A 56,192-nucleotide genomic window follows, 5' to 3' on the forward strand; every position below is an offset into this window, starting at 1 on the left:
ATTAGTCTTCACGTAGATGTTGCTGCCTCTTATTGTTGCAGCATTCAAATCGTTATTAAACTTAACAGTAAAATCATAGTGCGGATCAACATTTGTTTTTGTTTCTAACGGTTTATACTCTATCTCTTTTTCCACTGCCATCTCTGTTGCTTCACTTATATTCTCTGCTTCATCAGTGGCCGTTAGAACGATTTCTGTTCCCGCTGTCTGCTTTAGAATAGTCTCTCATAATAAAATAAAAAGCAATCCTTATTCTTTACCTACAATAATTAACTTCATATCCAGTGCATTTAATAATTTTACGATTGTTTTTAAAGTAGGATTTGTTTTCATTGATTCTATTCTTCCTATAGCAGATTGACTTAATCCTGTCATTTCCGCAAGATCTTCTTGAATAAGCCCTAGTTTCTTTCTTTCCTGGATTAGATTTTTAATAAATTCCTCTTCCTCGCGTGAAAAAATATGGCCTGTCTCTTCTTGATCAATATTTACTGATACTTGTTTTCCACCCTCACCTTTTATTTCCATTATTTTATTCTCTTTCTAGGCTTATTTCCAACCTTAATATAATAAGCACCATCGTCATCAAGTATTTTAAAAATCTTGATTCCGAACCACATTAAGGGCATCCAGATTTCTTTCATTGAATGTAGTGTCATAAAATACTCCCCTTATTAAATGAATTGTAGGGAAATCGTATTCGATAACTGGCTAGCTTAGTCTTCGTTAACATTAGCCACCTTATTTCCCAATGAATTTGCCTTTTTATATACCCCACTTCGTAAAATATATTATAGACCTTTTTGCCTATTTTTAAAACTATTATAATTAAATAATAATTATATTTTAGTTATAATAAGGGAGTTAAACAAAAAAGGCCTGACCAAGGGATTTTTTGTTATTGGTGAAGTTTTTTCTTTGCATACATATGGTCGTTCCTATTTATTAAAGTGATCCTCTAATAGCGATTTGTACCCTCTAGAAGCATTAATCCGTTTTCATCTATCTAACAACACTACCTTCCTTAATAAAATAGGCTAAACATGCTTCCTGAGGCTTCCTCGTCGTAGTGTATCCGTTTTATCATCTTCATCATAAAAATTAATCCACTTAAACGTCATCGATCAAAATATGTTTAATTAGTCCCGCCATGAAAGTTCACTATTATTTGAATTTGCTTCTCTATAGACTTCAACTATACCTGCTTTTGTATGCGTTTAAATGAATAGGAAATTGACAGCCTATTTAAGTTTCCCTCTTTATTCTTCCTTTGATTAATTCAGCAAAATAAAAACAGGAAGAGACATAATCCCTCCTTTTTTAAATATATAGGAATTAGAACTTGCTGATGAAAATATATGAATTTACATATCAATATGAGTGACAAGAATAAACACGAAGAAGTTATTTCGTGCTGATTCTTTATCAGTCACATCAAATACATGGGAATAAATTATTGTCGCTTGAATATCACGATGTCCTAGAATCTTCTGAAGCACTCTCATTGAGCCACCATTTTGAAAAAACATTTTGGATGCAGCATGGAGCATGGCGGAATAAATGAGATTTGCGGCGGGCGGAGCAAGGAGTTGGATTAAAAAAAGGCCAGCTCAGCATAAAAGCTGATCTGGCCTTTTGTCATAAAGTAAGCTGTGCTGCTATTTCGGCTGTTACGTATTTTGCACTTGTTTTGTTGTCCAAGATTCCACATTCCAAATGTCCGTCGCAATCTCCTGATAAAAATCCGGCTCATGGGAAATCAAGAGGATACTTCCTTTGTACTCTTTAAGCGCCCGCTTTAATTCATTTTTTGCATCAACATCCAAATGGTTGGTCGGTTCATCGAAAACGAGAACATTGCTTTCCCGGTTCATCAGTTTACAAAGCCGCACTTTTGCTTTTTCGCCGCCGCTCAGTACGGATATTTTACTTTCAATGTGTTTTCTCGTTAGTCCGCATCTTGCTAATGCCGCCCGAACTTCGCCTTGCGTTAAACTCGGAAATTCATTCAGCACTTCTTCAATGCACGTGTTTTGGTTTTCTTTTTTTACTTCTTGCTCAAAATAACCGATATACTGGTAATCTCCCCGCTCTACGCTTCCGGAAAGAGGAATGATTTCACCGAGTATGCTTTTTAACAAAGTGGTTTTTCCGATTCCGTTTGCTCCAACTAAAGCAATTTTTTGGCCGCGGTCCATCGAAAGATCAAGCGGCTTGGAAAGAGGATTATCGTAGCCGATCACTAACTTTTCCGCTTGGAAAATCAGCTTCCCAGATGTTCTTGCTTCTTTAAAACGGAAATCAGGCTTTGGCCGATCTCCTGCTACTTCAATAATATCCATTTTATCCAGCTTTTTTTGCCGGGACATCGCCAGACTGCTTGTTGAAGCACGTGCTTTGTTTCTCGCCACAAAATCTTTTAAATTGGCGATTTCCTGCTGCTGCTTTTTAGCGGCTGCTTCTACTTGCAGTTTTTTTGCTTCATATACTTTTAAAAAGTTATGGTAGTCTCCAACGTAGCGGGTTAATTCTTTGTTTTCCAAATGATAAATAATGTTTACAACGCTGTTTAAAAAAGGAATATCATGAGAGATCAGAAGAAACGCATTCTCATAGTTTAGCAAATAACGTTTTAACCATTCAATATGCACTTCATCCAAATAGTTGGTTGGCTCATCGAGGAGTAAAATATCCGGTTTTTCAAGAAGAAGCTTAGCAAGAAGAACTTTCGTCCGCTGTCCTCCGCTTAAATCATACACATCTTTTTCAAGCCCTATCCCATCTAAGCCGAGCCCTCTCGCTACTTCTTCCACTTTTGCATCAATCGTGTAAAAATCATTGGTTGTTAATGTATCTTGAAGCGTCCCGACTTCATCGAGCATTTTTTCCATTTTTTCCGGACTTACATCGGCCATTTGGCCGTAAATGGCATTAATGGCTGTTTCTATATCAAATAAGTATTGAAAAGCCGTTTTCAGCACATCACGAATCGTTTTTCCTTTTTCTAAAACGGAATGCTGGTCAAGATAACCGACCCGCTGATTTTTGGACCATTCTACTTTTCCATCATCCGGCTGAATTTGTCCGGTAATAATATTCATAAACGTCGATTTGCCTTCGCCATTAGCGCCGACTAATCCAATATGTTCTCCTTTTAACAAACGAAAAGATACGTTTTGAAAAATAATACGGTCACCAAAATCATGACTTAAATCTGTTACCGTTAGGATACTCAATTATTGTTTCCTCATTTCGCTTCAAAATTCCCATTAAATTTTGATTATATCACACTGGCCTGCTTTCAAACAAGAATCCGCATCCAAGAAATTGGATTGTCAACACTACTAATCTTAGTATGTTTTTTAAGAGACAGTTGCTTGTATTCAGTCGATTCTCTAATTAGAGAATCAACTTTAAAAAATCTTTCTTCAAATAAAGCCCCCGTTAGTTGAAGAAGAATTTTTTATTATCGTCTAAAATCAAATGTTTCGTTAGGTACACTTAATTCATGACCATTAATTAGAACCGTATTTTCATCAATCCATTTAATATTTGCTTTTTCTTCGTGATAGTTCCAATAAATATTCTTTGATTTTTTGTTCTCTTTGTTAAAATTTAGTTCTCCACGAACAGCATAATCTGTCGTTGCTCCTCCATTTGAAACATAAGCTTTTAGTGTATATGTTCCTTTTGGAGAACTTACTTCTGAAATTAATTCTCCTTTAGGCAAACGGTTCATATCAAAAAATGCCCAATAAACACCGTATCCTAATAATCCAATTATTAATAAAGGAATAATAACTCGTTTCTTTTTCAAACTTTCTCCTCCTAAAAGGTTGTATTTGAACTATCTTAACAGAAAGTAGTCTTTTAAGATTTAGGTAGAATGTGGACATCTTTATTGAACTAACCTGCCTGTTAGCTGAATAAGATTATTCCTCATATAACCAATCAAAATCATCGTGAAGAATATACTCTTGTTCCTCTAAAGATAAATAATAATTCGAACAAACAATATGTAATTCTTTATACTCAACCCCGTAATCAACGCCTAAGTATACATGCTCTAAAGATTTATTTTCCTTCGCTCCGGCAGGTATACTATCAATCATTTTTGAGCTGCCTAACACGGCTGAACGATAAAATTCACTCCATTCATCCCACTCAAAACTATATGGAATGTTTGCGCGGATAACATCTTCAAACTTCAAAGTCCCTTTCTTAACCCGATAGGTAAACCCGCCCTGCCTTTCTATGCGAGATATAGGCTTTAAAATTTGAAAAGAAATGCTTTTTTCACGGTGGCTAATAAGTACTTCTTCAATTACAGTATCGTATAATTCTAGGTCATCATTATCCTTATAATCTTCCATCAATTTCATCACCATTTTCGTGTTTTTTATTTCTAATTCAATATAGGAATTAATTATTCCTTTTTAACTAAACTGCTCCGTTAACTGAATAAGAAAAGGCTGCCCAAATGACAGCCACAGCCGAGATATTAAACAAAAGCCCCCGATAATTGAAGAATGAAATTAAAGCCTTTCCCAGATGATCTTTTCTCAAATTCAAATTTAGCTCTCTGTGCAACATTTAGACCCTTAGTAAGCCACGGAAACCCCTTGCAGCATAGTAAGATTCTGCTCCATTATGGTACATAAAGACAGTGTCGTAGCGGCGATCACAAAAGAGGGCCCCGCCAAGTTTTCTAATATTATCAGGTGTTTGCACCCAGCTCGACGTTTTCATATCAAAGTTTTCAAGTTTCTGCAGCTCCCGGTATTGTTCTTCCGTTAAAAGTTCAATGCCCATGGCAGCTGCCATATCAATAGCGCTATTTTCTGGTTTGTGTTTTTTTCTTGACTCCAGCGCTTCACGGTCGTAACAAACACTTCTGCGGCCTTTAGGACTTTCTGCTGAACAATCACAAAAAATGTATTCTCCCGTCTTCTTATCATCGCCAACAACATCCGGTTCACCGCCAGTTCCTTCCATTTCATTGAGCGACCACATTTTTTCAGTATCAGCTTCGAGCTTAGCCTGCACGTTAGCCCATTCAAGACCTTTATGGCGGTTCATGTTTTTCTCGAAACGGGCTTTCAAAGTTCTGATTAGTTCTTCACGTTGTTCCAGAGACAACTCCTTATCTCTCATATTAGTTTCCCCCTTACTGTTTTTACTCATAATGGTTTAAGGACTAAACTGCCCCGATAGTTGAATAGTCTCTTCCGTTTCAATTTCTATAGTCAAGTATATAATTCCTTTAAAAGAAATTTTAAGGGGGAGATGTATTTTGTTATTATCACAAGCATGGGAAACGTATGAATCGGATAAGCGAATAGAAGCATTCTCGCCACAAACATTAAAAGCATATCAACTTCAAGTTACCTTGCTTATTCGTCATTTGGGGGATATAGAAATCAATTCACTTACAACAGAAAATTTAAAAGAATATTTATCTGAATCTAGCAAAACATTAAAACTCTCATCATTGGCTCACCGTGTTCATTCAATAAAATCGCTTCTTCGCTGCTTATATGAGGAAGGACATATCAGTATAAACCATGCAGCTAAGATTAAAGAGCCAAAGGCTGGGAAACGAATTCCAAAGTCTTTAACAGAAAGGAAGATTGAACATCTTTGTGAAGTCTGTTATACATCTTTGGAAAAAAATCTATTTGAGTTTAGGTTTTCGACAGGTTGTAGGATTGGGGAAATAATAACGCTTGATAAAAATAACATAAATTGGTCTAATCATTCTGCCATAGTTAGGGGTAAAGGTGACAAGGAAAGAGAAGTTTATTTTAATATTCGATGCGATATTTGGCTTAAACGATATATAGAAAGTCGGCACGATATGATGAAGCGATCTTTGTAACAGAAAGGCATCCGCATCGAATGAGCAAAGCACAAATGAGAAATATCATTAAACGTATATCCAAACAAGCAGGTATTGATAAAGAAATCTATCCTCATCAACTGATACACAGCTATTATATGCTGAGTTAAGTGGTCAACTTAGGAAGGAATTTTATCAGAAGTATTTCTAAAATGAATAAGAGCAACGAGGTTCAAACAACCATCGTTGCTCCATTAAACTATTGCACCGTTTAGTTGAAAAAGGAAATCTATTTTTATTATTTTTCAAAATTCTTCGTTACAGTGACGGGTATGCTGGGGTTTCTGCAAAGCTGTCCCATTTTTGCGTGATGAAAGCATTACACCCAAAATAACAATGAATCCGCCGGCGATTTGGTACCATAATAAATCTTCTTCTGTAAAAACAATAGCAAAAAGCGTCGCAAATACCGGAAGCAAATTAATAAAGATGCCTGATTTTGCGGCTCCTATTTTAGCAACGCCTGTATTCCAGGAAATGAAGGCAACGATAGAAGCAAAGCAGCCTACATAACCCAAGATCAATAAGCTTTCCAGGTTAAAAGTGACCGCTGCGTCTGTCTGCATGATTTCGAGGAGACTTAATGGAAACAGGATGAGAATCCCAACAAATGATGTGACATAGAGTGTAGTGAAAGCCGGTAAAATCTTCGAGTACTTTTTTATGACAATTGAATAAATGCTCCAGCTTACGACAGCAACCAAAACAAACAAATCTCCCGGATTAAGCTTAAATGCCTGCAATGTTTCAAATGATCCTTTTGAAATAATAAAAATAATTCCTATTACTGATAATAATATACCTGTTGCCTGCAACACTGAAAGCCTTTCTTTTAGAATGAGAAATGAAAAGACGGCAATAAACAAAGGAATAGCCGAGTTCACAATCGATGCATTTATGGATGTTGTGAAGTGCAATGAAAAATAAATAATCGTGTTATATCCGGCAACTCCAGTTACACTTAATAGAAGGACGATCCATTTATGGCTCCACAAAACTTTGGAGTCTCTAAGCACCGGCCTTACCATAAAAGGAGTCAACAATAAAAAAGCAACCGACCATCTCAAAAGTGAAAAGGTAATAGGTGGAAAATATTCCGCCCCTAACCTTCCAATTACAAAATTCCCGCCCCAAATTACATTAGCTAGAACGAGCAGAAAATATGCAGTTCGATTTTTTTCTATGTGTTTCATCAAATGTACTCCTATCTATCGCCCCATTTTAGGGAGTAATACAATAACAAATTATGTGACAATCATTCTTTGTTCAACTATAGCACCCGTTCGTTGAAGAAGAAACCATTTCATAATTGAAGATTTTTGAAACTGTTTAAATGGAACGTTATCGTAAGTTTCCCTAACTCCGATGCTGGAGCGGCAGGCTGGAAGGCGGCTCTTCTAATAGCTTTCTTATATTCACATTAACATCAAATATTCCTTTTCTTTTGGTCATACAAAAAACCTCCTATAATCGTTTCGTGAGACAGTCCAATATACGGTGTAATTTCTTAGATGACCATTGGAATGACCGTTTCACTTAACGATATAGAGGTTGATGTAATGCGGGTTTATACCACTTTTCATTAGCGTCCCAGATAGGAATCGAACCTACGACCTACAGCTTAGGAGGCTGTTGCTCTATCCTGCTGAGCTACTGGGACATACAAAATAATATGAACTGCTCCAGTATATTTTTAAAAAGAAAACTTTTCAAGTAATCGGCATTAACTAACTTGTCCATTATGATCGAGACTGTGGAAATTCTGACCGACCTGATGAACTGCAGCAAAATGGTACTCTTTATATAATAGCTCTGTTAATTTCAATGTTGATTTTTTAAAAATACAATGAAAAGCCTTATATTGAAGGCTTTCCATCCCTTATTTCTTAAATATCGGTTACAATCTTTTGTATGAACACCATATCCTTTCAGAAACAATCAGATTACCTATTAACTAAACGTTTTTCCTTCTATACAAAGATTAATTGTTTCATATTTTGTCGTGTTCTCTCATAGAATATGTGATTTTTTTGTGATTATTGTGATCAAAAACCAGCTGTGATCTTTGGCGAGTTAACAGCTGGTTTTTTTGTGTCCCCTAAACCGGGGCTTTTTGTTATGCACTATACGATTTGATCTTAGAACTGTAACCATGTTCAACGCTGATAAGAGCCCTTGCTTCTTCTGAAGATTCAAACGAATTTAAAAGACATTGTATCTGCTAAATTTAATGATTGATTTATCGTAGTTTTACGAATCCAGGGACTTTTTGTTACCTTATTCGTAAAGGGGCTGATTTTATGTGGACGAAAAAAGAGAAGGTCGTTATGATGTGCCCATGTTGCCAGGAAGAAATTCAGGAGACTGATCACGTAGGTATTACTCAGATAAACAGCGTCGTACATCTTTACTGTGGAGCTTGGCCAAGCCCAGGTGAGAGGATTATGGATGAAGGTTCATACAAGAAAATGTTCAAGAAATATTTATAGCGACCCAGATTCAAGACCATGGAGTGTTCAATAAAAAGGTTACAGAGGTTTTAAAAGAGAAACTAATAAATGAGAAATAACCCCGGCATAACCGGGGCCTTGCTTTTTAACCCAAACTGCTGGTGATATATTTCTTGTATTCCTGAATAGCTATATGCCATGAATACGACAACGGCTTATGTAAGTCTCAACTTTATTAATAATGATAGATTCTTGACTGGGAATTAATTCTAATAACTCTCTGTTACCGATTTGCTTCGCAAATGCAGTTATTAATGAATAATACTTTTTGGTCTGGTAAATGAAGACTTCCATGCTAGAACCATATTCAAGAAATTTAAGTCTTTCATCAAAAGATTCTCTATCATACTGATTTCCCGATCCATCCCCATGGGCAACTGGATCCATTTTATGAAACTGAAGCACAATTACATTTAAACAGTCTTGCGCAGCCAATAACAGTTGATAATTCACCTTAGCTTCACCGGTTTCACCACCAGCAACCAATTCTTCAACATCATTATAAAAAGTTAGCATGTATCTCTCCTCCTTCATATGGATTTACCCTTGAAAGGTATATCATAATCAATTTTCCCTCCAGAAAAAGAATTCAACTAATATACAACGCAGCCAAAGACCTTTTTTGAAAATTTTTTAATTTATTCCTTTGCCCCTTGAATCAATCCGCGTTCAATGGCCACAAACAGTAATCCTGTTGCATCAGATTCAGTCAAGGTGCCCTCGTCCAGCTTTTTCACCCATGACGGATCGATGCCGTTTGGATCTTTCTCGACCAGGCGGTTTAATACAGTACGCGTTGAATTTTTAATGGCTGCGTTAGATGGTTGATACAATTTGATTTCCTCCTCTTGTTTTGGTTCTGCTGGCGCTGCAGCTGACGTACTTCCCGTATTGAATGTGATCCCGTAATGCTTGCACACTGTACGGGCTGTCACAAGGGCACAACGCTGGCGGTAACTGTCCGATTTAAGAAGGGCAAGGTCTTCTGCATTCGTCATAAATCCCCACTCAACCAATAAAAATGGCGCATCTGTTTCGCGGCACATGTGAAGATTCGTCCACGTCTTTGGCACAGATGGGAAAAGACCGGTTCCCCACACAGGAAGATCCGGAAACTCTTTTTTATACTCTGAAAGAAGTAATTCTGCCAGGGCTTTCCCTGTCTTGCTAGTATGCCAGTAAAAAATGCCGAACCCACGCCGGGATGGATCTGCATTTGCATTGGCATGATGAGAAATGCCAATAGCAGTTTTATCTTTATCGTACTGAGCATTATATTGACGAGTCCGCTCATTCAGAGAAACGTCTAATCCCCCGAAAGGCTGCGCTTCATACGTGGAAACTTTACCAGTCAGCAGCCGTTTTACTTCCTGGCCAACTGCTGCATTAAAAGTATGTTCCGGCAGTCCGGGCACTCCCTTGCTTGGTGGGTATGTGTTACGGCCATGTCCAACATCGTTTAGAAGTAATGTCATTACTCTTCACGCTCCTTTTCAATTTCCTTCGGTTCAATAACGGTTTTAGTTGTCACTTCCACAACCGGGCCGACTTTTGTTTCATTGTCTTCTTTCAACTGGGCAAATACGCTGCTGATCTGCTTTGGTACTTTTACACCAAGGTGGCCAAGATTTTCGATAAAGCTGATCCCTTCCATACCAATCAAAAACATAATCATCGTATTCCTCATAAATTGACCGCCTGTACCGGAAATCGTATCAAGCTGCACAGCGATGATCACGGCAAAAATCATAGCGGTTTTCTTCATAATTCCTTTAAAACCGACTGCTGAATTGAAGTTTTTCGTTTGGATGGCAACCATCCATCCAGTTGCATAGTCTGTCATCATGAAGATGCCTAAAGCCGTAATCAAGTGGTCGATCCCCCCAACTAAATAAGCGAGAGCTGATAAGCCCCCGCCAACGATTGTGTTATATAAAGTGTCTGTGTTATGCTGCATGCCGCACCTCTTTCTGATTTTAGATACTAAAAAGAGACTTGCGAATGCGAGGCCACTGAAAAAGTCCATTTAAAAACAAAAAGAAGAGAACGACCTACTACATATAGGTTGTTATCTTCTTTTATTATCTGTATATTGATGAAAATCTTTGATGATTTCAAAAAGCATTAGTTTTTCAGTGCCCTCGCGAACGCAAGCCTCTTTTTCTGCACATAATCTTTTAAAAATAAATGTTATACTGAATAAATCACCCTGACCTGAGATAATCACAAGTACTAATCAACCATTTGAATTTTAAAATACTTATTAATTTTTTTTAATTTCGCCACAAATTCCAAATGTCAGATATTCTTTATTTTCGCTAAAATCCCACTTCCAATATCTCGTTAAGAGACTAGACACTTCAATTTTGGTGACAATATCCTGTATGCCTATCAATGCCGCTTGATAGCCACTTGACGAAACTAAAGCTAATGCTTCCTTTAAACCTTTGTTGATTATAGGAATATATCCAGGTCGAATTGGTAAGGCATCAGACCATGAAATAAGAAATCCATTTTCACCACACATATCAAATAGTGAATCATTATAAGCAACTATTATTTTGTTCCTTAAAAAGATAATCCCATCAAGAATTTTATTGTACTCCTTCTTATCATATTTATTTTGATATTCAGAGAGTATGGTGAAGGCCCAATTATAAAAAAGTTGAGTGTAAATAGCAGAGGATGCAATAATATCAAAGTCTTTATTAAGATCGTTCAAGCTTCTTCTGGAGATTCTCTCTAAACTATTAGAAATTTCAATTAAATACTTTACAATTTTCTTTGCTTTCCCTTTTTTTTCAAGTAAAGATGCAAAATTGTTATAAAAATTAATTTCATTTAAACCTGTGACATCTAATTCAACAAGTTCTATTTTAATTCGGACACTTTCAGGAAGATCTTTAATACCATTTTTCATACTTTCTAAGTCAACATCAATTAAATATATCGAGTTAGCTTTGGATGATAGGTACTCAATATCCAGATCATCACAATTACCGGCTCCAAACACACCTATTTTATTAACATACTCTCTTTTTGAAAAAACTTCATCAAATAACCCTGTTACTTGCTCCCTGTGATCTTTCCATTTAGTTTTTCTTAAATCATCTCTTGATTGATTCATTATTTTTTGAAATCTTTGCAAATATACCTCTCCTTATAACTTAATTTTCCAATATAACACTACCAAAGTATTGATTAATTGTATATATATCTTTGTGAATTAAGAAATTCAATATTATTGTTTTGATTATTAATACTTGTCTGTATAATGCACCATCTTTCACACGCCTTTCAACTTTTTGTATTTAAAAGTGCCGCCCGGAGGCGACATGGTTTTTGTACATAAAAAATACACCTATCATTTGATGGTGTTATTACGCAGCTTCTTTTGCTTCAAGAAGGGAGACTAGCTCATTGTATTGTTCCTGTGTAATGCGGTTATTAAGCAGGAATACATCCAGCTTGATGGTCATTTCCTCTTTTGTACCGTACGTCCCGTTTTCGATTACCTTTTTGCAGTATGTGTATGTCATGTCTCTTCATCCCTTTCTTTTTATAATCCAAGTTCAATCGACGATAAACGAAAATCAAGGTCAATCATATACTGAGCTACCTCTGTATTCGAAGACATCAGTGATTCTATTTCCTGCGAAGGCACAGTAGTATATACAATATCTCTCTGCAATTCGGCATCAGAAAAAATAAGGAAATTGCCTTCTGAAATATTTCTCTCTTCTATTAATAGAAGATGACCATTTTGTGCCTTCACCTGTTCACGGTCGTTAATACTTTTATACTCGATGGTATATAACATGTAATCACTCCCTTTATATAACCACATTGGACACTAATGCGCCGCTTGCTGATATTCTAAAATTGTTACAGTGGCAATAACTACCGAATTCACTCCACATTCTAAGTTCTATGGATGAATTTGCTGGCACGTCAATATCCTCTGTGTATACAATTGCTGTTGTACTATTAGGTACTCGCAATGTCCCTTTAGCAACCCCATTTATGAATATCTGATGTTTGGCAGACGAGTCACCTCCCCAAGCACCAAATGAAACACGGTATATACCCGGCACGACAACATTAATCTGTTTTGCGATCGTTGGTGAAGTATTAGTACCACTCATGTTCTTTTGCTGGTCGTTGGCTTGAAGTACAACAGTACCGGGCTGTATTTTAAATAATGTTAATGTTCCATCTATACCAAAAATATTCTTTCCCGACAAGATATTGGCGGCGATTAAATCGGCATCTCCTGCTACAATACCAGACCCATTATGGAAACCTGCCGGTATAGCTTGATTGGCGGCACTTGGGGTAATATTAATGGCTCCCCTATTTGCCATTGTTCCAGATACCAATCCTGCATCTGTACCAATTGTCTTGCCCGATAATACATCAGCGGCTACTGCTGTTCCATACTCACCCCCTTCACCCTGTAATATAAAAGCCCCTGCACCAGCGTTTACTGCTGAATTATAACGAACAGTGTATATACCGTTAGCTTTTAAATTTGTAACGTCATTTCCATTTGCCTTTTTAATAGCTTTCGCACCTAACCCATTTACATTAAGCGTTGCTGCACCTGTCGAGTCGGCATTGACTGTGATTACAATACCCATTCTGTTTGTATAAGCAGTAGGCGCTGGATCAAGTGTTATGGCGTATTCATTGCCGGTATTGATTGTTGTAGCAGTGCCTGGATGCTTTACATAGTCGGCCAAATGTGTCGTAACTTCCTGGTCAAGATTATCAAGACTTTTCATCATTTTTCGCTTATCAATAAGCTGTGCTTGCTCGATGGCCGTGTTTCCTGCTGGTACATCAACGACACGCAGCAAGAAAGCTCCTGCCGGCAATACAGGCTCAACAGGAGAAGCAGCTGGTACACCTGCTGCATGCTGAATAGTTCCGGCTGCCGCAACAAAAACAATGTCTTTTCTAGGATTCGTGGCGTCTGCCGCTGATACAGTGATGGTTTTGACAGCGGTATAATCAAAACGTTTTCCGTCCGGCATGTAAATAACCCCCGGCTGAACATGAATGTTCATATCCGGTGTAACAGAAGCAAGCACATTTAAACCGGTTTGGACGCCGAATCCAATATTTTCAATTTGCCTTATTTCTTCCTCTGCTTTCAAGACCACTTTTTCATCTATTTTTTCCCAGTTGTCATTCACCATGGTTTTTAGATCAAACGTCTGGTTTCCATCTGCGACAGGATCTTTTTTCAACAGACCGAGCCGCGGTGTATTGCTTGTCAAATTCACGCACCTCCTGCGAATTTATTTAATGGTGTCGATTCAAGTTGGGCAATCGTCATCGCATTTACATCACGAATCAATAAATACCTGAATTGAAATTCTACAATCCGATGTCCGGGCAAAATTTTACGCAAAGCTATTTTCATATCTTCCAAGTTTTCAGGTACACCAAATACATCATTGAAGGTAATAAGAAACTTGGATTGTCCTTGAATCGGCTGAACCTGCACCGATCCATGTTGAAAGGATTCAGCAACACTTTTGATGAGCTTTGCGCTTAATGTGCCAGACCCTCTTTTTCTTGCTTTCAGCATGCTTCTCCTGTGGTCAAGCGGCTTGGATAGATCCACTGGAATACTAAGCTCATTTTCCATAACAGAAAGCCCCCATGTGGCTGTATCGATAAAGGTATTGTCAAGCACATTTTCAATGGCAAGATCCAATCGGTCCCATATCTTGCCTTCCACACGGCAGGCTTCTTGGAAATCCGGTGAATCCCGATAAACTTTCGGCAGATGATTAAGCATATTTTCTTGACTAGACAACGAAATCCACCGTCCCAACAATCGGCGCTTCGACTTCTTGAAGGATTAGATTATCTTCCAGCCCATTGATCATCAAGCCGGCATAATCCACTACGCCGTTTATATTGAGCAGTAAAGCACCGAGCTGTCTCAATCGGATAATCGGCTCAACGCCTTCACGGAACGTCAGAGTTTTCATGTACTCTTTCAAGGATGCGGCAAAAGTTTCCTTCACCGTTTCCAATGTCGTTGCCGTAGTCAATACAAGTGTGGACGTTACATTTATACTGATCGAAGTTGCGCTTTCCACGGTGACGAATGAACTAGCCGGCGCTTGCCCTTCACCCATGCCTGCTACTGGATCTATATACTGTTGCGCCTGCTGAACCAACACGGCAGAAGGTGGCTGATAGTCTTCATCGACAATCACGACTTTCACCGTATCCGCTCCGTTCCAGTTTGCAAATACTTTGACAGCTCCAACGCCGCTGACTTCTAAAGCCCATTGACGATAATGAGCATTGTTTCCACTGGCAGCCGGATCGGTAATTCGTTCCTCATACCGTAATTTCAAGGCGTCTGGATCTTCTTCATCCTGACCCAAAACAAGCACTTCGCCCAAAACGGCTGTCTGCAAGCCATCAATCGTTTCAAGTGGCAAAAGGACAGTTCCGGCCGGTAATGTATTGCCGATCACTCCGGCGGTTTCACATTCCAATAAAACCGGATCGGATTGAATCACGGTAAAATATAATTCTTCTGCAGAAAAGCGGCTGTCTATCGGCGGCGGTACATTGAAGGTACCGGATCGCACGGCAGGCGTTGCCGATTCTGCTACTATATCCATTTCAGCTGTTTTCATTTTCAAATAATCGCCTTCACTTGTGGCCACAAAGACCAGTTCAAGCACCCGATCCAATGAGCGGTACGCATTGGCAGCCATTGCCGCTGTTTTTGCATAAGACGCATATAAGGGGGATGTTTCGCTTATATCAAATTCATCCCCTGTATCGTTAAGCATTTCTTCAAGCAAGGCTTCATACGTATATTGTTCAAACATTATGCTGATAGCACCTCCTCAAAGCCCAGTTCGCCTGCGGCTGTGTCTACAATAAACGACACATGAAAGGCATCTTCCATGTGCCGGATCTCGAAACTGTGTACCCGATTGATCCGTTCATCATAAATAATGGCTTCTGTCACAAGGCGTTCAATCTCCATCATTTTATATTCCGGTGTGGTGTCCGGATCCGAAAGCATTTCGCCTAATTCATTGCCGGTATCGGCTGAATAAATGGAATGGGCATAACGGGGGATCCGAAGGGCCATCATGACGAATTGACGGACCGCTTCAAGCCCCGAAATTAATTCTGATGTAAGCCGCCCCGTTTCAAAGTTGAATCGGTATGTTTTTTGCTCCAGTAAAATTCTTTCCAATGATAATTCTTCGTTCGCATCGATTTCTTCAATAATGACTTCCGGTGTCAATGCCACTTAAACCCCTCCTATTCCCATTGATTGACACGATCCAAGATAAAATATTTTGTTGAGTCCAATCCTTGTACGGCTGCAACCATGAGCTCATCGCCTGCCTGCAATTCGTTATTGAAGGTAATGGTACTGGCTGCCCCATTGATTAAGACTTGTTTGGTGTGTTTGGAAAGCGTTTCTGGAATGATAAAGTTTTCAGCAGGGTAAATCTGTCTGTCATCGTTCATCAAGCGGATCTTCAAATTCGGCGCCGGTGATTCCACATCGGCAGGGATCAGCCGTACAGGCCTGTTTGCTTCTCCGTTTTCCTGCGCCGCCAATAAAATTTTATGAAGCATGTTCAAACCTCCTTACAGCACTCTCCGGATGTGGGCGAAATGCTTGCCCCAGTATGAGCTTGTCGCTTTTGTGTAGCCGTGCTCCTTGCAGCCACTACCTCCAAGGCTGATACAGTAGCCGGTTCGTGTGACAATGCCAACATGACTGATGGCATCCGGTCCTCTTTCTGGAATGGTGCCTTTGAAAAAGACCAAATCGCCTGCCTGTGCATCGGCTGTCGCCACCTTGCGCCCTTTTTTCACTTGAACAGCAGTTGTCCTGCCGATGCTTACACTGGACTTGCCATAAACAAACTGCGTAAAAGCGGAACAGTCACCTTTTCCTCCTGGGATATTATTCACGCCATATCCATACGTCAAATCACCGATATAGGATTTCGCTGTTTTTACGACTTCTGCTGCTTTTCCGGTTGCGGCTGCCTCTCCCGAAGAAGATCCTGTCCCCGTGGAAGTAGCTGCTGTTGGCTCTTCTACCTCTGGATATTCATTTTTCAGCACCAATTTCAGGCTCATTGTGTGCTTGTTTCCGGAAAACGTGTGCGTGTCGGTATCCACAAAATACGGGCCATTCACATTAATGTCAGGGATTCTGACCCGAATGCCCACATTGCTTGTGACGGTTTCGATTCCGATGCATTCTACATCAAGAGTTTTCTTGACGCCTTTCTTTTCTGCCAGCACCTTTTTTGCCCGTGCCGTCAGCTGTGCTTTATTCAGGTTTTCAGTGACTTTTTCATAATATTGCAAGGTCCCGTATCGTGTTTTTCCGGCGCTGTCCACCACTGTTACTGTGACAGGCTTTGCCCCTTCACCCGATACCATTTTTACTTTTGTCGCTGTTTCCTGAATGGATGTGATGTAGTTGAAATCCGTCATGTTATTGCCTAATTCCAGCACCCACTGAAGATCATCCGTCTTTATTTCACTTAAATACATCTTTCCCTGTCGAGAATAGACCCCGTATCGCTTTTTCGTGGCTTTATGGGTTTGTACCATTCCCCGAAGCAAAATGTCATACAGGGCTGTTTCTGTGTCCACAAGAAGCGTTTTGATTTTATGAGCTGTGTTAGGGAAAGGGACATGCGGAATCCCGAAATCTTTACAGATCCTTGTGGCGACTTGATCCAAGCGCTTGCCGGCAAAAGATGCTCCATACACTTCTTTATTCAGCAGCAGGTACTGAAGCAAATCAAAGGCTGTAATGGTCATTAGGCCGCTTTTGTTCTGCCCTCTATCCATGACAATGCCCCGAAACAATTCAGCACCCCGCCATTTGAATAAAACGGTATCGCCTTCCGTGACTTGCGGTGGATCATGATAGCCGGACTTGTCCTTAAAAATCGTAGCTTCAATTTTTCTGGCAGCCTGGAACCGCTGGCCGCTCCATGTGATGGTTTGTGCAGGAATCTCCAACATGTAGCCTGATTTCATCAAAAATAATTCCATCATGGGATTGTCAGCACCTGGCCAGGATAGATCCATTTGCCTGGCTGCCGAATGTTCCGCTTATCGCGTTTGATGAGCATATCTTTGTTGGCATTCCAGATTTTTTTCCACTGTAAGCTGTCCTTGTAGATGTCTTTAGCAATGTTCCACAGTTCATCACCTTTTTTGACTTTGTACGTTTTCGGCTTTGTGGCTGCCTTTGGATCGGGCCGGTTCGAACTTGTCGTTGTTGGCTTTGCCGGTTTCTTTGTATCAATCTTTTTGTTTTTCACAAAAATATACGTATGCAGCGTGAGCGAATAATTCAGATCACCGATTGCGCCGCCGACTTCATCATGAGGAAACTCCTCAATGGACACAGGGGAATTAATATTCGTGCCTGTCACAATAAAGCGGCACGGAAGCCCGCTGTCCCGCCATCGTTCAATGATAGCGATATATTCCCGCGGCTTTAACACCTGTGAAGTTGGCATTTCAACCAAAGGCGTCGTGTAATGACGCGGAAAAAAAGACGAAAACGAAAACGTCTTCGCCCCTGTTTTCTGCAAAACGGTCGCTTCACCCAGATTAGGCAGATAAATTTTTTCATTATTGCTGGGACTGCTGAAATCAATAGATGAAGGCAGGATAGGCAGGCGTATTTTTTCTTTGCCCTGTGACAACCAAAACTGATAAATGCTTTTTTTAGCCATCTACCGCCAAACCTCCCATCGCATTGTATTCTTCTTCGATTTTCTTTTCCACGGCTTTAACGGCAATCACGCCGACTTTTTCTGCATCCATATCGTTGTGATAATGGCTTTCGCCCATGATCTGCACAATGACATCCCGTACACTGCTTTTGACAGCTTGGACGCTTCTGCTCATGGCAGATTGTACGTTGTTCACTTGTTCAGTCGGCAATATTACTGGAGCACTTGCGGCTGCTACCGGTGCCGACGAAACGCCCAAAGCGCTTTGTGCATAGTCAAGCAAGCCCAGGGCACGGCTTCGGTGTTGTTCGAGAGGGATAATAACCTCTTTCTTGTTGCCTTCCCCTACACGGGCAATGTGATCATGTGTGATAACACCGCCTCTTTCATAAGGCTTGTATCCGCCGCCATTCATCATGCTCTTAATACCTGGATGATTCATCACACCGCCATACCGTGAATCCATGTAACGAATGGCTGCTAAAGCTGAATGAAGCGGATTGGTCCGATCATTGAAGCCACCGACTTTATGAGCATTAAAGGTTGAGCCGATAATCTGGAACAATCCGACTGACGGATCGCCCCTTTGTGCGTTAATGTCCCAGTCATTTATCGCATTAGGGTTGAAACCGGACTCTTTCTGCGCAATGGTCATCAAAGGATTGAGTAAGCTCATCGGCTTTCCGAGCATCGCCAACGCCTGCATGATCGCTTGTGACGCCATACCTGCCCCGCCGCCGCCGAAATTGCCACTAAATGCTGTCATCAATTCATCAGCCTTACTTTTCGCAATGTTTGATACATCCACGCCGCTGAATCCTTTAACTACACCCATCGCGGACCAGTAACCGTTCTCTATCATTCTCTTTGCCGGCGATGCAATGCCTAGCTCTTGCCGGAATGCGGTATCAACTCTGTTTGCCAGATCTTTCGCCGCTTCTGTGACACTGCTTCCTTGGCTGTTCATTCCGGTGACGAAATAGCCAATCATGCCAGAACCCCAATCATAAGCTTTCGGAACGAATGCTCTTGTCGGTGTTTCTACATGGTTTCTCAGCCAAATACTCATGCCGACCGGAATCGCCTTGATGCCTTCTTTAAAGTTGTACACAAGAGCAGATCCATATGGCCGTGATCCGGCTGCCGCTGAATTGAGTGGCTGATAAATTTCACTGCTGATCCAAGCTGTCATTTTCAGCGGCGATGTATTCAAACCGCTCATAAAGCCGTAAGCGAAGGCATAGCCATAATGGTTCGCACTTGTGGCTGCATTGCCCAGTGGCGCATACACTTTTTCCAGAAGCCAATTCGTCACCGTCACTGGTGCGGTATTCAGCCCCTGTGCAAATCCATAAGCAAAGGCATAGCCAAAGTGATTTGCGCTTATCGAAGCGTTGCCCGTTGGCGCATACACCTTTTCAGTAAGCCATCCCGTCACATTGATTGGAGAAGTATTCATGCCTTGTACAAAACTGTATGAAAAGGCGTAACCAAAATGATTTGCGCTTGTCGCTGCATTTCCCATCGGTGCATAGACTTTTGATGACAGCCATGTGACGACTGAAACTGTTGCCCCATTCAATCCATTAGAAAAATTCGTGGCAAAGGCTTTTCCATATGTGCTTCCTTTTTCAGACAAGGCTTTTAACTCTTTTTCCACACCTGCAGTTACAGAGCCAGACGTTCCCGTGGCTGCTTCTTTCTTTTCACCACCGCCGAACATGCCGCCTATCCAGCTGCCGATCTTATCTCCGCCAAAATAGCCGAGTGCACCGCCTGCCAATGTGCCAAGCGGTCCGAGAAGTGAACCAGCTGCCGCTCCTGCCGCTGCTCCACCAAATCCTCCGACAGCTCCTCCGATGGCTTGGTTTCGTTCCTGTCCCGCCTGTGAAGTGAAGATATCGTATGCAGCTATGCTGAGTCCCACTGGAAGAACAGCTTTACCGAGTGTGCCGAGCATTTTGCCGCCCTTTCCGCCTTTGGTGGTTTTTCCTCCGCCAGTGCCGAAAATAGGGTTGTCCTTTGGCGCTTTAATTTTGAAGAGATCCTTCAATTTAGTGGACAAAGTACCGGTTGATTTTGCTCCATCCTTTGCCTTTCGATCCATCCTGCTCATGCTGTCCGTGACATCATCAAGCCCTTTTGTGCCGCCTTTCCCACCTTTTCCGCCTTTCAGACCTTTTACAAAGTCTAAAGCATCCCCCAATTTTTTAAGAGTAGGGATAACAACTAAAGCGCCCAAACCCAAAGCACCAATTGCTACTGTTCCAATACCAATGGCCGGACCAAGTATGTTAAAGTGATCGACACCGAATTGAATAGCTGGCACTAATTTGTCACTGAAAAAACCAGCAAAGTCGGAAATGGATGTGGTCATATCTTCAATCGCGGCTTTTCCTTCTGAAGATGAAAGCCATGTGTTCAGTTTCTCAGCAGCAGGAACCATACTGGTCAAGATCCCTACGCCCACATCGCTAATAGTTGACTTCAATTCCCGTCCGGCATCATTGATCGGTGTCATCGGATTGTTCTTCCGCATCGTATCAAACTGTTTGTTCAGTTCTCCTGTTGCTTTTGCCGGTTCGTTAACAGCTCCCGCCATATCCAGGATTGGCTGTTTAAGATCCTCGTATTTTGTCCCGATTAGCGTGGTTGCAATCGCTACTCTGTCCTGTTCATTCGTAATTTCAGATAATCCTTTAGCCATCCGGAACATGGCTTCCTGCCCTGTATACGAGCCATCTTCAAAGCCTTTAAACATTTTCTTCGCTTCATCAGCACCGAGAACCTTTTTGAATGCCGCCACTTGATCATCTGACATTTCGTTACGTTTCAAGTTGAATTCACGCATACTATCTGCCATATCGTCGAAATTCCGGGCGCCGCCTTTTGTTCCAGCCACAAAGGCAGCCGATACTTGTTCTGGTGCCATTTGCATGTCCACAAAACTGGAAGAATACTCATTAAATGTGTCTAAAAGGTCCTCGTACTGATCCCCAGCATTCTTGAATACGTACGCAATGTTGTCACCAGCACGGCCTGTATCCATGTCGAAGTTTTTTATCATGCTTCCTAATGCACGATCCACTTCCGGCACATCTTTTTGGTACAGCTGCGCGATTTGATTTGAGGTCAATACGGCATTTTTCAAGCCATCGCCTTTTAGATCCGTCTGCTGTGCCATATTTTGAAAGGACATTGCCACTTCTTCACGAGAATTCCCAGTCTTTTGATTGTAAAAAATATCATTGACAACGCTATTCACACCACTGACAGACCTACCTGTAGTAGCGGCTGTTCGGGCATTCGTTTCCATTGCCGATGCAGCGCCTGCCACAGCCATACCGCCTGCCAATCCAGTACCTGCCGTTATTTTCAAAGCAGTGTCTTGTAATCCCTGCAAACGAGCTTCAATATTGGAAATAGCAGCAGTCGCTTGATCATCGACGGACACTTTCGCTTCGGCATGTGTGCCGCTGATTCCTTTTGCTTTCTTTTGGATCGCATCCATTTTTGAAGATGCCTGGTCATTTACGGAAACAGTCGGCTTCGCATGAATCTTCCCCGCGGTACCTAAGTCATTCTTAATCGTTTTGATTTTTCCGGAAGCCCCATCAATCACCGAAAGAGTAGGGCTGGCTTTGGCTTGGTCTAAGCGATTGAGTGCTTTGCTGGATGCCTGTGTCACGGATTCTACTTTTTCCAGGCTGCCATGAAGCCCTTTAAGCTTGCTGGATATATGGTCTTTCATTTCAAATGTTGCGGTTAATGTTGCCAAGTCATCGCCTCCTTACTTCTTCGGCTTATGATCTTTGAGATACTTTTCGACAGAAGCATAAACAAAGGCTTTCATTCCATCCTTCATTTCCCACAAGTCTTTCAAATCCTGCGGCTTCCATTCTCTTTCGTGCAATAAAAAATGAGCGTAAACCGCATCACGGTCTCCGCTCTCAATTAGTTTTTTGCTTCTGAAACAAGATCCTCAAATGTGTCCATATATCCGTTAATACGTTGCGCCGCTTTCATAAATTCTGCGTATTCCCCGCCGACAGACAGCATTTTCTTCAAGACTTCCACCGGATCTTGTGCGCCGAATGATTTCAGCAAGTCCTTGTCACGGAAGTTCGGATAAACAGTGGATTCAATGCCCATACGAGCGATCCAACGAGGGCGGTCAAATTCTTCCCCAACTTTTTTCGATCCTTCATAAACTGGTGTGTAACAATCCGCTTCTATTTCTTCAATGCGTTCTGTTGTGATCGGCTTCATAACGAATGGAATAACTTTTCCTTCTGCATCAACATAACGTCTTGATACAACAACGTTTTCCTCTGTGACTGGCTTCTCTTTGCCGGCCAAGAAAAAACTCATATCCCGTGTGTTCGATACTACCGCTGCTTTTTCTACTGCTTCTGTTTTTGGTGTTGTCATTTTGTGTTTCCTCCAGTTAATTGAATGATTTTTTTAAATAAAGGCTCTGTTATCGTTTGTTGTTGATTTTTAACCAAAAGAAAAACCACTCATAAAGAGAGGTTTCTTGAACTAACGATTCTCGTTAGCTGAATAATTGAATTAGATTAATTAATGTTTCAGAAAAAAGTTTACCATCTCGTTAAATGTTTTATCTGCTGATTCTCTATTATGCTTAGAGGAGTACGGGTCAGTAAATCCATGTTGTCCTCTACATTTATTTATCTTGACATTCTTTTTATCTAAAGTTGAAATTAACTGGTCAATATTAAATGATTTTTCTTCTTGCGGAAAGAACAGCAGTGCAGGACACTGAGGTGATATTTCTACATAATCCCTAATGCGTGAACCATAGTATCCAACGATTCCATCAACACGTTTTTCCTCACTACACAACCAAGCAACCGTTGCTCCTACACTAAACCCGACAACAAACACCTTTTGATATTCATTTTTAATATCTGATATCAAATCTCTAATTTTATGCAAAGCATTAATAAAACCTATATTCCCCATAAAATTACGATAAGCAATTTCCTCTTGAGAATAATCAAAAGGTGCTTTTTGTTCTAATAAATTAGGGCAAATGACATCAAAATCATATGCCGATAATAATTGACAAATATCCTTCATATGCTGGTTAATTCCATAGATTTCATGAATTACAATGATTGCAGTATCGGAGTTTTTCTGTTTATTAATCATTTTTCACCTCCCCCGATTATCTACTCTCATTATACAATTAATACTAAACCCTATCTTTGCTTCTTTCGTTAAACTGCCCATAAGTTAAGCAAGAAAATCAACAATGACGTTTAACAGAGCCTAAATAAAAAGAGAAAAGGCTGCTAAAAGCCACCCCTTCTTTCCGGATTAAAATCCTGCTGCTAATTCTTCAGGCAGATCCGCATCTTCGAATGTGAACGGCATTTCTTGTTCAAGAACCGCGCCTTCCGCATTCAATTCAGCAATTTTCGTGCTGTCAAAGTTTACATCGTAAATTGTGACACGTTCAGTGCCACGTTTAGATCCTTTGTCATCCAATACTTCCTGGAATGTGAAATAAGGATCTGCTCCTGTTTTGATGTAGTTAATCATCAATTTAACAAATCTCGATGTGACTTTGTAAATAACCAAATTCCCAGTACCGCTTGCGCCGATGGTTTTGTGGCCATCCATACGGCGACCAAGTACAGCTACTGTCGTTTTGTTTTTCTCAATGGTCGCTTCAAAGCTCTTTACATAAGCCATTTCTTCGCCATCCAAAAAGAGGCGTCCTTCTTTACCGCTGATCGTATTACCCGAGCGGAATGCTGTCATATTTTATTGCACCTCCTGTGTTTTTAGCGTACTGTTACGCCGAAATAGAATTTCTCTGCGGCGTCCACCGGCTGAGCGCCAATGTTGATGAAAAAGCCATCTGCATCTGTATTCAATGTAATCTGAATGTCCGTTGACGAATCAAAATTCTGCAAAGCGCCGCCTTCTTGCAAAGTATTCATGTACAAAGTAGCGGCTGTGTGGATAATCTGCATCCCATCGCCATTTGCCGGAATATCCGAACCTGCATCTTTTTTCGCCTTGATCAGTGCCTTGACTTCACGGATCAAATCGTTTTGAATGCCATCCAGGATGCGGATGATCTTGTTTTTCTGGAACCGCTTGTCTTTTGTTGCACTTAATGTGACAAGTGAGTTAATGTCTTTTTCGACTGATACCGTTCTGTCAGCTGGATCGTATGTCAACATGAAATCACCGTTTTTCAGACCGATGATTGTTTCGTCGTTATCGAAGCGAGGAGATACATCGACAGCCCCTTCGTATTCAACGAATGTGAGTGATTGATACATCGTTGCGCCTGCGCTTGCACCCGCGACCCATGCCACTGTTTGAGCAGGAGTTAAAGTTTCGCCAGTAGCCAAAACAGCGCCATTGGTAACGTTTGTGACTCCTTCATAATCACTTGCATAGTTAGATAACACGGCACGTACTTTCCGGCCATGTTCTTCCCGAAGGCGTCTGATGAAGGAAACGAACGTTGCTTTCAGCTCATCATTTGCTGTCACCGGTAATCCGATTGTGTCAAACTGTGCATTTTCGGCAGCCGTTAAGAAATCCGTGTATTCAAGGTTTGTAACAGTGCCATCAGTGCCGCCGGTTAATGTGACACCTGCAGTAGCAACTAAATCGGCCGTACCTGCGAAAATAGCCCATTCATTCGCTTTTAACTCAGCGGCTGTTGTGACTGTCTGCTTATCCACCAATTGCGTCCCTGCAAACGTAGAAACATCAAATTTCGTTGAATCTAATACATTAACTTGCACAACGACTTTGATTGTATTGCCGATGACCCCACCATGCAACGCTGTCGCTGTCACGGCTGTTGTGCCCGTGCCTGCCACTGCTAATTGACCAGTTGCCTTCGTTCCCTCATTCAAGCGGTAGACAAGGACAGTCTGGCTTTTCTTTTTCGCTTCCCGAATGAGAAGGACAGACGCATGGTCAAGATCCACCCCAAGCTTTTTCTGAAAATCGCCTTCATCGGTGATTTCAATAAACGATTTTGCCTGCCCCCATGATAAAGAGACAGGAAGGGCAACTCGTCCGCTGTTTCCTGCTGCTAAACGGTTTTGTGCCGCTGATTTAAACAGAAAATACATACCAGCCCGTGCTTTTTCAACGCCTTCTGTAAATGTTCCGCTGTTCATGCTTATTTAACCTCCTTCTTAAAGAACGCTTTAATCCGGCGCTCTGCTTCTGTTTTTGTGATTTCTGTTTCTTCTGCTTTTGAAAACACACCGTCAAACACTTCGGGCTTTACACCGAATAATTCCCGGGCATGTTCACGCAACTCATACAACAGAAACTTAGCTTCTTCTTTTTTGATTTCTTCCGCTTTTGCTGTCATAATTTCACCTCACTTTCAATGGTTACTTTATTAAGCGGCTGCACTTCTTCCCGCTCATAGAAATAGCGGCTGTCCCACGTTAAAATAATGAGGGCCATGCCGCTGCTTCCTTGCCTTGATTCAATTCGGTTTAAACGAACATATTCGCCTGTGTGCGCTCCCTCTGGATCGAGGAGAGGCACAAGCAAACGGCGGGCACGAATGGCATCTGCAATCAGTTCCGCTTCTGCATGGGCCTGCTGTGTACTCTCATGAAAGAGCTTGACTGACAGGCTGTATGTTTTCATGAAGGTTGAAAGAGTGTCCTTCCCGTCAAAAGCAAAAGCTGGCGGAAAATACATGGACGGTACCTGCAGTTCTTCCGGCACTTCGTCTTCATAGAGCAGCACTGGAAACAGCTGATGAAAAGCGCTCCTAATTGACATTACTTCCGGATTCATCGGGCACTCCCTAACGAATCAAGCCAGCCCTGCAGGCGTTTCTCCAGGCTCTTTTCAAAGATCTTTTCAAAGATGGCCATTGCATTATCCCAGTAGCCAGATCCGTCCACCCATTTCACTTTCAGCAGCATGCCTGTTTCAGCATTTTTGTCATACTCAAACCGATCCCCCACCCAGCGTCCAGGTACCCAGCGCCGGTCTTTCCCAGAATCCAGGTCAACCGTTGTGTGACCATCATTAGCGAAGCTCGCATACGAAACGTTACTGCCCACCGCAAGAGTCAGCCCGCCTTCTGACATGCTCCATACACCGTCGTTATCGCCACGATTAAAGGAATTGAGCAGGCGGCGAGTATCGACGGTTTCTGTCCGAATGATTTCATCCTGGATGATTTCTAAAAACTCCATACCGGATGCTTCCAGCCACAGGGAAAACTCTTTTTTCGCTTCCGAGTTAGCGGCCTTTTCAACCTGCTTCATGAATTCCTTGAGACCTTTCATTTCTACACTCATAGCCGCACCTTCCTTACTGCCGTTACTTCCTGATGATGATTGCGAATCTTCCGCGGCTTCTGCAGAATAAATTCCTCACCATCCCAGACGACTTTATCATTCATAAGAATGTCTGCATTCGGCAGAAAATGGACTAGGAATCTTTGAAGAAGCGCCTGAGCAGGATCTCCTTGTACAACCGTCTGGCTTTTTTCTATAAAGAGACACGGCACATCTACGGATACTGGCACTAGATTATGTTCCTTATTTTTCACAATAAAAGAAGCGTCCACCCCGTAAGTAGGAGTGGCGCTATTCTGTGCTTCTAGCCGGTAAACATCACATCGATGAGTAAGCAGCTTTTTATAACTCATAGCGCTCGCATCCTAAAACGCGCATTTCCTGTCGCCGTGGCCTCATCAGGAAGAATGAATGCTTTCAGCAGTCCGGAAACATCCGGCTTCGACGTGCCGCTCGTATCTGAAACTGTGTAAGAGTAGTCACCGATCTTCTCACTCTTAATGCCTTTTGTGAGTGATTCATCTGAATTAACTAAGGCATAATATTGAGCCATTTTTTTTATGGCCAACTTTACTTCGTCAGGAAGCGGCTGATAATCCGCTCCACTGAAATCGTGACCGACAATCCCTTTTACTTCGACTTCCGCTTCAAGAATGTCTTGCTTAAGCAAAGCATCCGGCCGCTCCTTCACTTCATCGAAAACGGTATACGCAATCAATTCAGCGGTTGTAATGAGCAAAGGAATCACTCTCCTGCTTCTTGTAACTGGAGAATAAGCGCAACGCGCTCATCCTCATTGTTTGTGCCTTCTACCTCGCCGCCAAGCTCAATAATGAGGTCTTTCTGTTCTTCTGCGCTGAGCTTTTTAAGAGAGGTTTTTGTATGCTTCTCACCAGATGGCGGGGTATTACCAGGAACCCCCTCATCTGTAGCTGACTCTACTAATTCAAAATAGCCCGTTTCCATAATTTCGTCGGCTTCTTTTTGCGTGTTGGCCATAACAAAAGGATTGCGAGCATCTGCACTCACAATCCCGCTATACGACAACGTATTTTTCAGCTTTAACTTATACGCCATTATTTGCCCTCCTTATTAGGCTAATCCTTTGATAAGGACCGCCGCGTCTTTTTCCTCAATGACCGGATCGAAATCCAAATGCACGACGTAGAAACGCTTGTCCTGCATAATGGCATCTTTGCCTTCAGTCGTTTTACGAATCTTTACATCATAAGAGTTCACGACGATTAGGTTCTTTGGATTCACCAACATAATCTGATCTGCTGGCATTCTCGGAACCGCAACAGACGGAATGCTTGCTGGTGCATTCAGAATGGATTCAGACAAGCCGCCGCCGTTTTGAATGCTTTGGTTAAGCAAATAACGCTCCCACTTTTGTTTCATGGAAGGAGCCATCAACCAGCGCAATGTACCGTTATTATATTTATCTGGCATTTGAGACAGTGCATCATAAAAGACATTAAGTGAAATAGCACCGGCGTCTTTTGCGGCACGGTCCTCCACATGAGAGTCTGCCCCTAACTGTTTCAACCATCCGTTATTGATTTTCAAGAAATCATAATCTACATCGGTATTTAGCGTCGCTTCATCACCATTTAAGTAAAGGTCTTCAAGATCAACGCCTAGCTGCTGCGTCATAAGGCTAGTCACTGTATCTTCAAAGCTCTGTCCCTCGATGTTTTCACGAAGAGACTCTTCTGTGATTTCCCAAGGAAGACGGACAGCTGTAGTTGCATACTCTACCTTGCTGAATTTTACTTCCTGGCGGTTTCCGTCATCGGTATTTTCCGTCTTTTTACGAAGAATACGTGAATCGATGCCGATTTTGTCAATTTCACCTGTCTTTGCTGTCCGCATCTCTGTGCGGATAAGTCCGCCAAGCACCGTTGCTTCAAATGTCTGCTGAACAAATTTTTTCGACTGCTCCGGATTCAGTAATCCGGATGTAACTGTGCCCGTTGTAATCGTATTTTTCATAATTGTTTGGTTATCCATTAAATGTTCCTCCTTTTATAGAACGCCGTTAAGATAATGTTTTTGAACCGACTCTTCTTTTGGATCTTCCTGCGCCTGTTTTGTAATACTGCGTGTTTTTTCAATAGCGTCTAAGCGGCTGGTGATTGGCTCCAGGCTTTTTGTTAATGCTTCGGTTACCTGCTTAGCCACCTCTTCTTCACCTGATTGATCAACAGCTGTTCCTTCTTCTTTTTCAAGATCAGCAAGCTTTTTACTGATTGGAGACAGTGCATCATTAATCATTTTTTGAATGTCTTCTGCTTTCATTTCGTCTTCCTCCTCTTCCACTTCTGCTTTCAGCTCATTGAGTGCATCAAAAGCGGCATTAATTTTGTTCATGCGGGCAGCGGAAATCTTTTTGCCGGCTTTCTGGATTGTTGCTGGCTTTGATTCCATAGCTTTTGCAATATCACCGGTAGTCTGAATCTCTTGAACAATTTCAAAAAACTCCTGTGTAGCTTCAATCAAGCGCTGGAAATCAGTAGCCTCCGGTGTACGGTTATCCCATAACGCACTATAATAAGCGCTGTCCAATCCGTCCCAAGCCGCCCAAAGGTTACGGCGTTGCTGATTTTGCTCGTAATTATCACGAACTTCACCTTTTTGAATAGCGGTACCGCCCGTAAAGAAGTTTTTGAGCAAATTAAAAAGCCCCGCTTCCTGGTTATTTGAAGGAGCGACAGGCTCTGCAGCATTCTTTTCAATTGTTTCAGCGGTACCGGCCATAGAGTAGCCAGTGATTTCGCCTTTTTGAATCTCTTCCCATATTTCATCAGATGCTTTTGTGACCATGATCCAGGAGCCCTTTGTAATTTCCTGCTCTCCAAGTGTAAAGTCTGCAGGTGCGATATACGATTCTACCACTTCACCCACGCCACCTTCGAAATCATGCTGCTTGTCGATGTTTCGGGCATCCTTCATAAAGCCATGAGCGGCTTTTTCGATTTCCTCAGCAGTCATAAAATCTCCGTGAGCATCTTCCATATTGGGCTCGTAAACAAGGCCGTAAACGAGCTGCTGGGCGGCTTCCTCTTTATTGATAAAGACCTTTACTTCTTTTTGAAATGTTGGTTCCGATCGATGGGCGGACTTTGTGAAGAAAAACTGCTTTTGATTAGCGGCTTTGTCCACGTATGAAACATGTGTAATTTGTGCATTAACTAATTGTCGTGTCATTTTAATGTTCACCTCCTTTCACTACTAAGTATATTCTTAGAAGATCCTTCTGAATTACCACCTAAACACTTCTTCATTAAATAAGATAAATTTAGTTTTACGCATACAAAAAAAGCCGGTTTTTTTCCGGCCTTTCTGTATGTATAGTTCCGTTAACACTACTAATATGAAATTCCTATTGATCACTTGCGATAATTGTTTTGTTTCTTCCTTCTTGTTTTGCCCTGTACAATGCTTGGTCAGTCATATTTAATAACTCTTCAAAATGAATTGTCATCGTTGACGTGTTTCCAATTCCAATTGAGAGGGTAACCGGCTTACCTGTAGGACTATTCGTTGTTTCCAATGATTTTCGAATTTTTTCCGCTACCATTTGGGCAGTTTCCAAGCCCGTGTCAGGAAGAATAATCAAAAATTCTTCGCCGCCTATACGGAAACACAAATCAATCTCTCTGGTTTCTGTCTTAACCATGTCGGCAACATATTTTAGTACTTCATCTCCTAGTATGTGTCCGTATTGATCATTTATTTTCTTAAAATGGTCAATATCAAATAAAATGATTGAGTAGATATCTAAATCTTTAATAGTCTTTTCTAAGTAACGACGATTAAAATAACCTGTTAATGGATCAATATTTGATTCATTCTCAGCATAGTTGGCTCTTTTCTCATAAAAATCAAAAGCTATTAATACAGCCCGCTTTAATTCCTTTAATTCAAAATACCAATCAGGGATATGCGGTTTAGTTATCACCTTATTTTCTGTAATTTGTTGTGCGTAAGCGGCTAAGTCTCTTATAGGCTTCACAAATTTGCGTAATAAGATATAAGTTATTATATATACCAGCGTAATAAATGGAAGAGTACTTACACTTACTTGTTTTGTCAATTCAATAGTTGGTTTCAATACAGCTTCTTTAGGTGTTTGAGATACGATTCCCCAGTGACCTACTGATGAGTTGGAAGAGGCATAGCCTGCTAACATTGTTATTCCTTTTGAATTAACAATCTCTTGACTTCCATCCTTCCCCTGTAAAACTTTTTTAATAACCTCATTATCTTTTACGTTCTCTCTAATTCTACTAGAATCGGGATGATAAATAAGATTTCCTTTAGAGTCAACTACATATACATATGAACCGCTTTCATGCTGTGGATGTTCGCCAAGTATATTGGAAAGACTGTTATTCTCGTCTAAATTGATTGATCCTCCAAGAAATCCTGTATAATTACCATTGGCATCATAAACCGGAAAAGAAATGAGCATTATGAGATGACCATTAAGGCCCACATAAGGTTCAGATATTAAAGGCACTTTTTTTCTTAACGCTTCCCTTGCGCCAATTGTATTCGTCTTTCGCCCCTTCAAATCCGTATGCGGTGCTGCTGAAACAACCTGGCCTGTTTTATCTACAAACCAAGTTGCGTTAAAAAAAGAAGTGGCTGCTAACATGGTATTTAATTTATGTTGTATAGTTTCAGGATCTTTCGTTAAGAATTCATCTTCTTGTGATTCTATACGGAGATTTTTTACCATGTCTTTAAAAAGGGAATCCGTTGTATCAGCGAGCTTTTGAGCATAAAATTGATTATCTACTAAATAGTTGTTCTCCAGGTTACTTTTACTTACTAAAATACTAGAAGCCGAACTCCCAATGAAAGTGCCTAAAACTGCAAAAGTCAACAACGTTAATGACAGAATATTTATGTTAAGTTTAATAGATTTCATAATAAACTTAGTATATATAATTAAATTGTTTCACTGCAATTGCATTTTGGTTTTATCAGGTACTTTTTTCTTTCTAAACTTTAATTTATTTTAATTTTTCCAGTACCTTCTTCCTTAGCTCCTCTTTCTCTTCCTTGCTCAGCCCCATGATGTCTTTATTCACCACAGGCGAAAGCACACAATGGCAATTTACCCGCTCGCCTGCAGGTAAAGAAGTGTCACGGGGATGATCGGCTGCATGGCCGTTCACATCAAATGTTTCATCAACGGCAACTTCTTCACCGTCCAGATCCACATGCGCTTCACGTGGATTATTTTTCTTGCTGCCTGAATGCCGCCAACGCTTCTTTTCGACTGCTGGGCTTTGCCGGTATGATTCCGCCTGCGCAACAGAAGAGGCAGTCAGTATTTCGGTAATAGCGGTTGTACGTGCTCGCTTTCGGTCAAACTGCGGCAGATCCTTTATAGCCAGCTCGGCGTCCTGGATGGAGCCGCCTTCTTTAATGACCTTTTTTAATTCTCTCTCCAATGCATCATGAGAGTTGAGCTTCATCAGCTTGCCTAAATCAGCAGACCATTCTTCAATCCAGGTAACGGATCGGTTAGACAGGACTTCAAAAGGTACATCCTTATCAATAGAATCCATTAGTTCAGCGGCTAGTCCTGCCACTGTCAGTTGCAGAAACGATGATGTTTCCTCTTGCATCTCTTCCGCAAATTCATCCGCAGCAAAAAGGTTGCTGGTGATGTAAATAAGGAGCGCTTCGAGTGTAATATCCTTGCTGACGAATGATTTTACGCCATCAACAAAATGCTTCCGCTGTTTGCGCAGAAGCTTGGCCACTTTCTTTTCATAATCTTCAACAAAGCCTGGTATCTGATCCAATCCAGGGAAATCCGGTACTAGATCCGTCAGCTTTTCCTCGTCTTCTTCATCCACTTTGGCAATATAGTCATTCAAGCTTTTTAAAAGCTTTTCTGCCTTGCTCATGACTGCATCGCCTCGAGCACATCACGCATATCTTTCATAATGTTCAGCAGATCCGTGTTCGGTTCCGCTTGGGATTTTAATAAAGAGATCAGCGGGTTTGCCTGCTGACCTTGCTGCAAGTTATTTAATACGATTTGGAAAGGTACGTTATATTCATCAGGGAGCGCTTCAAGGTCTTTACCTAGCAATTGTCCTAGCAGGTCCCTCAAATCGTTAGGAGCGACTCCTCCTGCGCTTGCAAGTGGCGCTATCGCTTGCGCTGTTTCAATCGGATCACTAAAGTTTGGTCCGTTTAATGATGCTTCCACATTGTAAATCTCTAAATCAGAAAGAAAAAGCGTGTTTAGCTTGCCAGTAATGGCTTGCCGCTCTGGTTCAAAGACCTGCTCTTCTGTAATTTTACGAGCAGTATCTGCAGTTGCCTTGTTATAATCCTTCGATTCACCTGTGTAAATCGGCGGCAGACGAAACGATGAGCGAAGTTTATCGCGGCTTTTCTCGTCATATTCCAGAAAAAGAGCATCTTGCTGCAGAATTTCAGCCAAGGATTTGATTTGTACTTTAACCGGTGCCGTCTTTTCCTCCCCAGTATCCTCTTCACTGGTAATGCCCTCAGCTTCTAGGATTAGAAACTTGTGCGCGTTCTCAACACCTTCAATACCGTTCATGTATTCCTGCAAATTGGTATAAGCTTCCTCAGTCAACATCCCATTCTCAACAGTAATAGCAGCCGGAACATGCCTGCCCTGCTTGAAATACATATAGTTCAGCTCTTCCGCTTTCCGGGCACCATATTGATGGATGATATGCCCTACCCACCTTGGAATTCCATAGGTTCCGGAACCCAGCTTGAAATGAATGATTTCTGTTGCCAAGAGATTCTCAGGTGTACTTTCATCAAATTTTCCTGTCGTAAGGTTCATCGGCCGCGGATCTCCGTACTCCTTAAAGTACACTTTTTTGCCGTTGATCATTTGCACATATTTTCGGAACGTACGCCACCGTTTGATTGTCTTAAGCTGGCCGTTTTCCGTAATGGTATAATCCACTTCTTCCGGTACGGTCCGCTTGCATACACGAATATATTGACCATCCACATATTCAATTCCAGCCGGGCGGTTCAACGAATCACGCAAAGCCTCAATATATCCATTCCCCATTTTTTCACGGTCTTCAAGAGCATAGCCCAGAATCGTTTCCGCTTCCTCGTCATAATTCAGATACCGAATAAATTCTTCAAGGCGGGTCCACTCTTCATCGGCTTTAGTTTTCAAATCATCCTTTGTGTCTTTTGAATTGTAGTCAAAACGGTATTTCGGTACCAGACCAAAGCCTAGAATATTCACGCGGTACGCTTCCACACATTGCTGCAGGATGGTAGAATACTCCCCAATCAACTTAAGCTCTTTTAGGTTGTATGGCGGCTCAATAATATCGCCATCGTATGACGCTTTAAATGGGTCATCATAAATTTGTTTCGTAGTTGAAGCAGTTTGCGATTTAATAACCGTTGCTTTCATTTTGCGCTCTCCCATGAGTTACCTCCTCTCTCTAGTCGGTCTTTTTCGATTCGGCCGTTCCCTTTGTCTTTTCTCTTTCAAGTCCGCCACTTCGTAATTGTCCAGGCCATACCAGATAGCCGATAACGTATGCGGATCAATCTTGAATTCATCCTCAATGATGTTTCCATTCTTATCAACTGCATACGTTAAATCCTTCAATTCATAAATAGTATTGGTGCATTGACTAGAACAAATGATTTTTCTAAACCGCTTCACCTTTTTCGTATATTGAAGCCGGGAGCCTTTATACTTCTTTGCGCCCATCATGTTGAAACCCAGCTGCCTAAAATATTTGATCGTTTTCGGTTCGGCGCTATCCGCTTTAATCAACTCTTTCGATTCAGCAAATTCCTTTATCGCCTCAGCTGTTTGATCATCGGTCATTCCATTCTTATAAAATTCCCAATAGATGTAGAGAATCTTCTTTTCATGATCGACAGCTAGTCGAAGCAAAGCATTGTAAGAATTGACGAAACCGAAATCCATGCCAGCCCTCATAAGCGGCTTATTTATGTTCTCGATCGCAGCCATCACTTCTTCATGCGGCTTTATCGCGAATTGCAGCAGCACCTTCACGCCGTTCACACCAAATTGACCTTTCCTGGCAATGCGGTAAAGGTCTGGATCATATTCTTTCAGTTCATCCAATTGAGCGATATAACTTTCTGGCAAGAATAAATTGTCTTCAGCTGTTGAGTGGTGGTAGTACGTATCATTTGTGACTAATGTTCTCTTTTCGTATAATTCAGCATCGTCCAGTATGAGACGCTTATTCATATCATCACGAAAAAAATGTTTAAAGGACCAGTTATCTTCCCCAACCGGGTTAGTGGAAAGAATCATGTGCAGCTTCAAAGTTGGATGCCTGAGCCGGCCAAGTAATTCTTTAAACCCTGCATACTTTACTTCTGAACACTCTTCAATCCAAACAATAGAGATATTGTTAATCGATTTTAATTTTGCAGGCCGGTCCATACCTTTAAAGATGATCTTGCTTCCATTAGGAAAGCGGATCTGCATAGGTGAAGTCATGCATTTAACATGATCATCAAGCCCTAAGTCAATCACCAGCTCCTCCAGCAAAGAAAAGGTGGAATCGCGGTGTGTATCGTATACTTCACGTACAACGAGAGCGGTACGCTTTTCTTCCAACATCTTTAAAATAATTTTTAAAGCTACGTGATAGCTCTTACTGCTGCCATATCCGCCGACAAGAAACTGAAATTTCGTTGACCACTCGAATAGGAAATCTTCAAAATGAGGATTAACTTCTTTTTCAACCATTTCAATCGCTAATTCACTCATGATGGATCACCTTTTCGCTTAATCATGATTTGAATTGGACGATCTGATTTATCATCTGATAGCTTTTTGATCTCCACTTTTGATTTTTCAATCTCAATTTTTAGTTTCTCCTGCTGCAGCTGCTTTTGCTCCTTCTCAGAAAGAAGATCAAAGTATTTCGTCAGCATATCCAGCGCCTTCATTCTGTCAGCCAGCTTCACCACAACACCGTCGCGGCCCTGCCGGATTTCGCTGACAATCGTTCCGTCAATTTCATCGCTGTTTTTGAAGAACATTTCATTGTAGGATTCAACGCGCGGTACCATTTCTTTCACTTCGCCGTCTTCGTTAAGAAGCGTATCGTATTTGCCTGTATGAATGTCTTTTCTCTGGAACGTAACATAATCAGTAATGTCTGCAAAAGCGATTTTAACGTAATAATCGATCACGTCTCTGGCGTTAATAAAAAGCTCTTCCTGCAGTCCTGCTTTTAGCTCACGAATATACTCCGCAACCTTAGCATTTCTTAGCAAGCGACTCCCTTCAACATGAGCCGATTCTTTTGCATATCCTGCTTTAATTGCAGCCATCGTTGCATTGAAGCTTTTTAGGTAGTGCATGCAGAAAAGCTCTTGTTTATCAGTCAATTCAGCGATTTCCGCTTCTTCAGCATCAGGCTCTTTTCTATTTGGAGCATGCGCTTTTTTGGTTCCCTTTTCATTTGGAGTACTCCGTATTTTTTTATGGAGTACTCCATTCAATTTATCGTTCCATTTATCTTTGGACTTCCATCCGCTGATCGTTTTTTCTGGAACGCCTAATTGTTCAGCAAGAGCACGATTTGTTATTTCTCTATTATGCTGCTTCCATATTTCGAAAGCTTCATCCCGTTTCGGATCTCTCTGTCTGGCCACGTCACATCACCACCACCTCCGTGATTGTTTTTGAGCAAAGAAAAAAGCACCTCATAATTTGAGGTACTCATTACCAAGTTTCTTTACCAAGGGGATCTATTGCTTATTTTAGCGGGTTTTGTAAAATGAATTGATGTAACATTCCCCATGTTCACCGCCTGATGGTCTTCGCTGGTATACCATTCTGAAGTAGTTAGCATTTTCAGAATCTCTCCCTCGTTTTCACCTTCAATTTCAAGCCTTTTATAATTTTCTTTATCAAACGTAAAAAGCACACTGTATTTAGCCATTCCCCCACCTCCTTTTGCCTTACATTTCGACAAAAGGAGATAATTTCCTGCGTTCATCATATTCGTTTTAGTGATATGATTACCCAGGCGAGGTGACAAAATGGAAACTGAACAGAAAATTGATTTAAATGTGACATACAACATTTTAGAATACCCGGACATCAAAAGCGGCCGTTGCGATAATTGCGATAACGCTCAATTTAAGAGCTCGATTAAAAATGCTATTTTTTTACGCGAGTGCCGTAAGTGTGGAATGAAGAAAATAATTTAACCCCGCCAACTGGCAGGGGTTTTGTTTTTTAGCAAAGAAAAAAGCATCACAACGGGTGCCTTGCTTACAATTTCTTTTTCAAATCATCCACTGTCTTTTCCAGTCTATCTTTCGTATCTTTCCTGTTTTGATTATCGGCTAATTGATCAACTTTAGCATTTAACTTTTTTAGCTCTTCAAGAATTTCTCTTAGAACAGGACCATTCATTTCGGATATACCCATATTTCCACCCCCTTTTTCCTAACATTTCTACATTCATAGAGGAAAAACCTCTTTAATTAGCGAATATTGTAAGAAAAGGGGGGTGAAAATTTTGGAAGAAACAACTTTTTATAATAACCGAGGCAAACCCGTCGCTTATACTCAAGATGAAACTTATATTTATCTGTTCTCTGGAAAACCAGTTGGATATTTTGATCAGGATTCCATCTTTTCTTTTTCAGGCAAACATCTTGGTCGTTATAATAATGGTTGGGTTAGAGATAATAGTGGAAAATGTGTGTTTTTTACCGTTAATGCATCTGGCTCAGGTCCTGCTAAACCCGCTAAATCAGCCAAACCGGCAAAAGGCGCTAAATCAGCTAAGCCTGCTAAAGGAGCTAAGCAAGCACGCCCTGCAAGACCAGCTAATAGTCTGAGCTGGTCTAGTTTATCTTTCGAATGGTTCTTCAATCAGTAAATAAAAAGCACTACCTTAAAGAGGTAGTGCTTTTTTAATGCTATTGATTTGTCTTTCTCATATATACGTCATCTGTACGACAAAAAATTCTTATTATTGTTTTAAGCATACAAGTCAATAATATGTTCTTTATATTCAGCCTTTGGTAAAGTACCGTCCTTCTTGAATTCAAATTCTAACTTTATCACTATTTCTTCGCCAGTTTTTTCCCGTAATTTATTTAACAGTTCTATGTGTGAGTCTAAATTTTGCTTAAATCTTCTAATTGAATTCCAAATAATCCGTAATGCTACACGCCTGTTTGAATTAATCTCTTTTTTTAATTTCTCTTTTTGGTTTTTTGAAATTTTAGCACCACGATTAATGCTATGAATGTATTCGGATCTATGTTTGATTATTTCGCTGTAAGCATGGATTGGAAAAACAATTTGTAAAATCACTACATTTAATAAGCGTCTAAAAAGAAACTTGGTTTTGGAGTAATAAAAAATCCTTAATAAAAGACCCAGAAAAATGGAGATAGTAAACGCAACGAATAGAATTTTAAAATCATGATTAGTTAGCATTTAGTTCACCCTTTCTTTTTTAAGCAGTCTTTTCCTTGGATTCGCTCCAAATTTTAGGGGCACTTCTTACTCCGTAATTAAATATTTCTATACCTAATAGTACAATTATAGCCACAAAACTATAAAACACATAATTTTTCGCACTAAAAGGTTCAATCATACTTGTTAAAAAGTTATTTGTATTTCCGGATAACATGTATCCATCTTTTCCGTTTTCAAGTATTAGAAAGTTAAAAAAGCCTGCAGCATCTACACAAGCAAATAGCACAGATAAAACAATACCCATGCATCCGATTATTCTTTCCAACCCTAGATTATAATATGCTACATTTGAATAATCAATGATGAGCATAAGAAAAAAGACTAGCCTTGAAGCAAAAAATATTTTTGTTTCAAGTTCTGTACTAGGCTGAAAATTAATCAAAAAAAGGTTTGCGCCAATTAGTACGGCTCTGAAAAGAGTAAGGAAAAATTTCATTTTTTATCCACCTATTGGAAATCTTATACTTCATCATACAATAATACCTAATTTGACCTATAGTTGTAAATACCCTTTTTTAAATCCGTACAAACGAAATGTTTTTTTATGAAACTAAAAAAAGGCTGCCGTTTTTTCTAACTTCAATTTTCTGCTCTGCTCGTTCTAAGTACGTCTGGACAGATGACTTAGTAAGCCCTAATAATTCTGCCGTATACTCGAATGTGATTCCTTCCGCTTTAATCAATGTAAATACATCTTTTTCCCTCGTTGTTAAATCCCCAAGCACATCATCCAGCAACCATTTCTCATCAGCTGTCAGCTTTCTTTCTTCGCTGGCCACAATTCGATTCGGAACAACAGCTTCAATCAGTTTCGGATCCAACGTATAAGCCCCTGTCCGATCAGCCCCGCGTCTTGCATCCGGATTCCGGCCGGACACCATCCACTGAATAGCAAATTCCACTTCGCTGATCATGCTGTTAATGAGCGTCTTATCCTGGAGGTCCTGTTCCAACAATTCCGGTTTGGCTTCGATGGCTGCCTTCACTTCCTTCAGCGCTCGTAATGATTGTTTGTATTCGTAAATGAGTGTCCGCATGTTTATTCCCCATTTCTTTTTATTAAGCAAATAAAAAAGGACACCAAACAGCGCACGATTTTTCGTGTCTGTTCAGTGTCCTTCAGATGGCTGAGAGAACTATTCTATTGTTTCTTTTTGATTAAATGCTTTCTTTTTATGTCCCCTTTTCCTCCTACTGTAGAATCGAAAAAATATAGGGCGCAATAAATCAAAGCAACTATGGTGGTCAAATAAAAAATAATTATTCTAAATGTGGAAGAAAAAATTTCATTGTCCTTATCTACTATTACGTCTGCAAGAGCTACTAGCGCGATGAGCGCTAATATTATACAAATATATTCAAAAACTTCTTTCAATAAAAAAAGTATATTTCCAGGAAGGCTAATCCATCGATTAATTGTTTTTTTCTTTATCCACCAATTCAAATCTTTGGAACTCACCATCAGTTTTTCCCAATAATGTTTTTCAACTTGTTTTGTCAAATAAAAGAATTCATCTATCAGTTCTTTATTAGAGATACTCCCTTCTCTTATTTTTATGGATAATTCATGAAAGTTACTAATCAGTTTATCATCGTACAGTTTGTAAATCTCATCATTATTTGAATAGAATAAAATAAACTTCTTAACCTTTTTAACGTTATACTTATTTACATTTGTAATTAGTAACGCTTCTTTATACATCTTTGCAATAAGGCTATCCATACTGTCTTCAACCATTAAAGAAAACTTTTTTCCTCTCTCGCTTAGTTTTCCTAAAGAAAAAGCCAGCATTGCAGAAATAACGGCCACAATAATAGGTATATATTCTTTAATGTTTATAAAAGCATCTGTCAAAAATCTTCCCCCTCTTCCCGTCTCATCCGCTTCACCTTGCCCTGATGCGTGACAATCTTGTATTCCCCATGCGGAGGCAGCTCTCTGATCTTGACCTTCCCGTCACAGACCACCAAAACACATGTACTTGGTATTTCCATTATATCCAATTCTAGCTTCATTGTGGATATATCAATCTCGTATTCTCTCATAGTCGAGGAGCCCCCAGTCTGTTAAAATAGAATTGCGAGTAATATTGAAACAGGCCGGGGACATGTTCTCGGTTTTTTTCTTTTGTCACAGAAAATTTACAATTTCAGAAAATAATTACAAATTACGAGGTAAAACCCTTAATTTTTACATATTTATGTTTTATACTCTTTTAAAACCCTTTACAGGCTAGGGAGGATCACATGGAGCAAAGCCAATTAATTTCTACTAGTCTAGATTCACAAATTAACGATCTTCGATTTCAGATGATTATTGCTGGGCAGCAACATGGCCTTAGTAGCCCTGAAACCTTACGATACAGCGAAGAATTGGATAAGCTAATTCTTGAATTTCAACTACAATATAGATAATTGAAACTTGTGATCAATCTTTCTGGGCTTTTGTGAATAATTTTTTTATCAAGTGGTACATACTAGTACTGTCAGTTTAAAACCCTACTTCTTCAACTCGACAGCCTTTCTGCAGTCAGAGCCCCCGCCTGGCTGTTTTTTGTTTTTCAAGAAGTCCATATTCTTATGTTTTTTTGCTTATTGGTAATAAGTAGTATAGACTTGGTTCATCAAGCTGTAATTACACCCCTGTTGTTGCAGGTTGATCGCTCGGGAGCATTTGCTTCTGGGTGTTAATTGAATCCCCACTGCTTCTTCGCCATTTCCAAGCGTTCCGGCGTTAAATCCTGATACTTCGCTAAAATGTGTTCATCACTTAATCCTTTTTCCATAAACCGCATGTATTGTGCTTTACTCAAATTTCCGTTCGAATTAACTGTGCGCTTTGGCCGCTCCTGCTTCTTCATGTTTCGTAAATAAGCAGGCAATTTTGATTCAAACTTTTCTGCGCAATAGGCTTTTACTTCTTCTGGCGTCCACTGCTGCTCAATTACTGCTCCATGGTATGCCATTTTTGTTTTCCTCCCGTCAGTTCTTCAAAACATTCCTTATTCTTCGTAAGAAGCGCCAGATCAATAAGCACTGTTTTGTCCTGATACTCATTAAGCAAATTATCTGCTGGTTGCAGACGGTATGATTCAAACAGCGCACGAGTTGGCACCAGCCATTTCAGTTCACCATCTTTGACACTGGCCACTCTCTTTATTTCCACTTGACCCCCGTAGAGGGTAATTGTTGTGATATAGCCGATTACAATATCATCACCTACTGCGACAGAGCCCACTCTCCTTCCAACATGGCTGCCATCCCTTTAATTACATTTTTTTTCGTTACATAATCTAACAAAAAATGTTTGTTTTTATTAAAACCGGGTAAAATATCAATTCAAAGATTTCAAAAATAAGGAGGTTTTCTAAAGATGCTACCAATTGAACTTTTCGGATGGATCATATCATTTCTTTTAATGGTCAGCTTTATTGGTTCATTAGTGTTCGTATCAAGAAAGCCCACATTGTTTTCGAAATCGGAATACGATTCACCGCAAAATAATAATCAAAATCCCGAACGAAAAGGTAAACAATTTTATTAAAGCGCTTATAGCGCTTTTATTTCGTCTTCATATTCCATTATTAAGCTAAAGAATACTTACATCTAGGAGTGACATCACAATGGATTTTGACACCATCAAAGACAAACTTGAAGCTCTTTGTTGCTACAATAATATTCGTATTACCTATTCATTCGATAAGGACAAACACCCTTATTTAAAGGCACAATGCAAAAATGGTACAGAAACAATACAGGTAAGGATTCTCTCCAATAATGAATTAATCGAATTTGATTCAATTGAAAAAGCAGCTTCTGCCATAGAAATGCTACTTCAGACTGAACCTCTTGAAGACATCTCCTAAAATGACACAGCACCAGATTTATTCAGCCAAGTACCAATTGCTTGGCTGTTTTCCACCGAAAACACAACTTCTTTTATCCTTCAGGCTCACCCCTTTTAAAATGGTTTCATTTGTTCAAAAAACGCTGGTTCTTCTTGCTTATCAAAAATGTCCTCTTCAATGACTTGATCTGATACGGTTTCTATATTTTCGATTTTGGTCTCCAGCTCTATTAAGTCGAAATGTTCAAACCAGTGAACCGGATAACAGGCAAGCACCCTTTTTAAATCGTCTGTTTCGTAAACATCAACGAGCAGTTCATACCCATATTCCAGCATCTCAAGCACTCCTTTATGACGTGATATGGACGTACTGTTTAGCAGTCTCATGATTGTGGTACATTTACTACTAAATACATTCATTGGATTTCTTTCGACTTTTTTTAGTCCCTTTCCTCTGGTGAGAAAGGAGGAAAATGAAATGTCCTTTGAGAGTATAAAGATGTTGTTAGAGTTTATGCAGCATCATAGGAGTACTGAAATCATTTATACTTTCAAAAATAACAACCATCCTGTAGCTATAGTTAGTTTGAAAAACATTGGTATAATACAAATTATATTTTCTCAACTGCCACATGAAATCAGCTACTACCATGATGCAGATGAAGCTGCATCTGTTATCGACAAACTAATAAATTAAAAGTTTTTTATACTAACTCCTTTGAAATTTCAGAGGAGTTTTTTAATTGCACAGTTTCGGTCATCTGCTGCTCAATTCTCACATTCCAATTCTTCATAGAAATAAGTGGATTTTTTGTTATCTACAGCATCTCTTAAATCATAATCAGCGTAATAAAATCCCATAGGTTCTTTGCACTTGGCACATGGAAAAGTCAATATTGGCAAATTCTTTCCTCGTTCACAATTTCGTTCTAATGTTGAGTATTAATTTTTTTTATTGTGGTAAAATTATTTAGAAACGGTTAGGAGGCAGTTCTATTTGAGTGTATATTTAAACGATCAGTATGTTGTTGACATCTCGAACAAAATATTGAGTCTGCGGGACCAGTTGATTAAGGAAAAAGCTAATCTGGACAGCAATCAAGTCCATGCAAACATTGAAAAGCATTTAAAAAGCTGGCGTAAAAATCTTGTTGAAATTTACGCTTATTCTATTTCAAGAGATATGGACGCCACATTCAGTATTTTGAGGGAATGGGGAGACGAAGCTGTCGATACTCTGGTGAATCTGAATCTGCCCCTGGATATTGCGCTTGATGAAGTGCGGGATTATCGGAACCTAATCGGTCTTATCATTAAAGATGAAGCCATTAAATACGATTTATCCTTTGATCAATTTTATGAGATCCTTTCACGGTTTGGTGCCGTGGTGGACCGGGCTGTTCACTGGCTTAGCATGTCTTATACAAGAAAATTCCTTACCCGTATCAATGCTGCAGAAGCAGTCGCTCTGGAATTATCAATACCTGTCATTAAAGTAGCTGAGACTGTCGGCGTTCTTCCTTTAATAGGAGACATTGACACGAAAAGAGCACAGGAACTAATGGATAAAGCCATGGCAAAAAGCAGTGAATTGTCTTTAGAATATATCGTTATAGACTTATCAGGCGTTCCCATCATCGATACCATGGTAGCAGATCGAATATTCAAAGTTATAAACGGTCTTTCTCTTTTAGGGATTAAAGCATTACTGACAGGGATCAGACCCGAGATTGCCCAAACCATGATTAACTTAGGCGTCAATGTCAACACTTCAGATATCCCCGTCTATTCCTCTCTGCAAAAAGCTTTGAAAAGTTTACGAGTGGAGAGCCTTTGATTTTCTGAATCAAAAGGTAATTTACAAGCACGAGTGAAGAGTTGTCTTTCACTCGTGTTTTTGCTTTTAGACGAACTGTTGAGTAACTAGCTACTGTCGTACTCAAGACTGTACCAGTTTTTTTATAGTGAGTTTTCAACACTTCAAAACTTCTGAACGGTTCATGCCGCATCACCGCCTGTTTTTTCTTCCGCTTCAAGCCGAGCCTCTGCTTCTTCCAAGTGCTTTTTAAAAGCCGCGTCTTTTGCCTGCTGCTCTATTTCGCTTAATGGCTTATGCCCTGGCTTCGGCTGAAACATGTACATGCCTGATCCCTGATATGTTACTTGGCGTACACTGCTGCTTTGTAAAATGATTGCATCTTGATTAGCCATGCTTTCTCAGCCTCCAGTCCTGACCTTCTGCATCCATCAGGAATTTATATTTTTCATCACTGCACTGCCCGATTAGCCGGCTGGCGGCTGCATACCCGATCTTGTCTGCCAATGTGCCTCGGTCTTCGTTGCTGTTAAAAATAATCGGCATCTGCTTGCGGTACCGTTCATTAATGATTTGGTAATACATCGTTTCCCGCGCTTCCGTCCAGCTTGATTTACCGATGTCATCCCAGATCAGCACATCTGCATCGAGTGCCGGCCCGAGAACCCGGTTCAGCTGTTCACCCTCGTCGCCTGCCCGTTTTGCCTGCATCAGCTCGTTAATGAAAACTGCATCTGAGACAACCAGCACCCGGAAGCCTTCTTTCAGTAACAGCTTTGAAATCGCAATTTGCAGGTGTGTTTTGCCAATACCAAAATTGTTATGTTGGTTCTTGATTCCAGCCCGATCAGCAGCCGGTAATTCTTTTAACCGCTGTTCACCCACTGAAGCAATAAGACCGAAATTATACGATGGAATGATCTTTTTCTTACGGCCTTCATTGTCGGTACCGATACGGAATAAATTCACATAATCAAGCGCCATCTTTTTCATGTCCAGCTGATATCTCGCGTTTGTGGCATAGTTTTCAAAATTCGCTTTCTGGAACTCGTCTGGGATCATCGACTGCTTAAAGCGGCGCTTCCATGCCTTCTGATCCTTGCATTCGCAAAAAGTGGCGAAATCCTGCAGAACCTCTTTTCCATTTTGCATCACCGGTCTTTTACGAAAAATCAATTCTGTGTCTTTACAGATCGGGCATTCATATTGCGCATCATCCGCCCCAGGCATTTCGAGCGGCTTCGATGTCTCGGAAGAGCTGCTCTTTTGATTTGCCTTTGCTTGCAGATCCGCCATTACGTCCGCGATACTGGTGAATCGGGGTTGTTCCGGTTTCGCCATGTGGGTTCCGCTCCTTTTCTTGATTTTCAATGTGCCGGTCTAATAAAATCGGCAGGCAGTAACCAAAGCTATTAATCTTGTCCCTAGAATGTTTAGGGTGATATTCCGCGAATATTTGTTCAAGCCATTCAAGCGTTTTGTTAACATCAATATCATGAGCAATTAGCTCCAAAATGTAATTCCGATCTTTCGTGTTAACATCAAATCCACCTATGTTGGCCAGAGTCATATATCGATCACGTATCTGCATATAAGCGTTTGAAGAGTTGCCTGGTATTTGCCCCACACTTCCAGTGGACAGCTGAGCATTTTCGGTTGTAGGCACCCCGCCAGTTGGTTCTTCGTGCGCGTTATTAGCAGCAGTATTGTATTTAATATTGTTTTTAATCTTTCTTTTATGGGTGGCGGATTGCCCACTAGCACTAGGGGGTATTTCGCCACTACTACTAGGGGGCATTTCGCCACTACTACTAGGGGGCATTTCGCCACTACTACTAGGGGGCATTTCGCCACTAGTGTCATCTTGACCACTAGTAGGCAAAACGCCACTACCTTTATAATTTTTGACGGTCCACTCTTCATAGTTTTTATTAAAAGAAACAATTTTTGTTTTTGTAGTAGACCCTGGATTCATCTCCAGAATCACTTTATTCTGAATAAGTGTTTTTAACGCTTCACTTACTCGTTTACGCTCCAGATGTGTGACAGACTCGATGTACGAAAGAGAAAACTCGCATTCTTTTCGGTTCCATCCGTATGTGTTCCGCCACAAGGCCATCAGCAGCTTATATTGATTTTGCGTAAATTGAAAATGCTGAATCACATCCAGAATCTCGTTGGCAATCTTGGTGTATCCGTGCTCCAGCTGGACATCCGCCACCTGCTCACCCCTCCTCTCGTTCTCTCTTTTTCATTACAGCTTTCTTCTTTATTTTTACGAGCTCCAGATGTGGGTGAGAGCTTTTAAAGTAGCTCCTCACCCATCTGATGTACTCATCGTTGCTTTTGGACATTTGCCGGATAAATGACGGGATATCCATTTCGAATTCCATTACTGCTTGCCGAATGGAAGATCATCTTCAGCAATATCAATCGTTTCAAAATCAATATCTTTAGCCGATGGCTTTTTCGTTTCTTTCTTTGGTTCCGGTTCTGCTGGCGGCGTTTTCTCCGGCAGATCAATTAATTCATGCTGCACATCAATTACTTCACTCATATCTGATGCAATTTCTTTCTTGATTGTTGAATCAGCTTCAACGGTCTTCTGAAACTCAATCGATTTTGGAGCGTATTTTAAAACTTCCTTCAATACTGTTTTCTTGGCCATCGCGTCATAATTCGTTTTCCAAGGGCTTGTCCAGCCTTTTTGCACCGCCTGGCTGAATTTATTGGCATGCTGATCGATGCGTTCCCGGGTCCAGTAGACGAAATCAAAGCCGCCATTCTGCAAGTGATAAACCGCATAGTAGCCAATGGGTTCACCTTCTGGAATACTGGCTGGTACATGTTTTAAATCCTTGTACAGACCGTATTCAAATGTTAATTCGTCATTTCCATAAACTTCGTGGGCGTAAATTGCCTTGTATTGTCCGCTTCGTACGGCTAAATCGATTAAGCCTTTATAAGAAAGCTGGAACTGTACCTGCTTGCCATAGGGAATTAAGTACGCCTGACCAAGTCCTGTATTTGGCTCAACACCCAGCTGAGCGGACTGCATGATCGCCGCAAGAAAGGACATTTGATCGCATTCCAGAAGCTTTGGCGTGGTCCGTACAGCCGTTAAAGCAATGCGTGCCATACGGTCGGCATCCATGTGTTTCGGAAGAGCCCGTTGAATCTCGGGCCCCATTCGTTTTAATAAGCCGTTCAATGACTGTTCTGGTGAGACCTGTTTCGCTGGCGCGTTCTGCTGTTTCTTTGCCAGCTCGTTTTTGATCGTGTTATTTGTTGCCACGGTAAAACCCCCAGTTATTTAATTTTGAAAGGACGGGATGTGCTTTGCTTGACGTACGCTTCGTAAATGTCCGGCTGCTCTTTTTTGAGCCGTGTTGAATCAATTCGGTTCGCTACCTGCGCTTTCCACGTGATCTTTTGTTCACCGAGAAAGGCTGTTTCGTTTTCCTGCATGGCCCCTTTGAGGACGTTCTGGCATTCGGTCATTTTCAGCTCGAGTTCTTTCTTTTCCGCTTCCAGCGCTTTATAGGAATCGATGTACACCTGCAGGTCGGACGTTAATTCAATCGTGCTGTCCGGCGCATGCTGCGGGTACATGGCTTTTAATAAGTCACTGGATGCAACGGATCCATCGAACGGCGGTGGATTATTCGCTAAGACGTGATTTTCCCAAAACTCTTTTTCGATGTTAATGAGATAGTCGATCAGCTCTTCATCACGCTCGATTCGCTTATGGATGAACTTGTTTCCGCCAACCAGTACTGCAATCCACCACGCTTCATATCCGGTCACAGCCATATAATGCTGGCATTGGAGTAAGTAAGACGCTGGGATCTCATCGCCTTCCCACTCACCTTTCAGAAATTCGGATGCTGTTTTGCATTCAAGCCCTTCTTTTTTACCGGCAATCAGCCGGTCCACATTTGCATAAATGAAGTCGTATTCTGGATGCTTTAAGATCGCGTTCCGACGCCGCACCTTCAAGCCTGTACGACGGGCAAACTCCTGGGCGACCAGATCCTCATTCAGTGCGCCGAAGTACGCTGCTTCACTTCCTTCCTCAAATCCGCCTTGTTCATTCACAGTAAAGATTTCTTCTGATTCAATTTGATTCGTTTTTTCCAGATATACTTTCATCGGTGAGCTATACTTGTTAACGCCGGCAATGGCCGCACAATCACTGCCTCCAATACCGTTACGTCTCTCCATAAGCCAGTCGTGCTGTGATAAATCAGTCGTTGAAATGGCGTTCATGTTCTTTGCCAAATTCTTCACTCCCTTGATTCAGTTTTGATTGTGCAGTACACTATTCATAAGAAATATTTTTTAAAACAGTCGACTCCTACTCGCGATAGGAGTCTTTTTCATGCTTCAGCCTGCTTTTCTAATGCGTCCAGGTGCTGAACCGCATATTCAGCAAGATTTTGTTCCAATACAACTGAGCCATCTTTCATAATGAAATAGATGTCGTTGCTCATAATCTCGTCTCCGAAAATGTCTTCCACCGGATAGTCAGATTCACGCTCTTGAAAATGCTCTGGAAAGCCCGTCCGTTCAATTTTCTGGATAAGTGGATGATCCATTTTTTTACCTTCTTTCTGATAGTTAATGTTCTCCTATAGGCATCGAAATGAGATTAGAAGAAAATTTTTCGACATATATCGACAAATACTTAGTGCATATCGATTAACAACGTGATATGATGTATCCATACATAAGTAACGTTCGCTCCGATATTTTTATCAGCGGGCGTTATTTTTTTGGTCTTTTTTATATCGATCCCACACAGGCCGTGTCACCCAGGCCATTGACCAAATACTGATTCCCATGATTGTTAACAGAATTGTTTGTGCTGCATCAAACACCCAGTACATGACGCTTCTTCACCACTTTCGCTTTTATTCCTTGCTGGTTAAGTTGCTTTACTATCACTTGGTATGGCTTGCGTCGCTTCCTTGGCTTGTCCTTTTTCTTCATGCTTGCCCTTCAATGATCTGTTCCTGGTTCACATAGCCCCGTGCTATCAGCTTGTTGTAATGCTTTTGCCAAATACCGAGATAGCTGATTTCTGCCTCTTCACAAACCACTGCTAGAAAATGTTCAATTCCTGTTATGACATCAACCAGCTGTACAAGTGTCTCTTCTAAATCCTGCCGGTCAAAGGATGGGATAAAAGATAAATGATTGGACATACAGCATTTTTCTAAAAAGCTTTTTGCTTCCTCCAATTCTTCAAGCAGCTTCTCTTTTGTGCTGGACCTGTGCAGATCCACTTTCTTTCCTTCTAGCCGTACAGGTCCTGTTCGCGTATATTCGTGACGGACAGCCATTGCGAGCCAAGGATCATCTTTCTTTCCAACGATGCTCCTTGATATGTCGGGCGGCAGTTTTGCCCTGCCGTTTTCGTAAGCAGAGATCGTTTCCCTTGAAACATTTTCTTCGATTGATAGCTGCAACTGTGTCTGTGTGCCACGCGCTTCTTTTAGTGCGCGGCCAATATTACCTTTTACCACTGACTTTTCCCCCTTCATTTACCAATCTTTTGTATGAGGCATGGTAAAATATAGTTACATAGCATCTTTGAAAAACTTACTATTTTCTTTGACCCAGCGAGTATTGTTGTCTATCCACTCAAACAGCTGGTGAGTCGGGATAAGTATTCCTGCTTCCCGAAAAACCGGAAAATCTGCTCGGTGCATTAATTCAGTTGCTTTGGTTTCACCGATCTGCAGCACTTCTCTTAGCTGTTTTTTTGTTAGCATTGGAGGCAGCTGGCCTCGGCTATCCAGTTTTGCTTCCAACCGTTTTAGGACGGTTGAAGTAATCTGTTCCGAAATTCTGTCTGATAATTTATCAGCAATTGTGTTTAGAACCGCTTCATCGAATTGAATCATTTTTTCACCGTCCTCTATTTTTCATTTCAGTAATCAGGAAATAAGATTTCATAAGGTAAATCAAAAAGCATTTCAAGTCCAAGAGAGATGTCAGCACTCGGTTTCACTCTCCCGTTTTCAATATGTGAGATCATTGCGATTGAAACGTTAAGTTTGGCAGCTACATCCGATTGCTTCATCTTTCGTTTCTTACGCTCTGAAATAAGACGATCCAGCTTTGCGCTCTTAACATTGCTGAATTCCTGGCTGGGTGTTTTAGCTTGTTTCTTGCGTTTTGCTTTTGGTTTAGCGACTGGCATTTAAATCACCACCTTATCGTGATATGTCGTTATTTCTGAAAGTCGTCGACAAAGCTCCCTTTGTTTTCTATTAAGAACATTAAATTCTCAAATGGGAACAATGTTTTGACAGCAAATTTCGCCGTTTGTGGAAGGTGAGGCCTGAAGCGCCTCTATTCTTGATCACCACCTTTCTTTAACTGACCTCTTTTTCACATCGCGAATCGCGATTTTTATAATTAAAAAAAAGTTCTTCAATAGAAACACCTAAAATTTCTGCGAGCAATGGTATTTTTTCTGCATCCAAACCTTTCTTTCCACGCTCGAATTCACTAATCATTGAAGAAGATTTGTAACCCAGCTTTTTAGCAACATGGCTAATTTTTATACCTTTGCTAATCCGTATTTCACGGACACGTTTTCCCAGCTTTAAATTATTTATTTTCTCCACCTCCTTTGACATTGTTCGCGTATCGCGATTTATAACTCAATAATAACTTCTCAATTTGAGATTGTCAATGAAAAAAATCACATTTCGAGATTTTTTATTCTCGAATCGAGAATTACTGTTAAAATGTTTTTGAAGATGTGTGTAGGAGGGTAGTTATGAGCGAGATACTCGGTAAAAATTTAAAATTACTCAGAGAAAAACTTGGGTACGCACAAAAAGATATCGCTGCAAAAATTGGCGTAAAACCCAATACTCTTTCTGGTTACGAATCTGGTTCTCGAACGCCCGATCCGGATACCATGGTAAAACTAGCCGAGATTTATGAAGTTTCACTGGATTACCTTCTTGGCAGAACGGATGCCTCTAAAAATGAAATCGATGACAAGAAAGAAATGATGGAATTTTTCAACAATCCAAGGCTCAATCTTTTCTTTAAAGAAATGGCCGATTCACCCGAGGAACAGCTTGAAGAATTACAAGAATTCTGGGAGATCATCAAAAAACGAGGATTAAATAAAAAATAACACGCTACGGCGTGTATTTATTTTGGTTTCACGCAAGTACTGAAATGTGGGATGTGAATAATTGTGAGAAAACAAAGGAAGGAAACCATCTACCTTTCCGTATTGCTTCTGGCAGCCATTACTTGCTTAGTACTACTTCTGAATCAATTTTTGATAAATAATCATGCTCCTGCCGAAGAAGAACAACAAGTGACTACGGAAGAGAAAACAGCAGCACCCAAGGAAGAGAAAGAACCGGCCGCCAGTCAAACTGAAAAAGTAAGTAAAAAGGAACCGGAAGAAAAAGTCGAGACTGACGAAAATCAGGAAGGGTATGTATCCGAGTGGTTTAAACAGTCCAATTCATCGGAAAGTGAAGAAGTTCCTGTTTCTTCCCAGGATGAAGCGACTGATCACGGTAAAGCGGAGAAAACCAATAAAGAAGCTGCTGAGCCAGATAACAATGAGCCGAACAAGGATACAATTGAAAACCAATCAAATAAAGAGGTTGTTGAGGATCAACCAGTAGAAGCGCCTATCCCTCCTACACAACCTGAACAGCCTTCTTTCTCATTAGATAGATAAAAAAAGAAGCACCCCATCAGTTGGAGGAAATGCGTCAGATTTGAGAGATCATCAAAAAACGAGGGTTAAATAAAAAATAACACGCTGCGGTGTATGTTTATTTATATTGAAAGTAGTTTTAGGATATCTTTGTACTATTTGATCAGATAAACTTTTTTTAAAAAATCAACCTGTCAGCTGACAGGTTGATTTTTTAATTACTTTCAAACTCAGTTCATCTTACTTATTTTTATTCTAACCAATTTATTATAAATACTTCTCCTTTATACTTTCTAGTAGTAGAAATTGACCGTTTGGATACTCTGATTGAATAAAACTCTTAATTAAATTTTCCTCTACCTTAGACAAATCATTATTTTGCATAAAATTAATTAAAGGCAACATTGCTAAAGCGTCACTCAGAATTTTTTTGGATTCCTTTCTTAGATCACTTCTAGTTAATGTTGGTTCAATTATTTTATTTATTACATTAACTTTTATTTCGCCTATATGAATATTACTTGATTTTTTATGTGTTTCTAAAGCCCAGTTATCGACTAGAACGTTTCTCAAATAAAGCGTTTCTGCTCGATCCTCTATTTCTGGCACCTCATGAAATAGATGGTTACGACTACTAAATTCATCAATAAGCAGGAGTTTTCTTGCCTTGCAATCTGCATGTAATCTAATTTCTCCTTTTCTTACTACTATTTTCTTATAAATTTCTTCAATATCTAATTCTAAAATTTGCTTTTTCAATAATGGTGGTATGTCATTGAAAATTAATCCTGCATCAGAAAGGTTTCTATCCAACACCTCTTCAGCAAGAGAAAGAATCTTGTGTCCATCTGTGAAATAACTTGTCATTTTAAGTTCTTTTGATACATCAATGCCTAAAAGTATTATTATTTTTTTTGTAGAATCATCGAAAGGCTTAAGAAGTTTTAGTCTATTTTCTTTTGCTATTTGTTCTAAGTATTCATCAGTTAAAAGTGAAACTTCAAGATAAGAAATTTTATTCAACACAGGATTATAAATTTTATCCATATCTATTTCAGCTGTATTAATTTGATAGATATTCTCTCCATCAAAATACATACATTTATCCCCAAACAAGGAATTCATGTCATCCTGTATAACCAGCGAATTATTTTCAACCTCAATAAAACCCTCTGTATGCTGTAAGTAATCAGAAATATTTAAATGGTTGTTTTCTGAACTTTTAAGAAATACATTTTCAATAGTTTCTCTTTGCTCCCTTTTCCTATCAATTATTTCTAGCCTAGTATTATTGGTAACAAAGTACTCTTTGATGAAATTACAAAGTTCACTAAAGCTGTTATTAAATATTTCCATAAACGATTTATAATCTAAAGATATTTTTGTACCATTAAAGCTCACATTTTCGTTTTCATCTAAACAAACGAATTCACTATCTTTGGTTAAAAGAATTTTATACTTTTCTTTATTTTTAAAATACCTTGTCTCTACTTCTACATTGTCGGACAGCATAAAGCAAGCTAAAAAACCTATACCAAAATTCCCGATCGGAGTGTAATTTAATCCCTTAAGTAAATAGTCGTCTGAAGAATAGTAGGACTTACCAATTCTTAAAAAATAATTTCGAATAGTATCTATGGACATTCCTACCCCATTGTCCTCAACGGTCACCATATTTTCATCTTCGTCCATAATAATTTTTATTACTGGTTTATATTCATCCTCACCAAATTTTCTTGTAGTATCATCTAAACTTTTTCGCATATTACATGCATCTATGGAATTTTGTATTAATTCTCTAAGGCCATGTTTTTTATTATTATATAGATTCTCACCTATTAATAATTTCGAAACAGCTGAATATTCAATATTAAGCTGAAGGTCAGAGAAACTAAAACCGTTTGATCTTATATTATTTTCCACAGGATACTTTAAGTTTAATCGGTATTTGTTGTCAAATGTATCAGTAATTATATTAGCACTGTTAATTTCTTTATTTATCCAATGAATATAATCAAGCACTTTTCTATGTATACCGACATCCGCACAGCTACCCATTAAATATATTTTCTTTTGGGTTCTTTCATCATTGAATTTAATTTTATCTCTATTATCAATAATAAAATGTTTTTCCCACTCTTCTTTACTAAAACCTTTAGGACTAATAATTCTATATAGCTCAGCTGGAGTTCTTTGGCTGTCAAAATCTAGAATGTCACCTAGTCTCAGTAATAAAGCACAATATTGAGGATTAAAAGAATATCTTCCTTTTTCCTCATACTTAGGTAAGTTTCTTGTAACCCACTCCACACTTTCATTATGACTTTCGCAAATTAAAGCAACACTTTCAACAAAGTTAGTGGTAGATTGTGACGGTATAAATAATTGGTCATTAAATAAGCTCTTTACTAGTACTGCAGAACGCCTTGCATGGTTTTCGCGAATGAAATGCTGTAATGCTGCATCTTCATCTCCCTGGTGCCTTTGTAATAACGCTTCAAAGTTTATTTCTGAATAGGAATAGTTATTTTTCTTAATCTCTTGAATCTCATCTGTTGAACAATACATTCCTGTGTCATGAAGTAAAGCAGAACAAATCAGTACAGTTATCTCTAAATCCGTTAACTTTTCAACATCATCTATTAGCTTGTACATATAATCAATAATTCTTATAGAATGATTAATATCATGTAGAGTGTACCCAGGAAAAATATTAGGAATCATACTTAAATGTTGCTCAGCTCTGCTTGCAATCATTTTAACTGTTCCGACAAACTCACTATTCTTTTTTTCTAAATATCGAAACAAAGCTGGTGGATTTAATTCAAATTTACTTTGGTTATCTTTAGCTACCCCTATTTCTGAACTCATAAAACGGTCTCCTTCCTTTTCAAGGAAATTTCGCCTTTAAATAGTAGCATTCTTAATACTTTTTATATACTACAAAGAACGATACCTAATCCGATTATATATTTAGAAAAAAATAAATGATATGACATTTTTTGTCGGATTTTGTCGATCGAAGTTACTAGTATTCTAGGTGTTATTGCAGGATAATAGAAGTAATTGTCTAAATAATTTGATTTTATTTAAAGTGGAGTTTTATAAAAATAAAATTGTGTAGTAAGTATTTTCCTGCTTTTTAGGTAGTTGTTTTATATATACAAATTTAAAATTTGAAAGAAGGAAAAATAATGGAAACTACATCATTAATCTTAAGTATTGCTGCCTCAATAGGAACAATTGCCTCAATAATTTGGAATCTTAAATTAAGTAATGAAATAAAATCTCTAAAACAAATTAAAGGCGATGGCAATATCCAATCTACTGGCGGTAATAACAATATTAATAACACAGGTAGCAATTCAACGTTTAAACGTTAAGTTAAGGACGTGAATACTTATGGTCAAAGGTAAGGGCAGTATCGAAAACCAAGGGAATCACAATTTAAACAATTCCGGAGATGGAAATACTTTTGAAACACATTACCACTATAGTCAACCCAAAGGCTTAAATCGTTCTTATTTATATGATTTCTGTATGAAATTCGCAGAAATCGAAGATGATTTGGAAAGTTACAGCACAGAGTTTACTACTGGGATTGATGAAAAAATGAATTATAATGAAATTATCTTTTATAAGGATATTTTCCTGGAATGTGATCATTACTATGATGATGTTGATTTAATATTGGCTGAAATACCACAACGAACACGTATACTTTCGTCAATCAAAAAACATTACGGAAGAATGAAAAGATATGAAAAATGGAATGATAAAGACGACTTGTGTGAATTAGTATATAATTGCTTGTATGCCATTTTAATAGCAGATCGTAACTCAGCTAATATTATTCATGAGGATGCAGAAACCGCTATTCACTCGATTATGTACTATGCCCTCGTAAAATGTAAGTTGCTCGACCCAATACCAAAGGTTACTTCGTAGAAAGGTGATTGTATGTTGATAGATAAAGATTCCAAACCAAAAGACACAATTCTATATTTATCAGCTCAATTACTTGCTACTTTAAAGAAACATGGGCAAGTTAAGCTAGCACTCATTGAAGAGCTCTACGAGGAAATCGATGAAAAACAACCATTGTTTAAATATAACCTTGCTTTAAATTTTCTATTTTTAATTAATAAGGTAAAAATAGAAGGAGGTGATCTTGTCTATGTACCTAAATAGATTAAGGATTTTTGAGAGTGTCGGTGAAACCAAAGAAATTAGGAATATACCTTTTAAGAGCAGCTTAAATATCGTTGTTGATGATACCGAAGACGGCAAAGGTAATAATGTAGGAAAAACGACTTTTTTAAAGCTGATCGATATTTGTCTTGGAGCTAAGGATAAAAAGTATATTTGGACCGATAATGATACTGGTAGTGAAACTAGCAACTTAAAAAATTACATCAATGAGAAAAAAGTATGTGCAGAACTAGAAGTTGCCAAGAACGATTTAGTATACATTCTTAAAGTGGAGTTGTATGAAAAAGGAAAACGATATATTAACAATAAAGCTTATACTCTCCCAGCTTACATAGATAAATTGAATGAAATTTTCTTTTCTATTGAAAAGCCACCTTCTTTTAGACAGTTAATCGGAAAATTTGTTCGGATCAAACAAAAAGAAGATGCAAATACTTTCTTGAAATATCTGCATAGTACTACAACCAATGCAGAGTATAAAAATATTTATGATTTTCTGTTTAAATTGTCCTCTATAGAAGCAAGCGCCGAAAAATTAGTGCTTGATCAAGAAATTGGTCA

72 protein-coding genes and 1 tRNA gene (1 of these 73 running past the window's edge) are annotated in these 56,192 nt (G+C 39.9%); 14 read left to right on the top strand and 59 right to left on the bottom strand.

Annotated features, from left to right (window positions below; translation table 11 throughout):
• Window positions 1–249 precede the first annotated feature (249 nt).
• The 5 genes from BA724_RS06200 to BA724_RS06220 all read right to left on the bottom strand — a co-directional run bounded on the left by BA724_RS06200 (window position 250) and on the right by BA724_RS06220 (window position 5,154).
• Entirely contained in the window at window positions 250–528 is a 279-nt protein-coding gene (locus tag BA724_RS06200) for a helix-turn-helix domain-containing protein (protein ID WP_069937785.1), read from the bottom strand.
• 1,142 nt (window positions 529–1,670) lie between these two features.
• Window positions 1,671–3,236 carry an ABC-F family ATP-binding cassette domain-containing protein gene (locus BA724_RS06205; RefSeq protein WP_069937786.1) on the bottom strand — a complete coding sequence of 522 codons (1,566 nt, stop codon included), beginning with the start codon at window positions 3,234–3,236 and terminating at the stop codon, window positions 1,671–1,673.
• A gap of 230 nt (window positions 3,237–3,466) precedes the next feature.
• A complete protein-coding gene (locus BA724_RS06210; RefSeq protein WP_069937787.1) occupies window positions 3,467–3,817 on the bottom strand; it encodes a DUF5412 domain-containing protein in 351 nt (116 codons plus the stop codon).
• Between the two features lie 115 nt (window positions 3,818–3,932).
• Complete coding sequence (locus BA724_RS06215) at window positions 3,933–4,373, bottom strand: hypothetical protein (protein WP_069937788.1); 441 nt, start codon at window positions 4,371–4,373, stop codon at window positions 3,933–3,935.
• 220 nt (window positions 4,374–4,593) lie between these two features.
• Window positions 4,594–5,154 (bottom strand): DUF4256 domain-containing protein, encoded by a 561-nt coding sequence (locus BA724_RS06220; RefSeq protein WP_069937789.1) that lies wholly within the window; start codon window positions 5,152–5,154, stop codon window positions 4,594–4,596.
• A gap of 139 nt (window positions 5,155–5,293) precedes the next feature.
• Between BA724_RS06220 and BA724_RS06225 the strand changes: the two genes are divergently transcribed.
• On the top strand, window positions 5,294–5,878 hold the full coding sequence (locus tag BA724_RS06225) for a site-specific integrase (RefSeq protein WP_342669988.1): 585 nt from the start codon (window positions 5,294–5,296) through the stop codon (window positions 5,876–5,878).
• Window positions 5,879–6,144: 266 nt separating this feature from the next.
• On the opposite strand, the gene BA724_RS06230 is transcribed toward BA724_RS06225, so the two are convergent.
• The 34 genes from BA724_RS06230 to BA724_RS06395 all read right to left on the bottom strand — a co-directional run bounded on the left by BA724_RS06230 (window position 6,145) and on the right by BA724_RS06395 (window position 36,492).
• A complete protein-coding gene (locus tag BA724_RS06230; protein ID WP_069937790.1) occupies window positions 6,145–7,092 on the bottom strand; it encodes a DMT family transporter in 948 nt (315 codons plus the stop codon).
• A gap of 393 nt (window positions 7,093–7,485) precedes the next feature.
• Window positions 7,486–7,559, bottom strand: a tRNA-Arg gene (locus tag BA724_RS06235).
• 979 nt (window positions 7,560–8,538) lie between these two features.
• Entirely contained in the window at window positions 8,539–8,925 is a 387-nt protein-coding gene (locus tag BA724_RS06245; RefSeq protein WP_069937792.1) for a hypothetical protein, read from the bottom strand.
• 122 nt (window positions 8,926–9,047) lie between these two features.
• Window positions 9,048–9,884, bottom strand: a complete 837-nt coding sequence (locus BA724_RS06250; RefSeq protein ID WP_069937793.1) for an N-acetylmuramoyl-L-alanine amidase family protein — start codon at window positions 9,882–9,884, stop codon at window positions 9,048–9,050.
• Entirely contained in the window at window positions 9,884–10,366 is a 483-nt protein-coding gene (locus BA724_RS06255) for a phage holin family protein (RefSeq protein ID WP_069937794.1), read from the bottom strand. The genes BA724_RS06250 and BA724_RS06255 overlap by 1 nt, the downstream gene beginning before the upstream one ends.
• A 306-nt stretch (window positions 10,367–10,672) precedes the next feature.
• Entirely contained in the window at window positions 10,673–11,557 is an 885-nt protein-coding gene (locus BA724_RS06260; protein ID WP_069937795.1) for a hypothetical protein, read from the bottom strand.
• A 232-nt stretch (window positions 11,558–11,789) separates the two neighbouring features.
• The gene (locus BA724_RS18550) at window positions 11,790–11,948 is read right to left on the bottom strand and encodes a hypothetical protein (protein WP_169818515.1); all 159 of its coding nucleotides are present in this window, start codon (window positions 11,946–11,948) and stop codon (window positions 11,790–11,792) included.
• 20 nt (window positions 11,949–11,968) lie between these two features.
• Window positions 11,969–12,229 carry a hypothetical protein gene (locus BA724_RS06265; RefSeq protein WP_069937796.1) on the bottom strand — a complete coding sequence of 87 codons (261 nt, stop codon included), beginning with the start codon at window positions 12,227–12,229 and terminating at the stop codon, window positions 11,969–11,971.
• 13 nt (window positions 12,230–12,242) lie between these two features.
• Window positions 12,243–13,691, bottom strand: a complete 1,449-nt coding sequence (locus BA724_RS06270) for a hypothetical protein (protein ID WP_069937797.1) — start codon at window positions 13,689–13,691, stop codon at window positions 12,243–12,245.
• A gap of 2 nt (window positions 13,692–13,693) precedes the next feature.
• Window positions 13,694–14,236: a putative phage tail protein gene (locus tag BA724_RS06275; protein ID WP_083256104.1), complete on the bottom strand. Its 543-nt coding sequence runs from the start codon at window positions 14,234–14,236 to the stop codon at window positions 13,694–13,696.
• A complete protein-coding gene (locus tag BA724_RS06280) occupies window positions 14,229–15,275 on the bottom strand; it encodes a baseplate J/gp47 family protein (protein WP_069937798.1) in 1,047 nt (348 codons plus the stop codon). The genes BA724_RS06275 and BA724_RS06280 overlap by 8 nt, the downstream gene beginning before the upstream one ends.
• Window positions 15,275–15,709, bottom strand: a complete 435-nt coding sequence (locus BA724_RS06285; RefSeq protein ID WP_069937799.1) for a DUF2634 domain-containing protein — start codon at window positions 15,707–15,709, stop codon at window positions 15,275–15,277. Before BA724_RS06285 ends, BA724_RS06280 begins: the two co-directional genes overlap by 1 nt.
• 11 nt (window positions 15,710–15,720) lie before the next feature.
• Window positions 15,721–16,044 carry a DUF2577 family protein gene (locus BA724_RS06290; RefSeq protein ID WP_069937800.1) on the bottom strand — a complete coding sequence of 108 codons (324 nt, stop codon included), beginning with the start codon at window positions 16,042–16,044 and terminating at the stop codon, window positions 15,721–15,723.
• 12 nt (window positions 16,045–16,056) lie between these two features.
• Entirely contained in the window at window positions 16,057–17,493 is a 1,437-nt protein-coding gene (locus tag BA724_RS06295; protein WP_069937801.1) for an XkdQ/YqbQ family protein, read from the bottom strand.
• Window positions 17,490–18,182 carry a LysM peptidoglycan-binding domain-containing protein gene (locus BA724_RS06300; RefSeq protein WP_069937802.1) on the bottom strand — a complete coding sequence of 231 codons (693 nt, stop codon included), beginning with the start codon at window positions 18,180–18,182 and terminating at the stop codon, window positions 17,490–17,492. Before BA724_RS06300 ends, BA724_RS06295 begins: the two co-directional genes overlap by 4 nt.
• The gene (locus BA724_RS06305) at window positions 18,175–21,960 is read right to left on the bottom strand and encodes a transglycosylase SLT domain-containing protein (RefSeq protein ID WP_069937803.1); all 3,786 of its coding nucleotides are present in this window, start codon (window positions 21,958–21,960) and stop codon (window positions 18,175–18,177) included. Before BA724_RS06305 ends, BA724_RS06300 begins: the two co-directional genes overlap by 8 nt.
• Window positions 21,961–22,136: 176 nt before the next feature.
• On the bottom strand, window positions 22,137–22,613 hold the full coding sequence (locus BA724_RS06310; protein ID WP_069937804.1) for a phage tail assembly chaperone: 477 nt from the start codon (window positions 22,611–22,613) through the stop codon (window positions 22,137–22,139).
• A 150-nt stretch (window positions 22,614–22,763) separates the two neighbouring features.
• Window positions 22,764–23,357, bottom strand: a complete 594-nt coding sequence (locus BA724_RS06315; protein ID WP_069937805.1) for a dienelactone hydrolase family protein — start codon at window positions 23,355–23,357, stop codon at window positions 22,764–22,766.
• A 168-nt stretch (window positions 23,358–23,525) separates the two neighbouring features.
• A complete protein-coding gene (locus BA724_RS06320) occupies window positions 23,526–23,972 on the bottom strand; it encodes a phage tail tube protein (RefSeq protein WP_069937806.1) in 447 nt (148 codons plus the stop codon).
• Between the two features lie 23 nt (window positions 23,973–23,995).
• The gene (locus BA724_RS06325) at window positions 23,996–25,360 is read right to left on the bottom strand and encodes a phage tail sheath family protein (protein WP_069937807.1); all 1,365 of its coding nucleotides are present in this window, start codon (window positions 25,358–25,360) and stop codon (window positions 23,996–23,998) included.
• Between the two features lie 2 nt (window positions 25,361–25,362).
• Entirely contained in the window at window positions 25,363–25,560 is a 198-nt protein-coding gene (locus BA724_RS06330) for a YqzN/YkzM domain-containing protein (RefSeq protein WP_069937808.1), read from the bottom strand.
• Window positions 25,557–26,000 (bottom strand): phage portal protein, encoded by a 444-nt coding sequence (locus BA724_RS06335; RefSeq protein ID WP_069937809.1) that lies wholly within the window; start codon window positions 25,998–26,000, stop codon window positions 25,557–25,559. Before BA724_RS06335 ends, BA724_RS06330 begins: the two co-directional genes overlap by 4 nt.
• Window positions 25,997–26,500 (bottom strand): HK97 gp10 family phage protein, encoded by a 504-nt coding sequence (locus BA724_RS06340; protein ID WP_245676160.1) that lies wholly within the window; start codon window positions 26,498–26,500, stop codon window positions 25,997–25,999. Before BA724_RS06340 ends, BA724_RS06335 begins: the two co-directional genes overlap by 4 nt.
• A gap of 8 nt (window positions 26,501–26,508) precedes the next feature.
• Window positions 26,509–26,865: a DUF3599 family protein gene (locus BA724_RS06345; protein ID WP_069937811.1), complete on the bottom strand. Its 357-nt coding sequence runs from the start codon at window positions 26,863–26,865 to the stop codon at window positions 26,509–26,511.
• Window positions 26,862–27,251, bottom strand: coding sequence for a protein YqbG (gene yqbG, locus BA724_RS06350; RefSeq protein WP_069937812.1), 390 nt, complete (start codon window positions 27,249–27,251; stop codon window positions 26,862–26,864). Before yqbG ends, BA724_RS06345 begins: the two co-directional genes overlap by 4 nt.
• A gap of 5 nt (window positions 27,252–27,256) precedes the next feature.
• Window positions 27,257–27,589 carry a hypothetical protein gene (locus tag BA724_RS06355; protein WP_083256105.1) on the bottom strand — a complete coding sequence of 111 codons (333 nt, stop codon included), beginning with the start codon at window positions 27,587–27,589 and terminating at the stop codon, window positions 27,257–27,259.
• Window positions 27,590–27,604: 15 nt separating this feature from the next.
• Window positions 27,605–28,525, bottom strand: coding sequence for a phage major capsid protein (locus tag BA724_RS06360; RefSeq protein ID WP_069937813.1), 921 nt, complete (start codon window positions 28,523–28,525; stop codon window positions 27,605–27,607).
• 15 nt (window positions 28,526–28,540) lie between these two features.
• On the bottom strand, window positions 28,541–29,722 hold the full coding sequence (locus BA724_RS06365; RefSeq protein ID WP_069937814.1) for an XkdF-like putative serine protease domain-containing protein: 1,182 nt from the start codon (window positions 29,720–29,722) through the stop codon (window positions 28,541–28,543).
• Between the two features lie 175 nt (window positions 29,723–29,897).
• Complete coding sequence (locus BA724_RS06370) at window positions 29,898–31,451, bottom strand: sensor domain-containing diguanylate cyclase (protein WP_069937815.1); 1,554 nt, start codon at window positions 31,449–31,451, stop codon at window positions 29,898–29,900.
• Between the two features lie 85 nt (window positions 31,452–31,536).
• Window positions 31,537–32,442, bottom strand: coding sequence for a phage minor head protein (locus BA724_RS06375; protein ID WP_069937816.1), 906 nt, complete (start codon window positions 32,440–32,442; stop codon window positions 31,537–31,539).
• Window positions 32,439–33,977 (bottom strand): phage portal protein, encoded by a 1,539-nt coding sequence (locus tag BA724_RS06380; RefSeq protein ID WP_069937817.1) that lies wholly within the window; start codon window positions 33,975–33,977, stop codon window positions 32,439–32,441. The genes BA724_RS06375 and BA724_RS06380 overlap by 4 nt, the downstream gene beginning before the upstream one ends.
• 3 nt (window positions 33,978–33,980) lie before the next feature.
• Complete coding sequence (locus tag BA724_RS06385) at window positions 33,981–35,288, bottom strand: PBSX family phage terminase large subunit (protein WP_069937877.1); 1,308 nt, start codon at window positions 35,286–35,288, stop codon at window positions 33,981–33,983.
• A gap of 17 nt (window positions 35,289–35,305) precedes the next feature.
• Window positions 35,306–36,202 (bottom strand): terminase small subunit, encoded by an 897-nt coding sequence (locus tag BA724_RS06390; protein WP_069937818.1) that lies wholly within the window; start codon window positions 36,200–36,202, stop codon window positions 35,306–35,308.
• Between the two features lie 83 nt (window positions 36,203–36,285).
• Window positions 36,286–36,492 (bottom strand): hypothetical protein, encoded by a 207-nt coding sequence (locus tag BA724_RS06395; protein ID WP_069937819.1) that lies wholly within the window; start codon window positions 36,490–36,492, stop codon window positions 36,286–36,288.
• Window positions 36,493–36,592: 100 nt separating this feature from the next.
• Here BA724_RS06395 and BA724_RS19285 point away from each other — a divergent pair, with 100 nt between their 5' ends.
• Complete coding sequence (locus tag BA724_RS19285) at window positions 36,593–36,763, top strand: DUF8096 family protein (RefSeq protein ID WP_483782938.1); 171 nt, start codon at window positions 36,593–36,595, stop codon at window positions 36,761–36,763.
• Window positions 36,764–36,827: 64 nt separating this feature from the next.
• On the opposite strand, the gene BA724_RS18555 is transcribed toward BA724_RS19285, so the two are convergent.
• On the bottom strand, window positions 36,828–36,986 hold the full coding sequence (locus BA724_RS18555) for a hypothetical protein (RefSeq protein WP_169818516.1): 159 nt from the start codon (window positions 36,984–36,986) through the stop codon (window positions 36,828–36,830).
• Window positions 36,987–37,077: 91 nt separating this feature from the next.
• Between BA724_RS18555 and BA724_RS18560 the strand changes: the two genes are divergently transcribed.
• A complete protein-coding gene (locus tag BA724_RS18560; RefSeq protein ID WP_069937820.1) occupies window positions 37,078–37,443 on the top strand; it encodes a 4-fold beta flower protein in 366 nt (121 codons plus the stop codon).
• 101 nt (window positions 37,444–37,544) lie between these two features.
• Here the strand turns inward: BA724_RS18560 and BA724_RS06405 are convergent, their stop codons facing one another.
• The 5 genes from BA724_RS06405 to BA724_RS06425 form a co-directional block, all read right to left on the bottom strand.
• A complete protein-coding gene (locus tag BA724_RS06405; RefSeq protein ID WP_069937821.1) occupies window positions 37,545–38,009 on the bottom strand; it encodes a hypothetical protein in 465 nt (154 codons plus the stop codon).
• 19 nt (window positions 38,010–38,028) lie between these two features.
• On the bottom strand, window positions 38,029–38,487 hold the full coding sequence (locus BA724_RS06410; protein ID WP_069937822.1) for a hypothetical protein: 459 nt from the start codon (window positions 38,485–38,487) through the stop codon (window positions 38,029–38,031).
• Between the two features lie 106 nt (window positions 38,488–38,593).
• Window positions 38,594–39,088, bottom strand: coding sequence for a sigma factor-like helix-turn-helix DNA-binding protein (locus BA724_RS06415; protein ID WP_069937823.1), 495 nt, complete (start codon window positions 39,086–39,088; stop codon window positions 38,594–38,596).
• A 104-nt stretch (window positions 39,089–39,192) separates the two neighbouring features.
• Entirely contained in the window at window positions 39,193–39,906 is a 714-nt protein-coding gene (locus BA724_RS06420) for a hypothetical protein (protein WP_069937824.1), read from the bottom strand.
• Window positions 39,903–40,097, bottom strand: coding sequence for an XtrA/YqaO family protein (locus BA724_RS06425; protein WP_069937825.1), 195 nt, complete (start codon window positions 40,095–40,097; stop codon window positions 39,903–39,905). The genes BA724_RS06420 and BA724_RS06425 overlap by 4 nt, the downstream gene beginning before the upstream one ends.
• Before the next feature lie 201 nt (window positions 40,098–40,298).
• Here BA724_RS06425 and BA724_RS17925 point away from each other — a divergent pair, with 201 nt between their 5' ends.
• Window positions 40,299–40,466: an aspartyl-phosphate phosphatase Spo0E family protein gene (locus BA724_RS17925; protein ID WP_083256106.1), complete on the top strand. Its 168-nt coding sequence runs from the start codon at window positions 40,299–40,301 to the stop codon at window positions 40,464–40,466.
• A gap of 272 nt (window positions 40,467–40,738) precedes the next feature.
• Here BA724_RS17925 and BA724_RS06430 read toward each other — a convergent pair whose 3' ends face one another.
• Together BA724_RS06430 and BA724_RS06435 are read right to left on the bottom strand one after the other, a co-directional pair.
• Window positions 40,739–41,017, bottom strand: a complete 279-nt coding sequence (locus tag BA724_RS06430; RefSeq protein ID WP_069937826.1) for a hypothetical protein — start codon at window positions 41,015–41,017, stop codon at window positions 40,739–40,741.
• The gene (locus BA724_RS06435; RefSeq protein ID WP_069937827.1) at window positions 40,996–41,289 is read right to left on the bottom strand and encodes a hypothetical protein; all 294 of its coding nucleotides are present in this window, start codon (window positions 41,287–41,289) and stop codon (window positions 40,996–40,998) included. Before BA724_RS06435 ends, BA724_RS06430 begins: the two co-directional genes overlap by 22 nt.
• A 135-nt stretch (window positions 41,290–41,424) precedes the next feature.
• Here BA724_RS06435 and BA724_RS18565 point away from each other — a divergent pair, with 135 nt between their 5' ends.
• Both BA724_RS18565 and BA724_RS06440 read left to right on the top strand, forming a co-directional pair.
• A complete protein-coding gene (locus BA724_RS18565; protein WP_169818517.1) occupies window positions 41,425–41,595 on the top strand; it encodes a hypothetical protein in 171 nt (56 codons plus the stop codon).
• 79 nt (window positions 41,596–41,674) lie between these two features.
• Window positions 41,675–41,917, top strand: coding sequence for a hypothetical protein (locus tag BA724_RS06440; RefSeq protein WP_069937828.1), 243 nt, complete (start codon window positions 41,675–41,677; stop codon window positions 41,915–41,917).
• A gap of 95 nt (window positions 41,918–42,012) precedes the next feature.
• Here the strand turns inward: BA724_RS06440 and BA724_RS06445 are convergent, their stop codons facing one another.
• Entirely contained in the window at window positions 42,013–42,234 is a 222-nt protein-coding gene (locus BA724_RS06445) for a hypothetical protein (protein ID WP_069937829.1), read from the bottom strand.
• Between the two features lie 142 nt (window positions 42,235–42,376).
• On the opposite strand from BA724_RS06445, the gene BA724_RS06450 reads away from it, so the two are divergent.
• Together BA724_RS06450 and BA724_RS06455 are read left to right on the top strand one after the other, a co-directional pair.
• On the top strand, window positions 42,377–42,595 hold the full coding sequence (locus BA724_RS06450) for a hypothetical protein (protein ID WP_069937830.1): 219 nt from the start codon (window positions 42,377–42,379) through the stop codon (window positions 42,593–42,595).
• A 300-nt stretch (window positions 42,596–42,895) separates the two neighbouring features.
• Window positions 42,896–43,735: an STAS domain-containing protein gene (locus BA724_RS06455; protein ID WP_069937831.1), complete on the top strand. Its 840-nt coding sequence runs from the start codon at window positions 42,896–42,898 to the stop codon at window positions 43,733–43,735.
• A 161-nt stretch (window positions 43,736–43,896) separates the two neighbouring features.
• Here the strand turns inward: BA724_RS06455 and BA724_RS06460 are convergent, their stop codons facing one another.
• The 10 genes from BA724_RS06460 to BA724_RS06505 form a co-directional block, all read right to left on the bottom strand.
• Window positions 43,897–44,109: a hypothetical protein gene (locus BA724_RS06460; RefSeq protein WP_069937832.1), complete on the bottom strand. Its 213-nt coding sequence runs from the start codon at window positions 44,107–44,109 to the stop codon at window positions 43,897–43,899.
• The gene (locus BA724_RS06465; RefSeq protein ID WP_069937833.1) at window positions 44,102–44,944 is read right to left on the bottom strand and encodes an ATP-binding protein; all 843 of its coding nucleotides are present in this window, start codon (window positions 44,942–44,944) and stop codon (window positions 44,102–44,104) included. Before BA724_RS06465 ends, BA724_RS06460 begins: the two co-directional genes overlap by 8 nt.
• Complete coding sequence (locus BA724_RS06470; RefSeq protein WP_069937834.1) at window positions 44,928–45,935, bottom strand: replication protein; 1,008 nt, start codon at window positions 45,933–45,935, stop codon at window positions 44,928–44,930. The genes BA724_RS06465 and BA724_RS06470 overlap by 17 nt, the downstream gene beginning before the upstream one ends.
• Window positions 45,936–46,106: 171 nt before the next feature.
• Window positions 46,107–47,009 (bottom strand): recombinase RecT, encoded by a 903-nt coding sequence (locus BA724_RS06475; protein ID WP_083256107.1) that lies wholly within the window; start codon window positions 47,007–47,009, stop codon window positions 46,107–46,109.
• Between the two features lie 14 nt (window positions 47,010–47,023).
• Window positions 47,024–47,983, bottom strand: a complete 960-nt coding sequence (locus tag BA724_RS06480) for a YqaJ viral recombinase family nuclease (protein ID WP_069937878.1) — start codon at window positions 47,981–47,983, stop codon at window positions 47,024–47,026.
• A gap of 110 nt (window positions 47,984–48,093) precedes the next feature.
• The gene (locus BA724_RS06485; protein WP_069937835.1) at window positions 48,094–48,312 is read right to left on the bottom strand and encodes a YqaI family protein; all 219 of its coding nucleotides are present in this window, start codon (window positions 48,310–48,312) and stop codon (window positions 48,094–48,096) included.
• A 390-nt stretch (window positions 48,313–48,702) separates the two neighbouring features.
• A complete protein-coding gene (locus tag BA724_RS06490; RefSeq protein ID WP_245676161.1) occupies window positions 48,703–49,242 on the bottom strand; it encodes a helix-turn-helix domain-containing protein in 540 nt (179 codons plus the stop codon).
• Window positions 49,243–49,296: 54 nt separating this feature from the next.
• Window positions 49,297–49,623, bottom strand: a complete 327-nt coding sequence (locus BA724_RS06495) for a hypothetical protein (RefSeq protein ID WP_069937837.1) — start codon at window positions 49,621–49,623, stop codon at window positions 49,297–49,299.
• Between the two features lie 26 nt (window positions 49,624–49,649).
• Window positions 49,650–49,922: a helix-turn-helix transcriptional regulator gene (locus BA724_RS06500; protein WP_069937838.1), complete on the bottom strand. Its 273-nt coding sequence runs from the start codon at window positions 49,920–49,922 to the stop codon at window positions 49,650–49,652.
• Between the two features lie 175 nt (window positions 49,923–50,097).
• Window positions 50,098–50,364, bottom strand: a complete 267-nt coding sequence (locus tag BA724_RS06505; RefSeq protein WP_069937839.1) for a helix-turn-helix domain-containing protein — start codon at window positions 50,362–50,364, stop codon at window positions 50,098–50,100.
• Window positions 50,365–50,507: 143 nt separating this feature from the next.
• Between BA724_RS06505 and BA724_RS06510 the strand changes: the two genes are divergently transcribed.
• Both BA724_RS06510 and BA724_RS06515 read left to right on the top strand, forming a co-directional pair.
• On the top strand, window positions 50,508–50,876 hold the full coding sequence (locus tag BA724_RS06510) for a helix-turn-helix domain-containing protein (RefSeq protein WP_069937840.1): 369 nt from the start codon (window positions 50,508–50,510) through the stop codon (window positions 50,874–50,876).
• Window positions 50,877–50,939: 63 nt separating this feature from the next.
• Complete coding sequence (locus tag BA724_RS06515; RefSeq protein ID WP_069937841.1) at window positions 50,940–51,440, top strand: hypothetical protein; 501 nt, start codon at window positions 50,940–50,942, stop codon at window positions 51,438–51,440.
• Window positions 51,441–51,686: 246 nt separating this feature from the next.
• Here BA724_RS06515 and BA724_RS06520 read toward each other — a convergent pair whose 3' ends face one another.
• Window positions 51,687–54,290 carry an HD domain-containing protein gene (locus BA724_RS06520; protein ID WP_069937842.1) on the bottom strand — a complete coding sequence of 868 codons (2,604 nt, stop codon included), beginning with the start codon at window positions 54,288–54,290 and terminating at the stop codon, window positions 51,687–51,689.
• Window positions 54,291–54,613: 323 nt separating this feature from the next.
• Between BA724_RS06520 and BA724_RS06525 the strand changes: the two genes are divergently transcribed.
• The 4 genes in view from BA724_RS06525 to BA724_RS06540 are tightly spaced (at most 19 nt apart) and all read left to right on the top strand, a layout consistent with a single transcriptional unit that may run on beyond the window.
• Window positions 54,614–54,802, top strand: coding sequence for a hypothetical protein (locus tag BA724_RS06525; RefSeq protein ID WP_069937843.1), 189 nt, complete (start codon window positions 54,614–54,616; stop codon window positions 54,800–54,802).
• Between the two features lie 19 nt (window positions 54,803–54,821).
• A complete protein-coding gene (locus BA724_RS06530; RefSeq protein ID WP_069937844.1) occupies window positions 54,822–55,367 on the top strand; it encodes a hypothetical protein in 546 nt (181 codons plus the stop codon).
• Between the two features lie 12 nt (window positions 55,368–55,379).
• The gene (locus tag BA724_RS06535) at window positions 55,380–55,610 is read left to right on the top strand and encodes an ABC-three component system middle component 6 (RefSeq protein ID WP_069937845.1); all 231 of its coding nucleotides are present in this window, start codon (window positions 55,380–55,382) and stop codon (window positions 55,608–55,610) included.
• On the top strand, window positions 55,591–56,192 hold the beginning of the coding sequence (locus BA724_RS06540) for a hypothetical protein (protein ID WP_141719884.1). It continues 1,063 nt past the right edge of the window; 602 of the gene's 1,665 nt are visible here — the first part of the coding sequence; the start codon lies at window positions 55,591–55,593; the stop codon falls past the right edge of the window. Before BA724_RS06535 ends, BA724_RS06540 begins: the two co-directional genes overlap by 20 nt.

The sequence above is a fragment of the Domibacillus iocasae genome, from assembly GCF_001750285.1.
Classification (GTDB): domain Bacteria; phylum Bacillota; class Bacilli; order Bacillales; family Domibacillaceae; genus Domibacillus; species Domibacillus iocasae.

Coding starts and splice junctions, on each gene's coding strand:
- BA724_RS06200 (WP_069937785.1), bottom strand. CDS start 528: ATGGAAATAAAAGGTGAGGGTGGAAAACAAGTATCAGTAAATATTGAT.
- BA724_RS06215 (WP_069937788.1), bottom strand. CDS start 4,373: ATGGAAGATTATAAGGATAATGATGACCTAGAATTATACGATACTGTA.
- BA724_RS06220 (WP_069937789.1), bottom strand. CDS start 5,154: ATGAGAGATAAGGAGTTGTCTCTGGAACAACGTGAAGAACTAATCAGA.
- BA724_RS06230 (WP_069937790.1), bottom strand. CDS start 7,092: ATGAAACACATAGAAAAAAATCGAACTGCATATTTTCTGCTCGTTCTA.
- BA724_RS06245 (WP_069937792.1), bottom strand. CDS start 8,925: ATGCTAACTTTTTATAATGATGTTGAAGAATTGGTTGCTGGTGGTGAA.
- BA724_RS06250 (WP_069937793.1), bottom strand. CDS start 9,884: ATGACATTACTTCTAAACGATGTTGGACATGGCCGTAACACATACCCA.
- BA724_RS06255 (WP_069937794.1), bottom strand. CDS start 10,366: ATGCAGCATAACACAGACACTTTATATAACACAATCGTTGGCGGGGGC.
- BA724_RS18550 (WP_169818515.1), bottom strand. CDS start 11,948: ATGACATACACATACTGCAAAAAGGTAATCGAAAACGGGACGTACGGT.
- BA724_RS06265 (WP_069937796.1), bottom strand. CDS start 12,229: ATGTTATATACCATCGAGTATAAAAGTATTAACGACCGTGAACAGGTG.
- BA724_RS06280 (WP_069937798.1), bottom strand. CDS start 15,275: ATGTTTGAACAATATACGTATGAAGCCTTGCTTGAAGAAATGCTTAAC.
- BA724_RS06290 (WP_069937800.1), bottom strand. CDS start 16,044: ATGCTTCATAAAATTTTATTGGCGGCGCAGGAAAACGGAGAAGCAAAC.
- BA724_RS06295 (WP_069937801.1), bottom strand. CDS start 17,493: ATGATGGAATTATTTTTGATGAAATCAGGCTACATGTTGGAGATTCCT.
- BA724_RS06300 (WP_069937802.1), bottom strand. CDS start 18,182: ATGGCTAAAAAAAGCATTTATCAGTTTTGGTTGTCACAGGGCAAAGAA.
- BA724_RS06310 (WP_069937804.1), bottom strand. CDS start 22,613: ATGACAACACCAAAAACAGAAGCAGTAGAAAAAGCAGCGGTAGTATCG.
- BA724_RS06315 (WP_069937805.1), bottom strand. CDS start 23,357: ATGATTAATAAACAGAAAAACTCCGATACTGCAATCATTGTAATTCAT.
- BA724_RS06320 (WP_069937806.1), bottom strand. CDS start 23,972: ATGACAGCATTCCGCTCGGGTAATACGATCAGCGGTAAAGAAGGACGC.
- BA724_RS06325 (WP_069937807.1), bottom strand. CDS start 25,360: ATGAACAGCGGAACATTTACAGAAGGCGTTGAAAAAGCACGGGCTGGT.
- BA724_RS06330 (WP_069937808.1), bottom strand. CDS start 25,560: ATGACAGCAAAAGCGGAAGAAATCAAAAAAGAAGAAGCTAAGTTTCTG.
- BA724_RS06335 (WP_069937809.1), bottom strand. CDS start 26,000: ATGAATCCGGAAGTAATGTCAATTAGGAGCGCTTTTCATCAGCTGTTT.
- BA724_RS06340 (WP_245676160.1), bottom strand. CDS start 26,500: ATGAAAGGTCTCAAGGAATTCATGAAGCAGGTTGAAAAGGCCGCTAAC.
- BA724_RS06345 (WP_069937811.1), bottom strand. CDS start 26,865: ATGAGTTATAAAAAGCTGCTTACTCATCGATGTGATGTTTACCGGCTA.
- BA724_RS06355 (WP_083256105.1), bottom strand. CDS start 27,589: ATGGCGTATAAGTTAAAGCTGAAAAATACGTTGTCGTATAGCGGGATT.
- BA724_RS06360 (WP_069937813.1), bottom strand. CDS start 28,525: ATGGATAACCAAACAATTATGAAAAATACGATTACAACGGGCACAGTT.
- BA724_RS06365 (WP_069937814.1), bottom strand. CDS start 29,722: ATGACACGACAATTAGTTAATGCACAAATTACACATGTTTCATACGTG.
- BA724_RS06370 (WP_069937815.1), bottom strand. CDS start 31,451: ATGAAATCTATTAAACTTAACATAAATATTCTGTCATTAACGTTGTTG.
- BA724_RS06375 (WP_069937816.1), bottom strand. CDS start 32,442: ATGAGCAAGGCAGAAAAGCTTTTAAAAAGCTTGAATGACTATATTGCC.
- BA724_RS06380 (WP_069937817.1), bottom strand. CDS start 33,977: ATGGGAGAGCGCAAAATGAAAGCAACGGTTATTAAATCGCAAACTGCT.
- BA724_RS06385 (WP_069937877.1), bottom strand. CDS start 35,288: ATGGTTGAAAAAGAAGTTAATCCTCATTTTGAAGATTTCCTATTCGAG.
- BA724_RS06395 (WP_069937819.1), bottom strand. CDS start 36,492: ATGGCTAAATACAGTGTGCTTTTTACGTTTGATAAAGAAAATTATAAA.
- BA724_RS19285 (WP_483782938.1), top strand. CDS start 36,593: ATGGAAACTGAACAGAAAATTGATTTAAATGTGACATACAACATTTTA.
- BA724_RS18555 (WP_169818516.1), bottom strand. CDS start 36,986: ATGGGTATATCCGAAATGAATGGTCCTGTTCTAAGAGAAATTCTTGAA.
- BA724_RS06405 (WP_069937821.1), bottom strand. CDS start 38,009: ATGCTAACTAATCATGATTTTAAAATTCTATTCGTTGCGTTTACTATC.
- BA724_RS06410 (WP_069937822.1), bottom strand. CDS start 38,487: ATGAAATTTTTCCTTACTCTTTTCAGAGCCGTACTAATTGGCGCAAAC.
- BA724_RS06415 (WP_069937823.1), bottom strand. CDS start 39,088: ATGCGGACACTCATTTACGAATACAAACAATCATTACGAGCGCTGAAG.
- BA724_RS06425 (WP_069937825.1), bottom strand. CDS start 40,097: ATGAGAGAATACGAGATTGATATATCCACAATGAAGCTAGAATTGGAT.
- BA724_RS17925 (WP_083256106.1), top strand. CDS start 40,299: ATGGAGCAAAGCCAATTAATTTCTACTAGTCTAGATTCACAAATTAAC.
- BA724_RS06430 (WP_069937826.1), bottom strand. CDS start 41,017: ATGGCATACCATGGAGCAGTAATTGAGCAGCAGTGGACGCCAGAAGAA.
- BA724_RS18565 (WP_169818517.1), top strand. CDS start 41,425: ATGCTACCAATTGAACTTTTCGGATGGATCATATCATTTCTTTTAATG.
- BA724_RS06440 (WP_069937828.1), top strand. CDS start 41,675: ATGGATTTTGACACCATCAAAGACAAACTTGAAGCTCTTTGTTGCTAC.
- BA724_RS06445 (WP_069937829.1), bottom strand. CDS start 42,234: ATGCTGGAATATGGGTATGAACTGCTCGTTGATGTTTACGAAACAGAC.
- BA724_RS06450 (WP_069937830.1), top strand. CDS start 42,377: ATGTCCTTTGAGAGTATAAAGATGTTGTTAGAGTTTATGCAGCATCAT.
- BA724_RS06460 (WP_069937832.1), bottom strand. CDS start 44,109: ATGGCTAATCAAGATGCAATCATTTTACAAAGCAGCAGTGTACGCCAA.
- BA724_RS06465 (WP_069937833.1), bottom strand. CDS start 44,944: ATGCCTGGGGCGGATGATGCGCAATATGAATGCCCGATCTGTAAAGAC.
- BA724_RS06480 (WP_069937878.1), bottom strand. CDS start 47,983: ATGAACGCCATTTCAACGACTGATTTATCACAGCACGACTGGCTTATG.
- BA724_RS06485 (WP_069937835.1), bottom strand. CDS start 48,312: ATGGATCATCCACTTATCCAGAAAATTGAACGGACGGGCTTTCCAGAG.
- BA724_RS06495 (WP_069937837.1), bottom strand. CDS start 49,623: ATGATTCAATTCGATGAAGCGGTTCTAAACACAATTGCTGATAAATTA.
- BA724_RS06500 (WP_069937838.1), bottom strand. CDS start 49,922: ATGCCAGTCGCTAAACCAAAAGCAAAACGCAAGAAACAAGCTAAAACA.
- BA724_RS06505 (WP_069937839.1), bottom strand. CDS start 50,364: ATGTCAAAGGAGGTGGAGAAAATAAATAATTTAAAGCTGGGAAAACGT.
- BA724_RS06510 (WP_069937840.1), top strand. CDS start 50,508: ATGAGCGAGATACTCGGTAAAAATTTAAAATTACTCAGAGAAAAACTT.
- BA724_RS06520 (WP_069937842.1), bottom strand. CDS start 54,290: ATGAGTTCAGAAATAGGGGTAGCTAAAGATAACCAAAGTAAATTTGAA.
- BA724_RS06525 (WP_069937843.1), top strand. CDS start 54,614: ATGGAAACTACATCATTAATCTTAAGTATTGCTGCCTCAATAGGAACA.
- BA724_RS06530 (WP_069937844.1), top strand. CDS start 54,822: ATGGTCAAAGGTAAGGGCAGTATCGAAAACCAAGGGAATCACAATTTA.
- BA724_RS06535 (WP_069937845.1), top strand. CDS start 55,380: ATGTTGATAGATAAAGATTCCAAACCAAAAGACACAATTCTATATTTA.